At 69.5% G+C, this 56,324-nt stretch carries 51 protein-coding genes, 1 pseudogene and 1 riboswitch (2 of these 53 only partly in view); of the genes and pseudogenes, 38 read left to right on the top strand and 14 right to left on the bottom strand.

Translation table 11 applies throughout. From position 1 onward, the window contains the following. The 6 genes from ACSF8R_RS06605 to ACSF8R_RS06580 all read left to right on the top strand — a co-directional run. On the top strand, nt 1–1,145 hold the 3' portion of the coding sequence (locus tag ACSF8R_RS06605; protein ID WP_434811070.1) for an alpha/beta fold hydrolase. Its footprint begins 400 nt before the window's first position; the window shows 1,145 of its 1,545 coding nt (coding positions 401–1,545); the start codon falls outside the window, past its left edge; the stop codon is at nt 1,143–1,145. A gap of 94 nt (nt 1,146–1,239) precedes the next feature. Continuing rightward, entirely contained in the window at nt 1,240–2,367 is a 1,128-nt protein-coding gene (gene menC, locus ACSF8R_RS06600) for an o-succinylbenzoate synthase (protein WP_434811069.1), read from the top strand. Between the two features lie 193 nt (nt 2,368–2,560). After that, a complete protein-coding gene (locus ACSF8R_RS06595) occupies nt 2,561–3,895 on the top strand; it encodes an ABC transporter substrate-binding protein (RefSeq protein ID WP_434811068.1) in 1,335 nt (444 codons plus the stop codon). Between the two features lie 63 nt (nt 3,896–3,958). Continuing rightward, nucleotides 3,959–4,801, top strand: coding sequence for a carbohydrate ABC transporter permease (locus ACSF8R_RS06590; RefSeq protein WP_434811067.1), 843 nt, complete (start codon nt 3,959–3,961; stop codon nt 4,799–4,801). After that, nucleotides 4,798–5,634, top strand: a complete 837-nt coding sequence (locus ACSF8R_RS06585) for a carbohydrate ABC transporter permease (protein ID WP_434811066.1) — start codon at nt 4,798–4,800, stop codon at nt 5,632–5,634. Before ACSF8R_RS06590 ends, ACSF8R_RS06585 begins: the two co-directional genes overlap by 4 nt. 50 nt (nt 5,635–5,684) lie before the next feature. Further along, nucleotides 5,685–6,851 (top strand): LacI family DNA-binding transcriptional regulator, encoded by a 1,167-nt coding sequence (locus ACSF8R_RS06580; RefSeq protein WP_434811065.1) that lies wholly within the window; start codon nt 5,685–5,687, stop codon nt 6,849–6,851. Here the strand turns inward: ACSF8R_RS06580 and ACSF8R_RS06575 are convergent. Together ACSF8R_RS06575 and ACSF8R_RS06570 are read right to left on the bottom strand one after the other, a co-directional pair. After that, a complete protein-coding gene (locus tag ACSF8R_RS06575) occupies nt 6,764–7,390 on the bottom strand; it encodes a YesL family protein (protein ID WP_434811064.1) in 627 nt (208 codons plus the stop codon). The genes ACSF8R_RS06580 and ACSF8R_RS06575 overlap by 88 nt on opposite strands. A 59-nt stretch (nt 7,391–7,449) precedes the next feature. Then, complete coding sequence (locus ACSF8R_RS06570) at nt 7,450–8,928, bottom strand: SPFH domain-containing protein (RefSeq protein ID WP_434811063.1); 1,479 nt, start codon at nt 8,926–8,928, stop codon at nt 7,450–7,452. A gap of 209 nt (nt 8,929–9,137) precedes the next feature. Between ACSF8R_RS06570 and ACSF8R_RS06565 the strand changes: the two genes are divergently transcribed. Next, nucleotides 9,138–10,526, top strand: coding sequence for a glycine--tRNA ligase (locus ACSF8R_RS06565; protein WP_434811062.1), 1,389 nt, complete (start codon nt 9,138–9,140; stop codon nt 10,524–10,526). Between the two features lie 177 nt (nt 10,527–10,703). On the opposite strand, the gene ACSF8R_RS06560 is transcribed toward ACSF8R_RS06565, so the two are convergent. Then, a complete protein-coding gene (locus ACSF8R_RS06560) occupies nt 10,704–11,129 on the bottom strand; it encodes a DUF1801 domain-containing protein (protein ID WP_434811061.1) in 426 nt (141 codons plus the stop codon). A gap of 3 nt (nt 11,130–11,132) precedes the next feature. Continuing rightward, nucleotides 11,133–11,708 carry an HhH-GPD-type base excision DNA repair protein gene (locus ACSF8R_RS06555; protein ID WP_434811060.1) on the bottom strand — a complete coding sequence of 192 codons (576 nt, stop codon included), beginning with the start codon at nt 11,706–11,708 and terminating at the stop codon, nt 11,133–11,135. A gap of 146 nt (nt 11,709–11,854) precedes the next feature. Between ACSF8R_RS06555 and ACSF8R_RS06550 the strand changes: the two genes are divergently transcribed. The 6 genes from ACSF8R_RS06550 (at nt 11,855) to ACSF8R_RS06525 (ending at nt 15,892) form a co-directional block, all read left to right on the top strand. Then, nucleotides 11,855–13,258 carry a protoporphyrinogen/coproporphyrinogen oxidase gene (locus tag ACSF8R_RS06550; protein ID WP_434811059.1) on the top strand — a complete coding sequence of 468 codons (1,404 nt, stop codon included), beginning with the start codon at nt 11,855–11,857 and terminating at the stop codon, nt 13,256–13,258. 89 nt (nt 13,259–13,347) lie between these two features. After that, nucleotides 13,348–13,713, top strand: coding sequence for a hypothetical protein (locus tag ACSF8R_RS06545; RefSeq protein ID WP_434811058.1), 366 nt, complete (start codon nt 13,348–13,350; stop codon nt 13,711–13,713). A gap of 1 nt (nt 13,714) precedes the next feature. After that, a complete protein-coding gene (locus ACSF8R_RS06540; RefSeq protein ID WP_434811057.1) occupies nt 13,715–14,125 on the top strand; it encodes a phage holin family protein in 411 nt (136 codons plus the stop codon). Then, nucleotides 14,115–14,387 (top strand): hypothetical protein, encoded by a 273-nt coding sequence (locus tag ACSF8R_RS06535; RefSeq protein WP_434811056.1) that lies wholly within the window; start codon nt 14,115–14,117, stop codon nt 14,385–14,387. The genes ACSF8R_RS06540 and ACSF8R_RS06535 overlap by 11 nt, the downstream gene beginning before the upstream one ends. A gap of 185 nt (nt 14,388–14,572) precedes the next feature. Then, on the top strand, nt 14,573–15,379 hold the full coding sequence (locus ACSF8R_RS06530) for a uroporphyrinogen-III synthase (RefSeq protein WP_434811055.1): 807 nt from the start codon (nt 14,573–14,575) through the stop codon (nt 15,377–15,379). 60 nt (nt 15,380–15,439) lie between these two features. After that, entirely contained in the window at nt 15,440–15,892 is a 453-nt protein-coding gene (locus ACSF8R_RS06525) for a hypothetical protein (RefSeq protein ID WP_434811054.1), read from the top strand. A gap of 23 nt (nt 15,893–15,915) precedes the next feature. Here ACSF8R_RS06525 and ACSF8R_RS06520 read toward each other — a convergent pair whose 3' ends face one another. Further along, entirely contained in the window at nt 15,916–16,746 is an 831-nt protein-coding gene (locus ACSF8R_RS06520; RefSeq protein WP_434811053.1) for an ABC transporter permease, read from the bottom strand. Next, on the bottom strand, nt 16,743–17,936 hold the full coding sequence (locus tag ACSF8R_RS06515; protein ID WP_434811052.1) for an ATP-binding cassette domain-containing protein: 1,194 nt from the start codon (nt 17,934–17,936) through the stop codon (nt 16,743–16,745). Before ACSF8R_RS06515 ends, ACSF8R_RS06520 begins: the two co-directional genes overlap by 4 nt. 91 nt (nt 17,937–18,027) lie before the next feature. On the opposite strand from ACSF8R_RS06515, the gene ACSF8R_RS06510 reads away from it, so the two are divergent. The 3 genes from ACSF8R_RS06510 (at nt 18,028) to ACSF8R_RS06500 (ending at nt 21,834) form a co-directional block, all read left to right on the top strand. Beyond that, nucleotides 18,028–19,092: an enoyl-CoA hydratase/isomerase family protein gene (locus tag ACSF8R_RS06510; RefSeq protein WP_434811051.1), complete on the top strand. Its 1,065-nt coding sequence runs from the start codon at nt 18,028–18,030 to the stop codon at nt 19,090–19,092. A gap of 3 nt (nt 19,093–19,095) precedes the next feature. After that, a complete protein-coding gene (locus ACSF8R_RS06505) occupies nt 19,096–20,016 on the top strand; it encodes a DnaJ domain-containing protein (RefSeq protein WP_434811050.1) in 921 nt (306 codons plus the stop codon). A 222-nt stretch (nt 20,017–20,238) separates the two neighbouring features. After that, nucleotides 20,239–21,834 (top strand): SLC13 family permease, encoded by a 1,596-nt coding sequence (locus ACSF8R_RS06500; RefSeq protein ID WP_434811049.1) that lies wholly within the window; start codon nt 20,239–20,241, stop codon nt 21,832–21,834. 151 nt (nt 21,835–21,985) lie between these two features. Here the strand turns inward: ACSF8R_RS06500 and ACSF8R_RS06495 are convergent, their stop codons facing one another. Continuing rightward, the gene (locus tag ACSF8R_RS06495) at nt 21,986–23,359 is read right to left on the bottom strand and encodes a D-alanyl-D-alanine carboxypeptidase family protein (protein ID WP_434811048.1); all 1,374 of its coding nucleotides are present in this window, start codon (nt 23,357–23,359) and stop codon (nt 21,986–21,988) included. Between the two features lie 37 nt (nt 23,360–23,396). Beyond that, nucleotides 23,397–23,508, top strand: a riboswitch (TPP riboswitch). Between ACSF8R_RS06495 and ACSF8R_RS06490 the strand changes: the two genes are divergently transcribed. The 3 genes from ACSF8R_RS06490 (at nt 23,499) to ACSF8R_RS06480 (ending at nt 26,391) form a co-directional block, all read left to right on the top strand. Next, nucleotides 23,499–24,134, top strand: coding sequence for an ECF transporter S component (locus ACSF8R_RS06490; protein WP_434811047.1), 636 nt, complete (start codon nt 23,499–23,501; stop codon nt 24,132–24,134). Its footprint overlaps the riboswitch before it by 10 nt. Before the next feature lie 2 nt (nt 24,135–24,136). Continuing rightward, nucleotides 24,137–25,600, top strand: coding sequence for an ABC transporter ATP-binding protein (locus ACSF8R_RS06485; protein WP_434811046.1), 1,464 nt, complete (start codon nt 24,137–24,139; stop codon nt 25,598–25,600). Continuing rightward, nucleotides 25,597–26,391 (top strand): energy-coupling factor transporter transmembrane component T family protein, encoded by a 795-nt coding sequence (locus tag ACSF8R_RS06480; RefSeq protein ID WP_434811045.1) that lies wholly within the window; start codon nt 25,597–25,599, stop codon nt 26,389–26,391. The genes ACSF8R_RS06485 and ACSF8R_RS06480 overlap by 4 nt, the downstream gene beginning before the upstream one ends. A 194-nt stretch (nt 26,392–26,585) precedes the next feature. Here the strand turns inward: ACSF8R_RS06480 and ACSF8R_RS06475 are convergent, their stop codons facing one another. Continuing rightward, nucleotides 26,586–27,311 carry a phosphotransferase gene (locus tag ACSF8R_RS06475; RefSeq protein WP_434811044.1) on the bottom strand — a complete coding sequence of 242 codons (726 nt, stop codon included), beginning with the start codon at nt 27,309–27,311 and terminating at the stop codon, nt 26,586–26,588. A 180-nt stretch (nt 27,312–27,491) separates the two neighbouring features. Between ACSF8R_RS06475 and ACSF8R_RS06470 the strand changes: the two genes are divergently transcribed. The 3 genes from ACSF8R_RS06470 to ACSF8R_RS06460 are packed head-to-tail and all read left to right on the top strand — an operon-like array spanning nt 27,492 to nt 29,888. Then, nucleotides 27,492–28,253 (top strand): SDR family NAD(P)-dependent oxidoreductase, encoded by a 762-nt coding sequence (locus ACSF8R_RS06470; protein ID WP_434811043.1) that lies wholly within the window; start codon nt 27,492–27,494, stop codon nt 28,251–28,253. Between the two features lie 7 nt (nt 28,254–28,260). Then, nucleotides 28,261–29,031: an enoyl-CoA hydratase/isomerase family protein gene (locus tag ACSF8R_RS06465; protein WP_434811042.1), complete on the top strand. Its 771-nt coding sequence runs from the start codon at nt 28,261–28,263 to the stop codon at nt 29,029–29,031. 26 nt (nt 29,032–29,057) lie between these two features. After that, complete coding sequence (locus tag ACSF8R_RS06460; protein WP_434811041.1) at nt 29,058–29,888, top strand: SDR family oxidoreductase; 831 nt, start codon at nt 29,058–29,060, stop codon at nt 29,886–29,888. On the opposite strand, the gene ACSF8R_RS06455 is transcribed toward ACSF8R_RS06460, so the two are convergent. Beyond that, on the bottom strand, nt 29,889–30,455 hold the full coding sequence (locus ACSF8R_RS06455) for a dihydrofolate reductase family protein (protein ID WP_434811040.1): 567 nt from the start codon (nt 30,453–30,455) through the stop codon (nt 29,889–29,891). A gap of 75 nt (nt 30,456–30,530) precedes the next feature. On the opposite strand from ACSF8R_RS06455, the gene ACSF8R_RS06450 reads away from it, so the two are divergent. After that, nucleotides 30,531–31,100, top strand: coding sequence for a TetR/AcrR family transcriptional regulator (locus tag ACSF8R_RS06450; RefSeq protein ID WP_434811039.1), 570 nt, complete (start codon nt 30,531–30,533; stop codon nt 31,098–31,100). Between the two features lie 6 nt (nt 31,101–31,106). Here the strand turns inward: ACSF8R_RS06450 and ACSF8R_RS06445 are convergent, their stop codons facing one another. Together ACSF8R_RS06445 and ACSF8R_RS06440 are read right to left on the bottom strand one after the other, a co-directional pair. Beyond that, the gene (locus tag ACSF8R_RS06445; RefSeq protein WP_434811038.1) at nt 31,107–31,937 is read right to left on the bottom strand and encodes a hypothetical protein; all 831 of its coding nucleotides are present in this window, start codon (nt 31,935–31,937) and stop codon (nt 31,107–31,109) included. A 24-nt stretch (nt 31,938–31,961) separates the two neighbouring features. Then, nucleotides 31,962–32,837, bottom strand: a complete 876-nt coding sequence (locus ACSF8R_RS06440) for a Cof-type HAD-IIB family hydrolase (protein WP_434811037.1) — start codon at nt 32,835–32,837, stop codon at nt 31,962–31,964. A gap of 151 nt (nt 32,838–32,988) precedes the next feature. Here ACSF8R_RS06440 and rlmN point away from each other — a divergent pair, with 151 nt between their 5' ends. From rlmN to ACSF8R_RS06425, 3 genes are read left to right on the top strand one after another with little or no spacing between them, the layout of a single operon-like run. Next, entirely contained in the window at nt 32,989–34,272 is a 1,284-nt protein-coding gene (gene rlmN / locus ACSF8R_RS06435) for a 23S rRNA (adenine(2503)-C(2))-methyltransferase RlmN (protein ID WP_434811036.1), read from the top strand. Between the two features lie 39 nt (nt 34,273–34,311). Further along, entirely contained in the window at nt 34,312–35,325 is a 1,014-nt protein-coding gene (locus ACSF8R_RS06430) for an aldo/keto reductase family protein (RefSeq protein WP_434811035.1), read from the top strand. 12 nt (nt 35,326–35,337) lie between these two features. Then, nucleotides 35,338–35,817 carry an NUDIX domain-containing protein gene (locus tag ACSF8R_RS06425; RefSeq protein WP_434811034.1) on the top strand — a complete coding sequence of 160 codons (480 nt, stop codon included), beginning with the start codon at nt 35,338–35,340 and terminating at the stop codon, nt 35,815–35,817. A 9-nt stretch (nt 35,818–35,826) separates the two neighbouring features. On the opposite strand, the gene ACSF8R_RS06420 is transcribed toward ACSF8R_RS06425, so the two are convergent. Continuing rightward, nucleotides 35,827–36,354 carry a ribonuclease H family protein gene (locus ACSF8R_RS06420; protein ID WP_434811033.1) on the bottom strand — a complete coding sequence of 176 codons (528 nt, stop codon included), beginning with the start codon at nt 36,352–36,354 and terminating at the stop codon, nt 35,827–35,829. A gap of 101 nt (nt 36,355–36,455) precedes the next feature. On the opposite strand from ACSF8R_RS06420, the gene ACSF8R_RS06415 reads away from it, so the two are divergent. The 8 genes and pseudogenes from ACSF8R_RS06415 to ACSF8R_RS06380 form a co-directional block, all read left to right on the top strand. Beyond that, entirely contained in the window at nt 36,456–36,827 is a 372-nt protein-coding gene (locus ACSF8R_RS06415) for a VOC family protein (RefSeq protein ID WP_434811032.1), read from the top strand. Between the two features lie 101 nt (nt 36,828–36,928). Beyond that, the gene (locus ACSF8R_RS06410) at nt 36,929–37,558 is read left to right on the top strand and encodes a GntR family transcriptional regulator (protein ID WP_434811145.1); all 630 of its coding nucleotides are present in this window, start codon (nt 36,929–36,931) and stop codon (nt 37,556–37,558) included. Continuing rightward, nucleotides 37,555–39,081: an MmgE/PrpD family protein gene (locus ACSF8R_RS06405; RefSeq protein WP_434811031.1), complete on the top strand. Its 1,527-nt coding sequence runs from the start codon at nt 37,555–37,557 to the stop codon at nt 39,079–39,081. The genes ACSF8R_RS06410 and ACSF8R_RS06405 overlap by 4 nt, the downstream gene beginning before the upstream one ends. Next, nucleotides 39,081–39,980 (top strand): methylisocitrate lyase, encoded by a 900-nt coding sequence (gene prpB, locus ACSF8R_RS06400; protein WP_434811030.1) that lies wholly within the window; start codon nt 39,081–39,083, stop codon nt 39,978–39,980. Before ACSF8R_RS06405 ends, prpB begins: the two co-directional genes overlap by 1 nt. A gap of 16 nt (nt 39,981–39,996) precedes the next feature. Continuing rightward, on the top strand, nt 39,997–41,178 hold the full coding sequence (locus ACSF8R_RS06395; protein WP_434811029.1) for a bifunctional 2-methylcitrate synthase/citrate synthase: 1,182 nt from the start codon (nt 39,997–39,999) through the stop codon (nt 41,176–41,178). Nucleotides 41,179–41,181: 3 nt separating this feature from the next. Beyond that, nucleotides 41,182–42,354: a thiolase family protein gene (locus ACSF8R_RS06390; RefSeq protein WP_434811028.1), complete on the top strand. Its 1,173-nt coding sequence runs from the start codon at nt 41,182–41,184 to the stop codon at nt 42,352–42,354. Nucleotides 42,355–42,509: 155 nt separating this feature from the next. Further along, entirely contained in the window at nt 42,510–48,710 is a 6,201-nt protein-coding gene (pulA, locus tag ACSF8R_RS06385; protein ID WP_434811027.1) for a pullulanase-type alpha-1,6-glucosidase, read from the top strand. 46 nt (nt 48,711–48,756) lie between these two features. Further along, a pseudogene (locus ACSF8R_RS06380) lies at nt 48,757–48,892 on the top strand (TauD/TfdA family dioxygenase); the annotation flags it as partial. A 65-nt stretch (nt 48,893–48,957) separates the two neighbouring features. On the opposite strand, the gene ACSF8R_RS06375 reads toward ACSF8R_RS06380, so the two are convergent. Next, nucleotides 48,958–52,398, bottom strand: coding sequence for a choice-of-anchor I family protein (locus tag ACSF8R_RS06375; protein ID WP_434811025.1), 3,441 nt, complete (start codon nt 52,396–52,398; stop codon nt 48,958–48,960). 230 nt (nt 52,399–52,628) lie between these two features. On the opposite strand from ACSF8R_RS06375, the gene ACSF8R_RS06370 reads away from it, so the two are divergent. Both ACSF8R_RS06370 and ACSF8R_RS06365 read left to right on the top strand, forming a co-directional pair. After that, nucleotides 52,629–53,762, top strand: coding sequence for an acyl-CoA dehydrogenase family protein (locus ACSF8R_RS06370; RefSeq protein ID WP_434811023.1), 1,134 nt, complete (start codon nt 52,629–52,631; stop codon nt 53,760–53,762). A gap of 19 nt (nt 53,763–53,781) precedes the next feature. After that, the gene (locus ACSF8R_RS06365) at nt 53,782–54,558 is read left to right on the top strand and encodes an enoyl-CoA hydratase (protein WP_434811021.1); all 777 of its coding nucleotides are present in this window, start codon (nt 53,782–53,784) and stop codon (nt 54,556–54,558) included. A 6-nt stretch (nt 54,559–54,564) separates the two neighbouring features. Here ACSF8R_RS06365 and ACSF8R_RS06360 read toward each other — a convergent pair whose 3' ends face one another. Continuing rightward, nucleotides 54,565–55,083, bottom strand: a complete 519-nt coding sequence (locus tag ACSF8R_RS06360) for a MarR family transcriptional regulator (protein WP_434811020.1) — start codon at nt 55,081–55,083, stop codon at nt 54,565–54,567. 103 nt (nt 55,084–55,186) lie between these two features. On the opposite strand from ACSF8R_RS06360, the gene ACSF8R_RS06355 reads away from it, so the two are divergent. Next, complete coding sequence (locus ACSF8R_RS06355; RefSeq protein WP_434811019.1) at nt 55,187–55,963, top strand: electron transfer flavoprotein subunit beta/FixA family protein; 777 nt, start codon at nt 55,187–55,189, stop codon at nt 55,961–55,963. An 11-nt stretch (nt 55,964–55,974) separates the two neighbouring features. Further along, nucleotides 55,975–56,324: the 5' end (the start) of an electron transfer flavoprotein subunit alpha/FixB family protein gene (locus tag ACSF8R_RS06350; protein ID WP_434811018.1), read on the top strand. The gene runs 640 nt beyond the window's last position; 350 of the gene's 990 nt are visible here — the first part of the coding sequence; the start codon lies at nt 55,975–55,977; its stop codon lies off the right edge, out of view.

Below are 56,324 nucleotides of genomic sequence, written 5' to 3'. Positions count from 1 at the left end.
CGCAGGCCGGGCACTACCTCGAGGGCGCATCGCTCATCGAGGCGAAGGGCATCGCCGCGTTCGAAGAGATCGGCAGCACCGCACCGGTACCGCCGGCCCTCGCCGATGCACCCGCGACCCGGCCCTCCGTGGCCGAAGCGCTGCTGCCCACGGTGCTGCGCGGAGCCGCGGCGACGGACTTTCCCGCGGCCGATGCGGTGCGCGGCATCCGCGTGCCGACGCTCATCCTCGCGTGGGCGCAGGACCCCACCCACCCGCTGCGGACGGCCCGGCGCCTGGGCGAACTGATCGACGACAGCAACGTCGTCGTCGCCCGCACCCCGTACGGCGTGACGGCATGGCCCGGACTATTCGCCGAGCACGTGCTGACGGTCGGTGCCGGCGCACCCGAGACGGGCGCGATCGCGCTGCCCGGCGCGGTGTCGCAGGCCGCCATCCCAGCGCCGGGTTCGGGTGAGATCGAGATCCGCCCACTCGACACGGCAGACCTGTGCGCTGCGGGGGCGGCGGTGCTCGACGCGGTGTGGTCGGATCGCGGTTCGATGCCCGCGAACCTGCTGCGCGCGCTCGAACACTCCGGCAACTATGTCGTCGGACTGTTCGACGGCGACCGCATGATCGGCGCCTCCGCGGCGTTCTTCGCCGGCCCCACAGAGCGGTCGATGCACTCGCACATCACCGGCATCCTGCCCGGCTACCAGGCGAAGGGCCTCGGGCGCGTGCTGAAGCAGCACCAGCGCGAGTGGGCCCTCGCGAGGTCGGTCGGACACATCACCTGGACCTTCGATCCGCTCGTGGCCCGCAACGCGCACTTCAACCTGATCGTGCTCGGCGCGCGTGCCACCGAGTACCTCGTCGACCACTATGGGCCCATGACCGACGGCGTCAACCGCGGCGACGAGACCGACCGGCTGCTCGTGTCGTGGGCGGTTGCCGCCGCACGCCCGCACACCCCCGCCGAAAGCGACATCGTCGACACCGTGCCGCTGCCGCGCGACATCGAAGCGCTGCGGCGCACCGACCAGGCCGAGGCGGAGGTGTGGCGGCGACGCGTGCGCGAACGGTTCCAGCAGCTGTACGCCGAGGGCCTCGTCGTCGGCGGCTACCGCGACAACGCAGGCTACCTGTTCGTCCGCCGGGCATGATCGGCGCGCGTGAGGGCAGTGCGGCATCCGCGGTGAGCGTGCGCGACGGGGTCTCCATGCCGCCATCCTGACCCGCCGTCGCTAGCCTGGCGGCATGCCGATCACGAGTCCCGCTTCCGCCGTCCGCCTCGAGGGCTTCGAGCTGCTCGTGCTGCACCTGCCGCTCGTCTCACCATTCACGACCTCGTTCGGCACCGAGACGGTGCGAGAGGTCATCGTCGTGCGGGCGCGCACGGCCGACGGCGACGGGTGGGGCGAGATCGTGACACAGCAGGCCCCCCTTTACTCCAGCGAATACACGCAGGGCGCGTGGGACGTCGCGCAGCGCTTCCTCGCGCCGGCGCTGCTCGACCGCGGCACGGTCGCCCCGCATGAGGTCGCGGGCGTGCTCGAACCGTTCGTCGGCCACCGCATGGTCAAGGCAGGTCTCGAGCTGGCGGTTCTCGACGCCGCGCTCCGCGCCGACGGCATCTCACTGGCGACCCACCTCGGCGCGACGACCGACCGCATTCCGAGCGGGGTGTCGGTCGGCATCCAGCGCGATCCTGCGGCACTCGTCGACGCCGTCGCCGGCTACCTGGATGCCGGGTACGTGCGGATCAAGATCAAGATCAAGCCCGGTCGTGACGTCGACGACACCGCGGCGGTGCGGGCCGCGTTCGGCGAGATTCCGCTGCAGGTGGATGCGAACTCGGCGTACACACTCGCCGACGCCGACACGCTCGCCGAACTCGACCGGTTCGACCTGCTGCTGATCGAGCAGCCGTTGCAGGAGGATGACATCGTCGACCACGCGACGCTCGCGAAGCGCCTGCAGACGCCGGTATGCCTCGACGAGTCGATCGTCTCGCGCAAGGCCGCGGCCGACGCCCTCGCACTCGGGTCGGCGTCGATCATCAACATCAAGGCCGGCCGGGTCGGCGGATACCTCGAGGCCGTCGCGATCCATGACCTCTGTCGTGATGCAGGGGTGCCGGTGTGGTGCGGCGGCATGCTCGAGACCGGCATCGGCCGGGCCGCGAACGCCGCGCTCGCCGCCCTGCCCGGCTTCACACTGCCCGGTGACGTCTCGGCATCGGACCGCTTCTACACGCGAGACATCGTCACCGAGCCCGTCGTGCTCGAGGACGGCCACGTCCGGGTGCCGACCGCACCGGGCCTTGGCGTCGAAATCGATTCCGACGCGTTGGAGGGGTTCACGGTCGAGGCCGTCACGGTGTGATTTCGCCCTGAAATCAAGGGTTTCAGCCTCATCGGGCAGACACGCCGTCGGTGCGTGTTGCATCTCGCTCCATGTCGAGCGTATGATCGCGCTCGGAAGCGAACGGAATCGTTTCCGGAACCCGAATGCAAGGCCGAACAGCGATGTCGTGCCTGCACGTGTCCTCGATCCAATGAAGGAAGGCCCCAGGACCATGAACAAGCGCAGGATGGCGACCGTCGTCGCCGCCGGCATCACCGTGACCGCGCTCGCCGGCGCACTGACCGCATGCGGCACCACCGAGGGTGGCACGGGCGACGCTGACGGCAAGGTCTACTACCTCAACTTCAAGCCGGAGCAGGCGGAGGACTGGGTGGCGCTCGCCGAGCAGTACACCGATGAGACCGGTGTCGAGGTCGAGGTGCAGACGGCAGCTGCCGGCACCTACGAGACGACGCTGAAGTCGGAGATGGCCAAGAGCAACGCCCCCACCCTGTTCCAGGTGAACGGCCCCGTGGGGCTCGCCAACTGGAAAGACTATGCGGCCGACCTGACTGAGACCGCCATCTACGAGCACCTCAACGACCAGTCGGTCGCGCTCACGGGTGACGACGACGCCGTGCTGGCGATCCCGTACGTGCAAGAGACCTACGGCCTGATCTACAACAAGAAGATCGTCAACGACTACATCGCCCTGCCGGGCGCGGCAGTGTCGTCGATCGAAGAGATCACGAACTTCGACACGCTCAAGGCCGTCGTCGAAGGCATCCAGGAGAACAAGGACGAGCTCGGCATCGACGGCGCGTTCACCTCTGCTGGGTTCGACCCGTCTTCGGACTGGCGCTTCAAGACGCACCTCGCGAACCTGCCCCTGTACTACCAGTTCCAGGCTAATGGCGTGACCGGGCAGCCCGAGACGATCACCGACGAGTACCTCGACGGCTACCAGCGCATCTTCGACCTGTACATCGACAACTCCACCACCGAGCGCACGCTGCTCTCAAGCAAGACCGGTGAAGACGCCAATGCCGAGTTCGCGCTCGGAAAGGCCGCGTTCTACCAGAACGGCACGTGGGCGTACAACGACATCAAGGGCCAGGCCGTCGCCGACGAAGATCTCGGCATGCTGCCGATCTACATCGGCGCCGAAGGTGAAGAGAACCAGGGTCTGACCACCGGTTCGGAGAACTACTGGGTCATCAACAACGAGGCTTCGGACGCGGACCAGCAGGCGACGCAGGAGTTCCTCGAGTGGGTCATCTCGTCGGACGAGGGCCGTGACAGCCTCGCCAACACCATGGGATTCGTGACGCCCTTCGACACGTTCGCCGACTACCTGCCTTCGAACCCGTTCATCCAGGCTGACGCGGAGTACACCGCGGCAGGCAAGACCGCGGTCACGTGGAACTTCACCGTCATGCCTTCGGAGGAGTGGAAGAACGGCGTCGGCCAGGCGCTGCTGCAGTACGCACAGGAGACCGGTGACTGGAGCGGCGTCGAGACCGCCTTCGTCGACGGCTGGGCCAGCGAGTACGCGCTGACGCACTGATCCAATCGGTGTGCCGTGGGGACGTGACGTCCCCACGGCACACCGCTGTCGAGGAGCATCCACATGAAGAAGTCACTCCGCCGCTGGGGCTGGCTGTTCACCGGTCCGACGGTGGCGGCCTTCATCATCGGATTCATCGTTCCCTTCGCGCTCGGCGTGTACCTGTCGTTCACGGAGTTCCGTACGGTCACGCGAAGCGAGTGGGTCGGCCTCGACAACTACGTCGCGCTGTTCTCCGATGCGACGTTCCTGCATTCGCTCTGGTACACCGCAGCGTTCGCGATCGTCACGACGATCATCATCAACGTCGCCGCGTTCGCGATCGCGTACCTGCTGGTCAAGACGTTCCGCGGGCGAAACCTGTTCCGCTCCGTGTTCTTCATGCCGAACCTGATCGGCGGCATCGTCCTCGGCTACATCTGGCTGCTGCTCCTGAACGGTGTGTTGGGGATGTGGGCGCGCTCGATCACCTATGACGCCTCATACGGGTTCTGGGGCATGGTCATCCTCATGTGCTGGCAGCAGATCGGCTACATGATGGTCATCTACATCGCCGGGCTGCAGTCGATCCCGTCCGAGTTGATCGAGGCTGCCGAGATGGACGGCGCTTCGCGCGCCCGCAGTCTGCGCAGCGTGATCATCCCGCTGGTCATGCCGTCGATCACGGTGTGCACGTTCTTGACCATCACCAATGGCTTCAAGATGTTCGATCAGAACCTTGCGCTCACGAACGGTGCGCCGGCTCGTGAGTCCGAGTTGCTTGCGCTGAACATCTTCAACACGTTCTACGGTCGCGCCGGCTTCGAGGGTGTCGGGCAGGCGAAGGCCGTGATCTTCTTGATCATCGTCGCGATCATCGCGCTCGTGCAGAACCGCTACGCGCGCTCGAAGGAGTCGATCTCGTGAACGACAACCCGCGTCGCCCCTGGCTGTGGACGACCGTCTTCACGGTCATCGCGCTCGCCTACCTGTATCCGATCGTTCTCGTTGTCATCAACTCCTTCAAGAACAAGGTCTACATCGCGTCGGAGCCGTTCGCGTTCCCGACGGCGGAGTCGTTCGTGGGGTGGGAGAACTACGTCCGCGGTATCGAGCTGACCGACTTCATCGCGTCGTTCATGTGGTCGCTCGTGATCACGGTGGGAGCTGCCGCGCTCATCCTCGCCGGAACGTCGATGACGGCGTGGTGGATCGTTCGAGCCGACAACCGCTACGCGAAGACGCTCTACACGACGTTCCTGTTCAACCTCGTCGTGCCGTTCCAGATGGTGATGTTCACCCTGTCGTGGCTCGCCGATTACCTCGGTCTCAGCAACCCCTTCGGACTGTGGATCATCTACCTCGGGTTCGGGGCGGGGCTGGCCGTGTTCATCTTCACGGGCTTCGTGAAGGGCATTCCGTACGAGATCGAAGAAGCGGCGACAATCGATGGATGCGGCCCGGTCCGCACCTTCTTCCTCGTTGTGCTGCCGATCATGAAGCCGGCGGTGATCACGGTCGCGATCCTCGAGGTCATGTGGCTGTGGAACGACTACCTGCTGCCGTATCTCACCCTTGATCTGAAGGATTTCAAGACCATTCCCATCGCGGTCCAGTACCTCAAGGGCGGCTACGGGTCGGTCGACATGGGAGCTATGATGGGCGTGCTCGTGCTCGCCATGGTTCCGGTCATCGCTTTCTACCTGGTGAGCCAGAAGCACATCATCAAGGGCGTCGTTGCCGGCGCGGTCAAGGGATAGCTTCGCGTTCGGCGGCAGTATCCCCATCCGCGGGCAAGGAGGCTCGTTCGGTGTCCGAGATCACCATCAAGGAACTCGCTCGCATCTGCGGGGTGGCCGTGTCGACGGTCTCTCGCGCGATGAACGACCGCTCCGATGTGAACCCTGCGACGCGTGCGCGGATCGTTGCTGCGGCGCAGGCGCATGGGTATGTGCCGAACAGCATGGCTCGACGGTTGAAGATCGGTTCCAGCGACACGATCGCGGTGTTCATCCAGGGTGAGTTCGGTCAGATGCTCATGGAGATCTTCGAGCGTCTCGAAGTCGAGCTGGGCAAGCGCGGTTTCGACACCACGATCGCGCACATCTCCGAACAGCAGCACGATCATGCGTCGGCCGTCGAGCGGGTCGTGCGCGGTGGACGGTTTGCGGGTGTCGTGTTCCTGGGTCGCTACGGCAGCGCTGACCGCGAGGCCTCAGCGCAGCTCAGCCGAAGGCTGGCCGAGATCGATGTTCCGATGGTCTTCTGCACGACGTCTGACTATTCCGGTGTCGAGGTGCAGCGATCGTGGGTGTCTGTCGATGACGCGTCGGGGGCGCGCGACCTGACGGCGCATCTCATCGCGCGCGGTCATCGAAGGATCGGCTTCATCGGCGCGGGTCGTGAACGTGATCACGAACACGCATGGGCGTTGCGTCTTTCGGGCTATGGGGCTGCCCTTCGTGATGCCGAGATCGAGAGCGATGATTCGCTCATCGTCGAGTCGGTGATCGAGTCGCAGGTGTACACGATGCGCAATGGCTATGAGTCGTTGCGACGTTGGCTTCGTCGTGACCCTGATTCGGCACGGGGCGTGACCGCGTTCGTGGCGGCGTGTGACGCGGTGGCGATCGGTGCCGCACGGGCGCTCGACGAGGCGGGGTTGTCGGTGCCGGGCGATGTGTCGCTCGTCGGTTTCGATGGGCTGGATGTCGCAGAGTATTCGCGGCCGCGGCTGACAACGCTCGAGCAGCCGATTGAGGCGATCGCCCAGACCACGGCGCGACTCCTGGTCGAGACGATCAGATCGCCGCGCCGACACGTCGAGCAGGTGTGGATTCGTGGGCGGTTGATCGAGCGCGAGTCAGTTCGAACGATCGATGACGACGTTCAGGCGACGCTGTCCGCTTCGGTCGGCAGCAGCGGTGAGATCGCACGCTCCAAGAGCGGTGACGCCGCGAACACTACGAGCGCGTAGCCGAGGAGCAGCAGAAACGCGACCGCCTGCGGCAGATAGATCCAGGTGGCGACGATCACCGCGGCGACCACGACCTGAATGAGGGCGACGCCTGCGGTGTAGGGGAGGCGCCCGATGGCGATGATGGCTGCATTGCGCAGTGTGCCTGCGACGGAGTTCTCGAAGCGAGCCTGCAGCACCCACACGTACGGAAAGACGAGGGCGTAGACAATCGTGAGCAGAACCTTCAGCACGACGAGTTCTTCTGCGCGAACGAACAGCCAGGTTGAAAGGATCGCTGCGCCGACCAGCCCGACGATGAGCCAGAGGGCTGTCGCCTGCTTGAAGTTCGTGCGGAACGACGTCCAGAACAGGCGGGCGGCGCCGGAGTCGTCGTCTTGAAGGCGTCGAGCCGTGTCGTACGCGGCGGTGAGTCCCGCGCCGAAGGTCACGATCGGAATGGCCGAAAGCACGAGCAGGACGTTGACGACGATGATGTCGCCCAGCGTCTCGGCTGCCCGCCACAGTGGCGCAGCACGATCGAACAGGCGCGAGAACACGTCTCAAGGCTACGCGGCTCCGGCGCTGGTCAACGCCGGAGCCGCGGAACGAGGGTCGATCAGGCCTGCGCGCCGTCGCCGGCGGCGAACTCCTGGCCGATCTCGACGGCACGCGCCACCGACGCGTCGGCGACGGGCTCCTCCGCGGATGCCGAGGCAGTCGCGGCGCGACGCGACGCGCGGGTGGGTGCGGGCTCGTCCTGCAGGCCCTGCGCCATGCCGCGGCCGGTCGCCTGGCCCTGGATGATCTGGCGCAGGTCGATGCCGGTGGCGGCCTCGACGGCGTCGAAGGTGGCGCGCATGCCGGATGCCGACTCCGACGCGATGTGGGATGACGCACCCTCGCCGCCGAGCACCGTGATCGACCCGACCTTGTCGAAGCCGCGGGCGAACTCGGTCATCATCGGCACGAGCGCTTCGAGGGCGCGCTGGGCGAGGAGGGCCTGCTGGTTGCGCGAGAGCGCGTCGGCTTCGGCCTCGATCGCCGTCGCACGGGCTTCACCTTCGACGCGCACGGCGTCGGCGTCGGCCTGGGCGCGAAGGCGCGTGGCCTCTGCTTCCTGTGCCGCGATCTGTGCGCGCGCCTCGGCCGCCTTCACCTGGGCGTAGGCCTCGGCGTCGGCGGCGCGCTGGCGCTGGTACAGGTCGGCGTCGGCGACCTTCTTGATGTCGGCGTCGAGTCGGGCCTGCTTGTTCTCGGCCTGCTGCAGCAGCACCGCCTGCTCGCGCTCTGCGCGGGCCAGGGCTTCGGCCTGCTCGGCCTCGGCGCGGGCGCGGCCGACCTCGGCGGAGGCGGCTGCGGTGTTCTTGTCGTACGCGGTCTGCTCGATGAGGGTCGCCTCGTCGGTCGCGATCTGGCGGGCCTTGACCTCGCGGGCCGCGTTGATGCGGGCGACGTCGGCCTCACGGCGCACACGCTCGACCTCGCTGGCGCCCAGCGCGTCGATGTAGCCGTTCTTGTCGGTCACACCCTGGATCTGGAACGAGTCGAGGATGAGGCCCTGCGAGAGCAGGTCGCTCTTGATGCCTTCGGCGATCTGGTCCGACAGCTTCTGCCGGTCGTTCATGAGCTGCTCGACCGTCAGGGTCGCGACGACACCACGCAGGGCGCCTTCGAGCTGTTCGGTGGTGAACTGCTCGATCGCGCCGTCCTGCGAGAGGAATCGCTCCGCGGCGCGGCGCACGAGCTCGGGCTCGGAGCCGATCTTCACGAGGGCGACACCGCTGACGTTGACCGTGACACCGGTCGAGGACTGCGCGGTCGGCTCCATCTTGATCTGACGTGCGCGCAGCGAGATCATCTCGGCGCGCTGCGTGAGCGGGTTGACGAGTGCGCCGCCGCCGGTGATGACCGAGATGCGAGACGATTCGCCGCTCGCGTTCTTCTGGCTCTTACCGACGATCACGAGTGCCTGGTCGGCCTTGGCGACCTTGTACCAGGCGCGCACGACGATGAGCGCGATGACGAGAACGATGACCAGCGCCACGACGCCGACGCCGATGAGCACGAACAATCCGCCGGCAGTGAGGATATCCACTCCGAACCTGCTTTCCCCTGAGTTGTGGATGACCCTTCGACCGTATCGTGCGGTGACACCGGCCGATGCGCGTCCGAGTTCGAAGCGCACCCTGCAGGCGGTCGCTCAATCCGGCGCCCGACAGCGGCACGACTAGACTGGACGGATGCCGGGGTCTCCGGCATCCGCGCCATCGCGCACCGCACGAAAACGACCATTTGGAGCCACCTGTGGCCGAGCAGTCTCGCCTCGACAAAGTCATCGCCCTCGCCCGTCACCGCGGGTTCGTGTTCCAGGCCGGTGAGATCTACGGCGGATCGCGGTCGGCGTGGGACTACGGCCCCCTCGGCACTGAGCTGAAGGAGAACATCCGCCGCCAGTGGTGGCAGACGTTCGTCCGCGGACGCGGCGACATGGTGGGGCTGGACTCGTCGGTGATCCTGCCCAAGCGCGTGTGGGAGGCGTCGGGCCACGTCGCGACGTTCAGCGACCCGCTCGTGGAGTGCCTGCAGTGTCACAAGCGGTTCCGCGAAGACACGCTCATCGAGGACTTCGAGGCGCGCAAGGGCCGAAAGGCCGAGAACGGTCTCGGCGACGTGCCGTGCCCGAACTGCGGCACGAAGGGCCAGTACACCGAGCCGAAGGCGTTCTCGGGCCTCGTGAAGACCTACCTCGGCGTCGTCGACGACGAGTCGGGCCTGCACTTCCTGCGCCCCGAGACCGCGCAGGGCATCTTCGTGAACTTCTCGAACGTGCTCACCGCGAGCCGCAAGAAGCCGCCGTTCGGCATCGGGCAGGTCGGCAAGGCGTTCCGCAACGAGATCACCCCAGGCAACTTCATCTTCCGCACGCGCGAGTTCGAGCAGATGGAGATCGAGTTCTTCACGCCGCCGGCAGAGGCCGGCGAGTGGTTCGAGCACTGGGTGCAGGCGTGCTGGGACTGGTTCATCGAGCTCGGCATCGACCCCGAGAACATGCGCCAGTTCGACGTGCCCGAAGACGAGCGTGCGCACTACTCAGCGGGCACGATCGACGTTGAGTACCGCTTCGGCTTCCCTGGCAAGGAGTGGGGCGAGCTCATGGGCATCGCCAACCGCACAGACTTCGACCTGTCGAGCCACATCGAGGCCTCGGGCCAGAAGCTCACGTACTTCGACCAGGCATCCGGCGAGACGTACGTGCCGTACGTCATCGAGCCCTCGTTCGGCCTCACCCGGTCCATGATGGCGTTCCTCGTGGATGCCTATCGAGAGGAAGAGGTGCCCAACGCCAAGGGCGGCACCGACACCCGCACCGTGCTGAGTCTCGACCCACGCCTGGCGCCGGTGAAGGTCGCGGTGCTGCCGCTGTCGCGCAACGAGCGCCTGTCGCCGCTTGCGCGTGAGACCGCCGACCGCCTGCGCGGCCGCGGCTGGAACGTCGACTTCGACGACGCCGGCGCGATCGGCCGCCGTTACCGCCGTCAGGACGAGATCGGTACGCCGTTCTGCGTCACGGTCGACTTCGACTCGCTCGACGACAACGCCGTCACCATCCGCGACCGCGACGCGATGGCCCAGGAGCGCGTCGGCCTCGACGCGCTCGAGACCTACCTCGCCGAGCGCCTGCGCGGCGCCTGAGCGTCGCGCGACCGGCGCGACCGTCTCGAGCGGGCGCCGGTCGCGTTCAACATTCAGGCTCCGCGGCATCCGTTCGGGGACCGTCCCGCGGGATTCCGGGCGGGCGCGGCGCGCCGCGCAGCGCGCAGACTGAATATTGAACGGCGCCGTCCGCGACGGGAGTCCTGGACGGCGCCGTCAGTCGGTGACGGTGATCTTCGCGTAGTCGTTGCCGCCGCCGAGCGTGAAGTCGTACGCCTTCTGCACGATCGTGCGCAGCACGTCGTGGTCGACGAGTTCGACGTCTTTGATGTAGACGCAGCCGACGCTCGCGGTGTGCGGGCCGAGCCGGGCGAGTTCGGCCGGGTGCTCGCCGGTGCCGTCGAGCACGTAGAGGGTGGATGCCGCCTTCCTCGGCGCGAACGCGATGAGCGGCATGTCGCCCTCATTGCCCGTCGGGTAGCGGTAGTGGCAGCTGCCGAAGCCGATGATCGTGCCCCACAGTTCGGGCTCGCGACCGCTCACGTCTCGCATGAGTGCGATGAGCGTCTCGGCATCCCGCCTGCGCTTCGCTGGGGTCACTCCGGCGACGAATGCGGCGACGCTGCCTCCGGTGGGTTCCATGGTTCAGCCCTTCGCAGCTTTTGCAGCGGCTTTCGCGGCCTTCTTGTACTCCCGCACCTTCGTCAGCGACTCGGGCGAGACGATGTCGGCCACCGAACGGAACGAGCCTTCGTCGCCGTACAAGCCGGCGGCCTCGCGCCAGCCCGCGCCGGTGTACCCGTACTGTTTGCCGAGCAGCGCGAGGAAAATCTTCGCCTTCTGCTCGCCGAAGCCGGGCAGCGCCTTCAATCGCTTCAGCACGGTGGCGCCGTCGGGGTCGCCCTGCGTCCAGATGGCGGATGCGTCGCCGCCCCAGTCGTCTGCGATCGCGGTGCACAGCGCCTGCGTGCGCGCGGCCATCGATCCGGGAAAGCGGTGGACGGCGGGCGTCTGCGAGAACGCGGCCGCGAACTGCTCCGGGTCGTACCCGCCGATCGCGGCCGCATCGAGCGTGCCGATGCGGTCGGCGATCTTCAAGGGACCTGCGAACGCGGTCTCCATCGCCACCTGCTGGTCGAGCAGCATACCGATCAGCAGCGCCAGCGGGTCGTCGGTGAGCAGCTGGTCGGCGGCCGGGTCGTCGGTGATGCGCAGCGTCATAGCACCAGTGTTCCACTTCGCCCCCGTGTATAACGTCGCACATCCGCGCCGGATCGGGCCGCGCACGCCGATTCCGCGCCGCAGTGGCGCGGATCGGCGACGTTGTGCACGGGTCATCGACAGGTGCCGGGTGAAAGGATGAAGGCATGTCCGACGCGCCCGACCTCGTCCGCCACGCCCGAGAGACCCGCATCGCGGTGATCGGCGGCGGCATCGCGGGGCTCGTCGCCGCGTACGAATGCGCGAAGGTCGGCGTCTCGGTGACGCTGTTCGAGGCGTCCGACCGGCTCGGCGGCACGATCGACGCTGCTGAGTTCGACGGCATCCGCGTCGACGCCGGCGCCGACCGTTGGGCGGCATCGTCCGAAGTGATGCGCGAACTCGTCGACCACCTCAGCCTCGCGGGCGAGGTCGTTGCACCATTGCCGGGTGGGCGGTGGATCGCGGGCCTGCCCTCGACGCCGAATGCCGCGCCGCTGCCGAGTGACAGCGTGCTCGGCATCCCCGCGAACCCGTGGGGCGACGACGCCCGACGCTTCATCGGCTGGTCGGGTGCATGGCGCGCCTACCTCGACCGGCTGCGTCCGCCGCTCACGATCGGGCACGCGCAGGCGCTCGGCGAGTTGGTGCGCGGTCGCATGGGAGCGAAGATCGTCGACCGCATGGTCGCGCCCCTGTCGCTGGGCGTGTTCGGCGTGCACCCCGACGACATCGACGTGCAGGACGCGGCGCCGGGCCTGAGCTCAGCCCTCACCCGCACCGGATCCCTCGCCGGCGCCGTCGGCGAGCTCGGGTCGCAGACACCCGACCCGGCCGTGCTGTCGCTGCGCGGCGGGCTCGTGACACTCGTCGACGCGCTCGCCGCGGCCCTCGACGACCTCGCCGCCGACGTCCGGCTCGGCGCGCCCGTCACGGCGCTGCACGCCGACGGCGACCGGTGGCGACTCGAGGTCGGTGGCGAGACGGCCGAGACGGCCGAGGCGGATGCCGTGATCGTCGCCGCCGACGGACCGTCGGCCCGGTCGCTGCTGCACGGCATCGTCACCCTGCCCGCATCGCACCATGGCGATGAGCTCGACGTCACGACGCTGCTCGTCGACGCACCCGCTCTCGACGATGCGCCGCGCGGCCACGAGGTGCACGCGTTCGACGGCTCGGCATCGGTCGTGCACGCCACGGCGGTGTGGGAGTGGCTCGCCGGCGCGCTGCCCGCGGGACACCACGTGCTGCGCGTCACCCTGCCCGCTCAGCGCGCCGGCGGCGACCGGACCGAGCGGGCTCGGGCCGCGGCGGCGGCGCTGCTCGGTGTCGAAGAACTGCGCGTCGTCAGCGCCGCCTCCGCACGCCGATACCGCGCCGCGCCTGCGGCAGTCCGCGGCCACGCGCAGACCGTCGATACGGTCCGGGCGGCCCTCGAACCCCACCCGACCCTCGCGGTCGTCGGCGCCTGGATCGCCGGCAGCGGGCTCGCGCGCACTGTTGCCGCCGGCATCCGCACGGCCGACTCGGTACGCAGCCGCGCGCTGTGGAGCGACTCGGGAGCGGTGTGACCCCTCGATGTCAACCCCGGATGCCGGAATCGGAATATGCGGCTACCCTGGACGGACAGCGACACCGACAACGAGCGTGAGGAGACCCCATGAAGGGGAAGATTGGCATCGTCGTCGGACTCGCCGCGGGCTATGTGCTCGGCGCGCGGGCCGGCCGTGAGCGCTACGAGCAGATCAAGACCGGCTTCTTGAAGGTCTGGAACACCGACCCCGTGCAGCACCAGGTCGACAAGGTCAAGGACCTCGGCAAGTCGGCCGCGCTCGCGCTGCCGAGCGCTGTCTGGGACGGCGCCGTCAAGGTCACCAAGGCGGCAGCGAAGAAGGGCGCGACGCCCGGGCAGAAGCTCGACGCGGCGATCAAGGCCGGCAAAGAATCGGCCGACGACGTCGCCGAGGCTGCCGACAAGACCGCCGACGGCGTGAAGAAGGCCGTCGACGACGCGAAGAAGAAGTGACATGAGCACGCCTCGCGGCTTCCGCGATCGCAACGACGACAGCCTGTTCACGCTGCTCGGCGAAGTGCCCGAGCTGGTGCGCAACCTCGTCGTCGCAGAGATCGACTCGGCCAAGAAGTGGGCCAAGAGCGCCGGCAAGGACGTCGGCATGGGCGGCGTCTGGTTCATCGTCGCGCTGTTCTTCTTGTTCTGGTTCATCCCGGCCGCCGGTGCGTTCACCATCATCGGGCTGTCGTCGTGGATGCCGGCCTGGCTCGCCTCGCTCATCGTCGCGGGCATCGGGCTGCTGCTCGCGGTGATCTTCGCGCTGCTGGGCGTCGCCCGCATCCGACACCTCTCCCGTTCCGAGAACCCGGCGAAGGCGCTCAGCACCGACGCCGCCATCGTGAAGGACGTCGCCGATGAGTTCTGAGCTTCCCGTTCCCCGCACCGCCGTGCCCGTCGGCATCACCGACCCGGTCGAGAAGGCCCGCGCCGAATTGAAGGCGGCGCTGTTCGCGATCGAAGAGAAGGCGAACGTGCCCAAGCGGGTCGCGGTCGCTGCCGATCAGGGCATCACGAGTGCGCGGCGCTTCAGCCGCGAGAGCCCCGCGATCGCAGCGGCTGCCGTCGTGGGCGTTGCCGTCGCGGTGGGCGCAGCCGTCTGGGGCATCGTCCGGCTCTACACGCGCTGATCCGCTGCCCCCGCCGCCGCCGGCACCGCCGCCCGGGGGTATGCTCGTCTGCAAGCAGCGGCAAAGACGCAGACGCTGCCGATGACGTTTCTCGCACCTCGTCGCCCCGGTGACGAGTGGGGAGGGCGTGCATCGGTTGCTCGAACGCCGGGCGACCGATGATGCAGCATCACGAGAGTCGACCCATGAACACAAAGCCCCTCGCTTCGGACCAGAAGGCCAAGCCCCTCAAAGGCTGGCGCGTCCTGGTGCCCCGCGGCGGCCCCTGGGGTGACGGTGTGGCGGCGACCCTGCGTGCGCAGGGAGCGACGCCCGTCATCGCACCGCTCATCAACTTCGCACCGTCTCGTGATCAGGCGACGCTCGAGCAGTCGCTCGCCGACCTCGCCGCAGGCGCCTTCGACTGGCTGACCGTCACCAGCGCGACCACTGTCGACGTGCTCTACGCCTACCGGGCCGTGATCCCCGCATCCACGCAGATCGCCGCCGTCGGTGAGACCACGGCCGCCGCGCTCACCGCCGTCGGATACCGCGTCGATCTGGTGCCCGAAGACGACAACTCCGCCGCGGGCATGGCTGCGCAGCTCATCGCGCTCGAGTCCGAGCCCCGCCGCATCCTCACGCTGCGCAGCGAGATCGCCAAGCCCGTGCTCACCCGAAAACTCAGCGAGGCCGGGCACGATGTGCGCAGCGTCGTCGCCTACCGCACCGTCGGCGTGCCCGCGACCGAGCGCATCGCCGAAGACGTCCGCTCAGGTCGCATCAACGCGATCCTCGTCACGAGCGGCTCGGTCGCCGAACAGGTCCACGCGCAGTTCCCCGAGATTCCCACCGAGACCGTCATCGCGGCGATCGGCCCGCGTACCGCGAAAGACGCCCGCAAGGCGGGCCTGGGCATCAAGGTCATTGCCCGTGAACAGACCGTCGACGGGCTCATCGAAGCGGTCTCGCGCTTCGCGTTGCCCCACGCGAGCGACGAATTCGCGATCTGACACCGGATCGTTGCCGCACGGTGACCGTCTCGTGAGGCCGACGCTGGCAGACTGAGGGCCATGGTCACCTTGCTGCTCGACTCGACCCGACTCGAAGTGCGGCTCTCGGTGACCGAGCGCGCCCTGTCGCTGCACCGAGGCGACGTGCACGTCGAACGCTCCGGCATCCGAAAGGTGCAGCTCGTCGACGATGCGTGGACGTGGCTGCGCGGCGTCGCGAGCCCCGGCACGCACCTGCGGGGCGTGCTCGCGATGGGCACGTGGAAGTCGGCCGCCGGGTCGGACTTCGTGATCGTCCGACGCGGCCGCCCAGCTGTCGTCATCGACATGGCCGAGGATGCGGAGTTCTCGCGTCTCGTGCTGTCGACCCGCCACGGCCTCGCACTCGTGCAAGCCCTGCGGGTCGATGCCGCAGGGGAGCCGACCGATGTGGTCTCGCTCGCGACGGGGGCTGTTCCGGTGCACCGCCCGTCGCCGGCACCGGCACCGGCACCGCGACCCGCGACGGCGTGACCGGGCCTGCCGCGTGACCGGCGTCAGTTGACGTCGCGCCGCCAGCTCACCAGGTGGCCGAGTACGACGAGCACGACGCCGTAGCCGAGCAGCACGAGGCCGCCGATCCACCACTCGAGGGCCGCGACGTCTGTGGTCGCACCGGTGAGGCCGGTGAAGATGCTCGCGCCGACGAGCGCGTCGGAGGCGGCGCCCGGCAGATACTGGGTCGCCTCGGACACGCCGTCGACGAACCCACCGATCATCCGCAGGATCGGTTCCAAGAACTGTGTGAAGGCGATCACGCCCACGACCGCGGCGACCTGGTTGCGCACGAGGGTTCCGATGCCGAAGCCGACGATCACCCAGATGATCATGGCCAGCAGCATCCGCCCGATCATCGCCCACGTCTCGGTTTCGCCCAGCAGCGGGTCGACGCCGAATGCGGCCAGGAGCGCCGCGCCGGGTCCGACGGTGATGACGACGGAGATCACGCCGTACAGCGCCCCCATGACGACACCGGCGAGCAGCTTGCCGCCGAGCGCGATGCCGCGCCGCGGCACGGCGAGGAACGTCGGGGTGAGCGTGAGGTGACGGAACTCGCCCGTCACCAGCAGCGTGCCGATCAGCAGGGGGAAGACATAGCCGATCGCGGTCGCGAGGCTGTAGACCATCGCCGGCAGCATGTCGGCGGGCAGCGGCGGCATGCCGCCGCCGGCCTGGTCCAGCGACCCGTCGACGTTCAACGCGAACACGGCGGCAAGACCCGCCGCGGTCGGCCCGATGTACACGACGAGCACGACCGCGAGAATCCACCACATCGACGTCGTGAACTGCTTCGTCAGCTCAGACCGGGTCGCACGTGCGAGGCTCATGCTCGTCCCCCTTCGTCGTTGTCGTCGAAGTCGGGCGGGATCACGAAGATAGCCTCGGTGATGGCCGGCTCATAGGGCTCGTCGTGCGCGGCACCCGGCGCGGCGGTCCGGGCCGTGGGCGCCGCGGGCTCGAGTTCGGCGGGCGCTGCGGTGCCGGCATCCGCCGTTGCGGCAGGTTCGGATGCCGGGGTCGCCGCGGGCTCGGTGGCGGCGTCGTCGGTGCGCAGCGCGGGTGCGGCCTCCTGATCTCCGCCATCGGCCTCGGCACCGGCATCGGCGTGCACCGACGCGTGCACACGGACGCCGTTGACGAGGTCGAGGAACACCTCCTCCAGCGCCGGACCGCGACGCTGCAGCGTCGACAGCGCGACCCCGGCGGCCGCCGCGACCGCACCGACCGTGGCGGTGTCGGCGCCGTGCACCGTGAGCCCTGAGCGCATCGCATCGTGCGACAGGTCGGCGTCGGTCAGCGCCGTGATCAGGGCCGCGCGGTCGGGCGCGTCGACGACGGTCGCGAATTCGTCGGCATCCGTCAGTTCGTGCAGCGCACCCTGAAAGACGAGGCGGCCACGACTGATGATCAGCAGGGCGTCGACCGACTGCTGGATTTCGGCGAGGATGTGCGACGAGACGAGCACGGTGCGGCCCTCCGACGCCAGCTGCCGCAGGAACCCCCGCATCCATTTGATGCCTTCGGGGTCGAGCCCGTTCGACGGTTCGTCGAGCACGAGCACGCCGGGGTCGCCCAGCAGCGTGTAGGCGAGGCCGAGGCGTTGGCGCATGCCGAGCGAGAAGCCGCCCACCTTGCGCCCGGCGGCATCGGCGAGCCCGACCTGTCCGAGCACCTCGTCGACCCGCGAGCGTGCGATGCCGGCGGCCTGCGCGTACACCGTGAGGTGGTTCGCCGCGGTGCGTCCGGGGTGAAAGCTCGAGGCTTCGAGGGCTGCCCCGACCGACTGCAGCGGAAACCGCAGGTCGGCGTAGCGCTGTCCGCCGATCGTGGCGCTGCCCGATGTTGCGCGCACGAGCCCGAGCAGAATGCGCAGGCTCGTCGTCTTGCCGGCGCCGTTCGGACCGAGGAAGCCGGTCACCACGCCCGGCTGCACCTCGGCGGTGAGCCCGTCGACGGCCGTGATGGCGCCGAATCGCTTGGTGACGTCGGTGAAGCGAAGGACGTGTCCCTCGGGCATTGCGCGGCCTCTCGTCGTCGGGCGGTCCTCACCATCCTGACGGACGAGACCCGTCCGCGCCGCCAGCAACGCCGCAGGGGATAATGACGGAATGAGCAGTGCGCCCCCGTCGTCCCAGGTCATGGTCCGCACCGAGGGGAGCGTCGGCAGGCTCACGCTTGACAGGCCCAAGGCCATCAACGCGCTCGACCTCGGCATGATCCGAGACCTCGCCGCTGCGCTCGATCGCTGGGAGCATGACGCTGACGTGCAGATCGTGCTGCTCGACGGCGCCGGCGACCGGGGACTGTGCGCCGGGGGAGATGTGCGTGGCCTCTACGACCTCATCGTCGATGGGCGGGCAGACCAGACCGGCGAGTTCTTCCGGGCCGAGTACGCACTCAACGCGCGCATCGCCGAGTATCCGAAGCCGGTGGTCGTCTTCGCCGACGGCATCACGATGGGTGGTGGCATCGGCCTGGCCGGGCACGCCGCCGTCCGTGTCGTGACCGAGCGTTCGAAGCTCGCCATGCCCGAGACCCGCATCGGATTCACCCCCGATGTCGGCGGCACCTGGCTGCTCGCACATGCACCGGGCCGCCTGGGGGAGTACCTCGCGCTGACGGGGGCGACGATGGATGCCGCCGATGCGATCGCCACCGGATTCGCCGACCACATGGTGCCGTCGGATCGGCTCGACGACCTGCGCGACGCGCTCGTGACCCGCGCCGACCCGCAGACGCCGACCGAGCTCGTGCTGCTGTTCGACGAGACGCCCGAACCGTCGCGGCTCATCGCGCAGCGTGCGTGGATCGACGACGCGTTCGCCGCCGACTCCGTCGCCGAGATCATCGCCCGGCTCGACGCACGCAGCGAACCCGAGGCGCACGCCGCCGCCCAGACCCTGCGCGAGCTGTCGCCGACGGGTCTTGCCGTGACCCTCGCCGCCGTCCGCGCTGCCCGCGACCTGCCGAACCTGCGCGCCGCGCTCGAGCAGGAGTACGGCCTCGTCATGTGGTTCGCGACGAGCCGGCCCGACCTCGTCGAAGGGATCCGCGCGCAGCTGGTCGACAAGGATCGCAACCCGGCATGGCAGCCGGCATCCGTCGACGACCTGCCCGACGGACTCGGCGCCGAAGCGCTCGCCGCGACGCCCTCGACCCCGCTCTGGAGCTGACGCGTGTTCGACAGTCCCCTGTCGGCGTCGGCCTACGAGGTGCTCACCGTCGCGCCCGACGCCTCCGACGAGGAGCTGCGCCGCGCCTACCGGCTGCGGCTGCGTCAGACCCATCCCGACACCGGCGGTGACGCGGCGCTGTTCGTGCAGGTGCAACGGGCGTGGGAGCTCGTCGGCACGCCCGAGGCCCGTGCCGCCTACGACCGTGGGCACGGGTTCGGCGCATCGTACGAGCCCGACACCCCGCAGTGGCGCCCACCGCACGCGCCGAACGACACCCGCCCGCGCGCCCGCTCGTTCGGTCAGCCCGGCGGCTGGCGTCGCGAGCGGTACCTCACCCTCATGCGCGAGTGGAGCGGTCGCGGCACGACGCTCGAGAACCCCTACGACCCGGCGCTCGTGCGGCGTGCGCCCCGCGAGATTCGGCGGCTGCTGGCAGACGCGATCGCCGAGGAGGCGACGGCACGCATCGTCGGCGAACTCGGCATGGGCTACACGGTCTGGCACGACGTCGCCGTCGACCCCCGAGACCCCGACGCGAAGCTCGATCACATCGTGCTCGGCCCGAGCGGGCTCTACGGGCTGCTGTCAGAAGACGTCGGTGGGCCGATCCGGCTGCGCCGCGGTGAGATCATCGGCGACGGCGTCGACGGCACACCGGTGGCGACCCTCGTCGCACGCACTCGCGCGATGGCGCGCTTCGCCCGTGTGAAGTTCAGCGGTGTCATCGTCGTGGTGCCCGACGACGACATCGCCACGGCGATCGAAGAACTCGGCAAGGTCAAGGGTGTGCCGGTCGCGGTCGTCGCGCAGTCGGCGCTGTCGACCGTGTTGCGCCGCGGCGTCGCCGGCGCCCGCGACATCGGCGGCAACGAACTCTTCGACATCCGCACCCGTCTGCAGCAGGTCGTGCAGTTCGCCTGACCGGGCCTCCCCGCCGCCGCCACCCTCTTGCCGCCCCTGCCGTCCGGGTTGTGCACAACTGCGGGGATGCGGGGCGACACGCCGCCGCATCCGGTCGTCGGCCCGGCGTGTCGGGTGTCAGGCCCGCAGTTGTTCACGGGCTTGGACTATGGACACGGGCGGAGATGGGGTGACAGTGGGGTGGGGTCGGGTGACCCCGCCCGGGGTCACTAGGGTGGGACCATGGACCCCGCGGTGTGGACTTTCATCGTGCTGGGGCTGGCGATCTTCGCGTTCGTCAGCAACCGCGTGCCGCTCGCGGTGATCGCGGTCGGCGTCGTCCTGGCGCTGTGGGCGACGGGCACGCTCACCCTCGCGCAGGCGCTCGCCGGATTCGGCGATCCGACGGTGCTGTTCATCGCGTCCCTGTTCGTCGTGAGCGAGGCGCTGGATGCCACGGGCGTGACGGCCTGGGCGGGTCACCAGGTGATCAGCCGGGCCGGCACCGACCGGCGGCGGCTCACCGCCATCATCGCCCTGCTCGCCGCCGCACTGTCGGCGTTCATCAGCATCAACGGCGCCGTCGCGGCCCTGCTCCCCGTGGTCGTCGTGGTCGCCGTGCGTGCCGGCCTCGTCCCGTCGAAGCTGCTGATCCCGCTCGCCTTCGCCGCGAGCGCGGGGTCGCTGCTCACCCTCACCGGCACGCCCGTGAACATCGTCGTCTCGGATGCCGCCGCCGCGGCCGGCGGTCGCGCCTTCGGGTTCTTCGAGTTCGCCCTCGCCGGCATCCCGCTGGTCGCCCTCACGGTGCTGGTCGTCGTGCTGGGTGGCGACCGGCTGCTGCCGGACCGGGTGCCCGACCGGGTCGCCGACGTCGCGCCCGACCCCCGCGCGCACGCCCGCGCCCTGCGGGAGAGCTACGCGGTGAGCCTCGACACCGGGGTGCTGTTCGGCGCACGCGACGGCGCGGCCGAGGTGCTGGTCGCACCGCGCTCGGCCCTCATCGGCACCACCGTCTGCGCGGGCATGACCACCAGCGACGAGAGCATCGTCATCCTCGCGGTGCGCCGCGGCGCCGAGGCGCCCGACCCGGCGCATCCCGCCCGCGACATCGCCGGTGCCCTCACCCTGCAGGCCGGCGACGCCCTCCTCGTGCAGGGCCCCTGGGAGTCGCTCACCCGCTACACCGCCTCGCCCGACGTGATCGCCGTCACCTCGCCGCAGGCGCTGCAGCGGGCGGTCCCGCTCGGCCGCGGTGCCCGCCGAGCCCTCGTGATCCTCGGCGTCATGGTCGTGCTGCTGGCGACCGGGCTCGTGCCCCCGGCGGTGGCGGGACTGCTCGCCGCCGGTGCGCTGATCGTCACCCGCGTGCTGACGGTGCCGCAGACCTACCGCGCGATCTCGTGGACCACCGTCATCCTCATCGCCGGCATGATGGCACTGTCGGCCGCCTTCACCTCCACGGGAGCCGCGGACCTCGTCGCCGACGGCGTGCTCGCCCTCATCGGCCGCGCGTCGCCGCACCTCGCGCTGCTGGTGCTGTGCGTGCTGACGATGGTGCTCGGGCAGTTCATCTCCAATGTCGCCACCGTGCTGGTGGTCGCCCCCATCGCGGTGGCGATCGCCGCCACGCTGGACGTCAGCATCCAGCCGTTCATGATGGCCCTCACCGTCGCCGGGGCGGCGGCCTTCCTCACCCCGGTCGCCACGCCCGCCAACGTGATGGTCATGCAGCCCGGCGGCTACCGCTTCGGCGACTACTGGCGCCTCGGGGCCCCGCTCACGGTCGGGTTCCTCGCCGTCGCGGTGCTGTACGTGCCGGTGATTTGGCCTTTCTAGCCCCTGGCGCCGCGCGCTCGGGAGGAACTCTGCACTCGGGAGGCTGATCGCCGCCGCCGCGGCCCTCCCGAACGCCGTTCCCCTCCCGAACGCGCGCCGAACCGTGCGCTCGAAGGATGCCGGGAGCCGGCGCTCAACTGCACCCCGGCACTCACCCCAGCCCGAACAGCTCGAGCGGGTGGGTGAGTCGCCACCACCCGTCGGGGTCGGTGATCGTCGCCGTGAGCGCAAGCGGTGCCGTCTGCGCGTTCACCGGACCCTCGAATGACACGGTCCCGGCCGGGTCGCCGTCCTCGCGATCGGCCGCCGCCTCGCCCAGGTCGAGCGCAGGGGTGGATGCCGCAGACGCGCCGTTCCACGCGAGCACCGACACGTCTTCGGTGGTGACGATGTCTGCTGAGTCGCCCCAGAGGGTCGTCACAGAACCGGCGACCGTTCCCGCAGGAAGGGTGACCGGGGTCTCGGCTTCGGCGACGACCTCATCGAGCAGCCGCTCCGCTTCGTCGAAGCGGGCGTCGTTGCCGATCTGGCCGAGCACGACGGCGTAGACGGTGACGACCGCGTCGGTGGCGTCGATGTCGCGGGCCGCGAGCAGGTTGTAGTCGCCGTACAGGGTGCCGGTCTTGAGCCCCACCGCGCCGTCGTCGAGCAGTTCGTTCGTGTTCTCGACCTCGCCGGCGCCGGGCAGCTCCACCGATTCGGTGGCGACGATCTCGGCGAGTACCGGATTGTCGAGGGCGGCTTCGCCGAGGTCGATGAGCGCGGCAGGTGTCGCAACGTTCTCCTGGCTGATGCCACTCGGGTCGACCACGACGATGTCGTTCAGGCCGTTGGCGTCGAGCCACTCGGTCGCGGCGGCGGAGAACTCGGCATCCGTCGGCCAGGTGTCGGCGGTCAGCAGCTCGGCGTAGTTGCCCGCGGAGCCCATGAGCATGCCCTGCAGCAGCTGGTAGGTCGTGAGGGTGCCGTCGACGGGCACGTCGAGCGCCGACTCGCCGCGCGCAAGGTACTCCCAGTAGCGGTAGCGATCGGCCCACGTGATCTCGCGCTCGGGACCCTGCTCGCCAACCTCGAGCGGCGTCTCGTCGAGCACCATGAGTGCGGTCACGAGCTTCGTGATGCTCGCCATCGGCACGGCCTCGTCATCGGATGCCGCGACCGTCTCCAGCCCGTCGACCCCGACCGCGGCGCTGCCGTTCTCCGGCCAGCTGACGGCGGTCTCGGGTGCCGCCACGGTCGCGATCTCGGCCGCCGTCACGGTGGGCTGCACGTTGTGCAGCGGCCACAGCAGTGCTGCGCCGGTGTACGCGCAGGCCAGCACAAGCACCGTCGCGATCGGCACGAGGAAGAACGTGGGTGGGATCCGTCGTCGCGGCCGACGGGCCAGCAGGTCGGGCGCGCGTCCGCGAGCGGGCACGGTGGGCTGGGCGCCCGACATGATGCGTTCCTCGTCCACCCACGCGAGCGCCGTCGTGCCGGTCGAGGGGTTGCGAGGTGCGCCGTCGGGGTCGCGCGCATCATCCACGCGACAAAACTACCGTGACCGTCGGCGCTATACTCGACGCGACAACCACGGGAGTCCGGTGAGCCGGGCTGAGAGGAAGCGAACCACGCTTCGACCGTCGAACCTGATCCGGGTCATGCCGGCGCAGGGAGGAGTAGATATGCACGCGTCCGCGTCGTCCACCACCGTCCGTTCTGCCACCGCGAATCGCTTCGCGTGGCGCCCCGTCGACATCATCGTCGCGAGCGTCCTGGGTGTCGCGATCGGTCTGGTCTTCTCGGGCTGGAACACCGTCGGGTACGCCTGGTGGGGTGCGATGGATGCACTCACCCCGGGCCTCGGCGGCGTCGCGCTCGGCATCTGGCTGCTCGGCGGCGTCGTGGGCGGGCTCGTGATCCGCAAGCCCGGCGCGGCGCTGTTCGTCGAGCTCGTCGCGGCGACCGTCTCAGCGCTGCTCGGCAACCAGTGGGGCGTCGGCACGATCATGTCGGGCCTGGCGCAGGGGCTCGGCGCCGAACTGGTCTTCCTCGCCTTCTTCTACCGTCGCTTCACGCTGCCGGTCTCGATCCTCGCCGGTGTCGGCGCGGCACTCGGCGCAGTGGTGCTCGAGCTGTTCTACGGAACGACGCCGAACATCCTCAAGACCCTCGAATACAACCTCATCTACCTCGGCGTCGCGGTCGCCTCGGGCATCGTGCTCGCCGGCATCGTCGGCTGGCTGCTGGTTCGGGCGCTGGCGGCGACCGGCGCGCTGAGTCGCTTCGCCGCCGGACGCGAAGCCCGCACCGAGGTCTGAGCGTGCACCGTCCGACACGTGTCACGGCGTCGGGCTGGGGGTGGCGCTACGCCGGCCGGCGCGCCGCGGCCGTGACCGATGTGACCTTCACGATCGAGCCGGGTGAGCGTGTGCTGCTGCTCGGCGCCTCGGGTGCGGGCAAGTCGACGCTGCTCGCCGGTCTCGCAGGCCTGCTCGGCGGCGCCGACGAGGGGGAGACCACCGGCGAGATCCGCCTGGACGGCCAGGCGCCCGATGCCTGCCGCGGGCAGGTGGGCCTCGTGCTGCAAGACCCAGACGCCGGCGTCGTGCTGTCCACGGTCGGCGACGACGTCGCGTTCGGCTGCGAGAACTTGGGCGTCCCGCCGAGCGAGATCCCGAGCCGCGTCGCTGCCGCCCTCGACGCCGTCGGTCTTGACGTACCCCGCGATCGCCCGACGAAGCACCTCTCCGGCGGGCAGAAGCAGCGGCTCGCGATCGCCGGCATCCTCGCGATGCAGCCGGGACTTCTGCTGCTCGACGAGCCGACGGCGAACCTCGATCCGGCCGGTGTCGGCGAAGTCCGGCGCGCGGTCGAACGGGCAGTCGCCGGTCGAGGTGCGACCCTGATCGTGATCGAGCACCGCACCGACGTGTGGGTCGACCTCATGGACCGGGTCATCGTGCTGGATGCCGAGGGCGGACTGCTCGCGGACGGCCCGCCCGCCGAGGTCTTCACCTCGCACGGCGTCGCACTCGCCGCCGCGGGTGTGTGGGTGCCCGGTCGCGCCATCGACCTTCCGGCATTGCCGCGGGGTGGCGGTGGCAGCGATGTGCTCCGGGCGCGCGGGCTCGCCGTCTCGCGCGACGGGCGCAATGCGGTGCAGACTCGCCTCGGCCTGGCGGTGCCGAGCGGGGCCGCCACGGTCATCACCGGCGTGAACGGCAGTGGAAAGTCGACGCTCGCGCTGACGCTCGCCGGGCTGCTGCCGGAGCTTCGCGGCGTCGTCGAGGCCGCGCCGGCGCTCGCCGGTCGCAAGGGTCGTCGCCCGGCGAAGTGGACCTCACGCGAGCTCCTCAGTCGGATCGGCGTGGTCTTCCAAGACCCCGAGCACCAATTCCTGGCCAAGACGGTGCGCGACGAGCTCGCCGTCGGCCCGCGCGCTGCGGGCTTCGACTTGGCGCGGATGGCGATCGTTGACGAGCTGCTCGAGCGCCTGCACCTGGCACCATTGGCGCGCGCGAATCCGTTCACCCTCTCGGGGGGCCAGAAGCGGCGGCTGTCGGTAGGGACGGCGCTCGCGACGGCGCCGCCGGTCCTCGTCCTCGACGAGCCCACCTTCGGGCAGGACCGTCGCGGGTGGATCGAACTCGTGCAGCTGCTGCAGGAGCAGATCGCCGGCGGCGGCACGGTGATCGCCGTCACGCACGACGCCGACGTGGAGAGTCATCTGGGCGGCCACCGCATCGAGCTGTCGCTGCCGCACGCCGGGGAGGTCGCAGCATGAGCGTGCTGCAGCGCACCGAGCCGGCCGTCACCCGCACCGCGTGGCTCGACGGCGTGAACCCCGCCACCAGACTGCTGCTGGCCGTGCTGCTGTCGCTGCCGCTGTTCGCCTCGATCGACGTGGTCAGCGGCATCCTCGCGGTCGTGCTCCAACTGCTGTGCCTGCCGCTGACGGGCCTGCGCCTGTCGACGGTGCTGCGACGACTCCTGCCCGTGCTGCTGGTCGCACCGATCGCCGGGATGAGCGTGCTGCTGTACGGCAAGCCCGGCGGCGAGGTGTACTGGACGTTCGGGCTGGCTACGATCAGCGACGCCTCGATCGCGACTGCGGTGGCCGTCGGCATCCGGGTGCTCGCCCTCGCGGTGCCGACCGTGCTGCTGTTTGGTCGCGTCGACCCGAACGAGCTCGCGGCAGCGTTGGCGCAGATCGTGCGCCTGCCCACGAACTTCGTGTTGGGGGTGCTCGCCGGCACCCGCACGCTCGGGCTGTTCGTCGACGACTGGCGGTCGATGACCCTCGCACGTCGCGCGCGTGGCGTGGGCGATCGCGGCGCGCTGCGCAGGTTTTTCTCGATGGCGTTCGTGCTGCTGGTGTTCGCCGTGCGTCGCGGCACGAAACTGTCGATGGCGATGGAGGCCCGCGGGTTCGGGGCGCCGGGGGAGCGTACCTGGCTTCGCCGGTCACGGCTCACGTCGCGCGACGCCGTCGCCGTCGTCGGCGCGCTCGCGATCGTCGCCGTGGCCCTCGGTACCGCCGTCGCCGTCGGGTTGTTCCGCTTCGTCTGGTCCTGACGCCGCCGTCCCTGGAGCCGCCGTCCCCGGAGCCGCCGTCCCTGGAGTCGCCGTCCCTGGAGCCGCGGTCCCTGAAAAGGGGGACGCGTATCGTCGCTTCGAGCGCGCCGCGACGACAACATGCGTCCCCTTTTCCGCCAGCTCGTGCCGATGCCGCGGCAGCGGATCGTCGTCGTCGAACATCTGCGGGTAGCTCATGTCGCGTTCCAGAGGTCGCGGTAGAAGGAGAGGCGCTCCCGATCGGGCTCGACGCCGTATGCGGCGATGAGCTCGTCCTCCCAGCCGGGGCCGTAGTTCCACTCGGTGCTCATCGACGCGACCGCGATGTCGGCCCAGCGGTCGGCGACGCCCAACGCGCCGAGGTCGACGTGGGCGGACCACCGGCCGTCGTCGCCGACCAGCGTGTTGGGGCAGCACGCATCCCCGTGGCAAACGACGAGGCGGTCGATCGGCGGCGTCTCGTGCCGGCGCACGTCGACACGGATGCCGCGGGCTGCCGCGTTCCGGATGCGACCCGGTACGCCCCAATCGAACGGGCAGTCCGCGACGGGGAGCGCATCGTGCAGCGCCCGCAGCCCTTCGCCGACCGCGCGCACCGCGACGGCGGGCTCGGCGATCCAGCGCGGATCCACCGCAGAGCGTCCGTCGAGGGTCGCTGTCACGAGCCATTCGTGGGTCGCGTCGGCACCAGCATCCAGCACCTGCGGCACCCGTGTGAACCGGCCCGCCCACCGCAGCCGTTCCGCCTCGTCGGCCATCGAGGTCTCGGTGTTGCGGGGTCCGTATTTGATGTGCCGGCCGTCGTCGGCGCGAAAGGTCACGCCGCCGAGCTCGTTGCGCCACACCGGCGTGAGCGCCGCGCCGCCGGCGAGCGCCCGCACCGTCGCCGGGACGTCGAGATCGGCCGCCGGAATGCTCATGCGAGCGCCCGGAACCCATCGTCGGGGGCGGGCTCGTTGTACACGCGTCGCAGCCGGAGATCCATCCCGAACAGTCTGCCGCGCGCGAGCGGCCGCCGGTAGCCTGGACGCGTCCCGGTTCGCGACTGGCACGCAGTGCCGCGTATGGTGGGACGCAGGACCAGTTCGAAGGAGAACGCAATGGACATCGCAGGAGCGTCCGCCCTCGTCACGGGCGGTGCCAGCGGCCTGGGTCTCGCCACCGCGCGACGGCTCGCGGATGCCGGTGCGCACGTCGTGATCGTCGACCTGCCGACCTCGGCCGGCGCCGACATCGCCGCCGAGCTCGGCGGCACGTTCGCGCCCGCAGACGTGACCGACGCTGACCAGGTCGCCGCCGCCGTGCAGGCAGCCACCGCGGCCGGTCCGCTGCGTGTCGTCGTCAACTGCGCCGGCATCGCCCCGCCCGCAAAGGTGCTCGACCGTGACGGCACCCCGTCGCCGCTCGCCGGGTTCGAGAAGATCATCCGCATCAACCTCATCGGCACCTACAACGTCATCGCACAGGCCTCCGCCGCCATCGCGCAGACCGAGCCGACGGCATCCGGCGACCGCGGTGTCATCATCAACACCGCCTCCGTCGCCGCGTTCGACGGACAGATCGGCCAGCCCGCCTACTCGGCCAGCAAGGGTGGCGTGCACGCCATGACACTGCCGATCGCCCGCGAACTGGCCCGCTACGGCATCCGCGTCTGCACGATCGCCCCCGGCATCATGGAGACCCCCATGCTCGCGGGGCTCCCCGAAGCGGCGCAGGCCTCCCTCGGCGAGCAGGTGCCCTACCCGGCACGCCTCGGCCGCCCCGACGAGTACGCGTCGCTGGCCCTGCACATCATCGACAACGGCTACCTCAACGGCGAGACGATCCGCATGGACGGCGCAATCCGCATGGCCCCGAAGTAAGGAACCCATGAGCGACACGATCCTGCTGCAGCGCGACGGCGCCCTCGCGCGGCTCACCTTCAACCGTCCCGCGTTCCTGAACGCGATGGACTTCGAGATGGGCACCCGCTGGCGCGACCTCGCGCACGAGCTGACCGCCGACCCTTCCGTCGGAGCGATCATCCTGGATGCCGCGGGCCCCGCGTTCTGCGCCGGCGGCGACGTCGTCGCGATGGCCTCGTCGGGTGCCGGTGGCGACGCGATCACCGAGATGGCGCACACGATCCACGACGGCATCCGCACGTTCGTCACCTCCGACAAGCCGATCGTCGCGGCCGTGCAGGGCGCGGTCGCCGGCGGTGGCCTCGGGCTCATGCTCGCCGCCGACTACATCGTCGCCGCGCCGCAGGCGAAGTTCGTCAGCAAGTACGCCAACATCGGCCTCACCCCCGACCTCGGCGTCTCGACCCTGCTGCCCGCCGCAATCGGGGAGCGCCGTGCGCTGCGGATGCTGCTGCAAGACGTCACGATCGACGCCGACACCGCGCTGGACTGGGGGCTCGTCAACGAGGTCTCCGACGACCCCGCCGCGCGCACCGCAGAGGTCGCCGCGTTCTGGCTCGAGAACGCGACCGCCGCATTCGGGCAGGCCAAGCGCCTCGTCCGCACCGGCGCCGAACGCTCCTTCGCCGACAACCTCGCCGACGAGGCGCGCACGATCGGCGCCGCCTTCGGCACCGACGCGTCGAAGGTGCGCGTCGCCGCTTTCGCCGCGGCATCCCGCAAGTCCGCCCGCTGACCCCCTACGTCCAACCTGGAGGCACCATGTCCCTCGCCGGCAAGACCATCCTGATGTCGGGCGGCAGCCGCGGCATCGGCCTCGCGATCGCCCTGCGCGCCGCGCGCGACGGCGCCAACGTCGCGCTGCTCGCCAAGACCGACACCCCGCACCCGAAGCTCGAGGGCACCGTGCAGTCCGCGGCCGAGCAGATCCGCGCGGCCGGTGGTCAGGCGCTGCCGATCGTCGGCGACGTGCGCAACGACGACGACATCACCGAGGCCGTGCTGACGACCCAGGGTGAGTTCGGTGGCATCGACATCGTCGTCAACAACGCCTCCGTCATCGACCTGTCGGGTTCGCTCGACCTCGCCGCGAAGAAGTACGACCTCATGCAGGACGTCAACGTGCGTGGCACGTTCATGCTCTCGCGGGCTGCCGCGCCGATCCTGAAGGATGCCGAGAACCCCCACATCCTCTCCCTCTCGCCGCCGTTGAACCTCTCGCCGAAGTGGCTCGGTGCGCACACCGGCTACACGATGGCGAAGTACGGCATGTCGATGGCGACGCTCGGCATGGCCGCCGAATTCGCGAAGGACGGCATCGCGGCCAACACGCTGTGGCCGGCGACGACCATCGCGACCGCCGCCGTGCAGTTCGCGCTCGGCGGCGACCGGATGATGAAGGTCAGCCGCACGCCCGAGATCTACGCCGACGCCGCCTACCAGGTGCTGCTGCAGCCGGCCGCGTCGTACACCGGCCAGACGCTCATCGTCGAGGACGTGCTGGCGGCCTCCGGCGTCACCGACTTCTCGGGCTACGCCGCGACCCCGGGCACCCCCGACAACGAGCTGTACCCCGACATCTTTTTGGACTGATCACCCGCGCGCGTACTCGCTGATCACGACACCCGACTCGAACGTGCGGGTGCGCTCGTGCGCGAACGGCACGACCCGATAGGGGTGGTGACCGAACAGCGGGATGCCGGTGCCGAACGCCATCGGGTTGCGCTTGATGACGAGTTCGTCGATTTCGTCGATGAGCTGACCGGCGAGATCGCCACCGCCCGCCAGGTAGATGTCGAGGCCGTCCTCCGCCTTCAGTGCCCGCACGGTCGTGAGGGGATCGTCGGTGAGCTCGATCTCGTCGGGCACGTCGCGCGCGGAACGGCTCGCGATCACCTGGCGCAGATGTGCGTAGGGGCTGGGGAAGCCGGCATCCAGGCCCGGCAGATAGGTGTTCCAGCCCATGACGACGGTGTCGAACCGCTGCGGGGTGTCGGGCAGCCCGACCGCCTTTCGGAACTCGCTCGGGATGGCGTCGCCGAACTCCCCGAACAGCACCGTGGCGTGGTCGCCCTCGGCGAGGAACGCGTCGAACTGGTGCCCGGGGCCGGCGATGAAGCCGTCGAGGCTGACGGCGACGTAGTAGACGAGCTTTCGCATGGACTCTCCCATTCACGACAGATGTAGTGGTTCTTGAGAGTACAACATGTGTCGTGGTTATGCCATGGTGGCGGTATGGCGAAGAACGACGACCGGCGTACCGCGCTCGCCGATGCCGGGCTGCGGGTGCTCGCGACCGAGGGTGCTCGCGGGCTCACCCACCGGGCAGTGGATGCCGCGGCCGACGTCCCGAAGGGCACGGCGTCGAACTACTTCGCCTCACGCGATGCGCTGATCGACGCCCTCGTCACGCGTATCGGTGAGCGGCTGACGCCCGATCCCGCCGTGCACGCCGCCCTCGCCGAGCGTTCGCCAGACCGCGCCCTGTTCGCCGACTACACCCGCGACATCGTGCGCCGACTGCTCGCGGCGCCCGACGTCACGCTCGCGCTCATCGAACTGCGGCTCGAAGCAGCCCGCCGCCCCGCCGTCGCCGAGCGACTGGGCGCGTGGTTCCGGGCCGGTTTCGCCGCCGACGTCGCCTTCAATGCCGCGGCCGGGCTGCCCGGCGGGGCCGACGAGATCGCTCTGCTCCACTACGCGATCGACGGTCTCGTGCTCGATGCCCTGACCGTGCGCATCGACCCGGACCGCGACATCGAGGCGGCCGCCGACGCCCTCGTCGAACGACTCCTGCCGCGCTGAAGGCGCCTACTGCACGATCGGCGCCCGGATGACGTACACCGACGCGTCGCCGGTCCACCAGAAGCCGAGCCGTTCGTCGACGGTCATGCCCTCGGGTCGTTCGGCTTCGGGGATGAGCTCATACGGCAGTGTCGCGACGAGGGCGCTCTCACCGCGCAGCACCGCGACGACGCACCGCCCGCGCGCATCGCCGTCGCGTTCGATGACGATGCACTGCTCCGGCTGCAGGGCGCCGTCGGCATCCGCAATCCACACGTTCCAGCCGTACAGCGTCGCGAGGTGTCGGGCGACCCTGATCTCGCCGCTCGTCGGAAATCTCGGCACGAGCGCACCGTCCGCAACGTCGACGTCTTGCCAGCCGTGTTCGACGGGTATGCGCTGCAGCACCTCGCCGCCGGAGTGGGCGAGACTGTAGGCCTCGCGCGTCGTGGTCTCGGTGAGCGTGCCGGATGCCGTGTCGACGAGTCTCAGCACGAAGAACCCGATGGCGACCGCGAGGACGACGGCGACGATCGCAGTCCACACGGCACGGCGACGACGCTTCGGCGAGGACCGCAGCGGAGACGGGGCGGAAGCGGCCTGCGCGTCGACGGATTCGGTGGGCTTGGGCTCGGGCTCCGGTACGGGTGGCGGTTCAGCGAAGACCTCCGGCGGTTCAGTGAAGTCGGCCGCGGGTCGCGCAAGCGTCCGCGCAGCCGCGGCGACGGCTTCGCGCTCCCGGTGGGCCATCTCTTCGAGCGCACGCAGGCGCGCGACATCGGCCGCGGTCAGCGCCGCGTCGTCGGCGTAGGCACGGCGGCGAAGCTCGTCGAGCTCAGCCTGCTCCGCGGCGTGCATGGCGCCACGGTACCGCCCGCGCGCTCAGCCGTCGATGAGGCCGAGGCGCACGAAAGCGTTCCAGACGCCGTCGTCGAGGACGGCCGTCGTGACCATGTCGGCGCGCTCCCGCAGCGCAGGGTCGGCCTGCCCCATCGCGACCGATGTGCCCACGACGTCGAACATCTCGCGGTCGTTCCAGCTGTCGCCGATGCCGATCGTGTCGGCGGCGTCGGCCCCCAGGTGGGTGAGCATCCCGCGAATGCCACTGCCCTTGTCGGTGCCGAGCACACTGATCTCGCCGTTGGAGCCGCCGGGGAGCGGCATGCTTCCGGGGATCACGAGGTAACGGTCGCCGAGGTCGCGCTGGGCGATGTCGAGGCTGTCGGAGGCGGTGCTGATGAAGACGGCTTTCGCGACGGCGTCGAGGTCGGCCTCCTCGACGGGCCGGTACTTCGCGTCGAGCACGGCGACCGCGACGTCGTCGGTGATGCCGAGCTTCTGCATGTCGGCGGCGTGCTGCGCACGGCGATGGGCCAAGAAGTCGGCGGCGAACGCGCGGATGCCCGCGCTGGCGAACACGGCCTCGTGCGTCTGCAAGAAGTAGTGCAGGCCGTGCTGCCCGAAGTAGGCGACCAGATGCTCGGCGGCATCCCTCGGCATGGGTTTCGACACGACGAGGTCGTCGCCGTCGGTCGCGAACGCCCCGCCGTTGGTGATCGCGCCGTCGACGCCGATCGCCCGCACGTCGGGGTGGATGTCGCCGTCGGCGCGCCCCGTGCACAGATACACGCGGTGCCCCGCCGCGCGGGCCGAGCGGATGGCCGCCACGGTCGAAGGCGCGATGACCGAGCCGTGCTCGAGGATCGTCCCGTCGACGTCGATGAACACGATGCGCTGCGCGAATGCCGGTGAACTCACGCATCCATCCTCCCCCGCCGCGGCTGTGCGCTGACCGGCCAAGAGAGGACGCGTGCTGTCGCATCAGGCACGGCGACACGGCAACACGCGTCCCGTATTCGCCGCGCCGCGGCTCGGCATCCGCCCAGCGGTGGGGCTCTACCCTGGATGCATGACCGAATCCACTCCCGTGCGCGCCACCAAGCCGCGCCAGGCGCGCCCCGCCACGGCGCCCGCGGCCTCGAGCGCGCCGCAGGTGCGCCCTCGGACTGAGGGGTGGACGCAGGCGAAGGATGCCGAGGGGCGTCCGCTGCTGCAATTCGCGAGCCCGAAGCGCGGCAAGCCGCCGGTGCACCTGGCCGACCTGACGTCGGAACAGCGCGTCGAGAAGGTGAAGGAGCTCGGGATGCCGGGGTTCCGCGCCAAGCAGCTCGAGAAGCACTGGTTCACGCACTACACCGACGACCCGGCCACGATGACCGACCTGCCCGCCGCCGGTCGTGAGGAGCTCGTTGCGGGCCTGCTGCCGCCGCTGCTCACCGAGGTGCGGCGCCTGGAGACCGACCGCGGCGACACGATCAAGTTCCTGTGGAAGCTGCACGACGGCGCGCTCGTCGAGTCGGTGCTCATGCGCTACACGGGCCGCATCACACTGTGCGTGTCGAGCCAGGCCGGCTGCGGCATGAACTGTCCGTTCTGCGCCACCGGCCAGGCGGGCCTCACCCGCAACATGTCGGCCGCCGAGATCGTCGCGCAGGTCATCGCCGCCAACCGCCTCATCCGCGACGGCGGCTTGAAGGATCCGCGCAAGGTCGGTCACGCCGATGAGCGCGTCACGAACATCGTGTTCATGGGCATGGGTGAGCCGCTCGCGAACTACGCCCGCCTCATGCAGGCCGTCCGCGTCATGGTCGACAAGGACCACGGCATCGGCATGAGCGCGCGCGGCATCACGGTCTCGACGGTGGGTCTCGTGCCGGCGATCCGCAAGCTCGCCGACGAAGAGATCCCGGTGACGTTCGCGCTGTCGCTGCATGCACCCGACGACACGCTGCGCGACGAGCTCATTCCGGTGAACTCGCGCTGGAAGGTCGACGAGGCGCTCGATGCCGCCCGTGCGTACTTCGACAAGACCGGCCGCCGGGTGTCGATCGAGTACGCCCTCATCAAAGACATGAACGACCACGCCTGGCGCGCCGACCTGCTCGCAGACAAGCTCAATGCGCGCGGCCGTGGCTGGGTGCACGTCAACCCGATTCCGCTGAACCCGACACCGGGGTCGATCTGGACGGCCTCCGAGGTCGACGTGCAGAACGAGTTCGTCCGCAGGCTCAACGACGCCGGCATCCCGACGACCCTCCGCGACACCCGCGGCAAAGAGATCGACGGCGCCTGCGGCCAGCTCGTGGCGACCGAAGAGGATGCCGCCGCCGCGACCGCGATGCCTCTTCCCTGAGGCGGCCCCGGGTCGTTCGCCCGCCGGTAGCGTTGAGACATGGTCAACTATCGCTACCTCGGCAACAGCGGCTTCAAGGTCTCGGAGATCACCTACGGCAACTGGGTGACCCACGCGTCGCAGGTCGACGACTCGGCCGCGATCGCGACCGTGCACAAGGCGCTCGACCTCGGCATCACGACCTTCGACACCGCCGACACGTACGCGAACACGGCGGCTGAGGTCGTGCTCGGCAAGGCCCTCGACGGGCAGCCGCGCGAATCGCTCGAGATCTTCACGAAGGTCTACTGGCCGATCGGTCGCAAGGGTCCGAACGACGTGGGACTGAGCCGCAAGCACATCTTCGACGGCATCCACGGGTCGCTCAAGCGGCTGAACGTCGACTACGTCGACCTGTACCAGGCGCACCGCTACGACTACGAGACCCCGATCGAAGAGACGATGCAGGCGTTCGCCGACATCGTGCGACAGGGCAAGGCGCTCTACATCGGTGTGAGCGAGTGGACCGCCGAGCAGCTGCGCGAGGGCCACGCGCTCGCCAAGGAGCTCGGCGTGCAGCTCGTGTCGAACCAGCCCCAGTACTCGGCCCTGTGGCGGGTCATCGAGGGCACCGTCGTGCCCACCTCGCAGGCGCTCGGCATTTCACAGATCGTGTGGTCGCCGATGGCGCAGGGCGTGCTCAGCGGCAAGTACCTGCCCGGTCAGCCCGTGCCTGCGGGCTCGCGCGCGACCGACGACAAGAGCGGCGCGAACTTCATCAAGCGCTTCATGGAAGACGACGTGCTCACGGCCGTGCAGAAGCTCACGCCGATCGCCGCTGAGGCCGGGCTCTCGATGCCGCAGCTCGCGATCGCCTGGGTGCTGCAGAACCCGAACGTCGCTGCCGCGCTCGTCGGCGCCTCGCGCCCCGAGCAGCTCGAAGACAACGTGAAGGCCTCCGGCGTCGTGCTCGACGCCGACACGATGGCCGCGATCGATGCAGCCCTGTCGCCGGTGGCGGTCACCGACCCGCAAGAGACCTACAAGGTCTCGCCGGCGGCGCGTCCCGCCTGAGCCGGTGATGTCATGGGGGTGACGAGCGCCGGCATCCTGCTGTTCCGTCTTGCGGACGGCAACGTCGAGGTGCTCGTCGCCCACATGGGCGGCCCGTTCTGGGCGTCGAAGGATGCCGGGGCGTGGTCGATCCCGAAGGGCGAGCTCGACGCTGACGACGAGGGCGCACTGGATGCCGCCAAGCGAGAGTTCACCGAAGAACTCGGCCTCACGCCGCCCGATGTCGACTACGCCGAGCTCGGCACGTTCGCCTACTCGTCGGGCAAGCGGGTGACGGTCTTCGTCGCCGATGGCGCCGGGTTCACGGTCGACGGGGCCACGTTCGGCGAGTTCGAGATGGAGTGGCCGCCGCGCTCTGGCACGCGACAGTCGTTCCCCGAGGTCGACCGCGTCGAATGGATGCCGCTCGCCGACGCCCGCGAATGCCTCGTCGCCGGCCAACGTCCAGCCCTGGATCGCCTCGCCGAGCACCTCGACGCAGTGACCGGCTGAGGCTCCGCGTCAGCGCTTCTTCGACGGTGCCGCGGAGACGTCGAGCACGGGATGGGTGCCGCCCAGCGACGACCAGGCGCTCTCCTTACCGGCCGCGGCGTGCTCGGAGGCGCGGACGGCGCGCTCGTCGGCCCACTCGTTGAGCACGTGGCCACGGTGACCGCGGACGTGCTCGAGCACGACATCCGGCATCCCCGCCTCGCGGCGGGCGTCGCGCACCTCGATGAGCTGCTCGAGGATCTCGCGGTTCTTCGTGGGGGAGCCGGTCGAGGTCTTCCAGCCGCGGCGACGGTGCCCGTCCATCCACGACTGGTAGGTGTCGATCGCGTACTTCGAGTCGGCCTGCACGATCAGTTCTTCGACGTCGCGGTGGTCGTCGATCGCGTGCAGCAGTCCGAGCAGTTCGCCGATGTTGTTCGTGCCGCTCGGCAGCGAACCCGCCGCCCACTGGCCGTCTTCGCCGACCCAGGCCCAGCCGGCCGGCCCGGGGTTGCCCTTGCAGGCGCCGTCAGTTGCCACGACATAGCGATCCGTCACCCTCCGACGCTACCCGCTCGACGGGCACCATTCATCGCCGTCCCCGTTGTGCGTGTCGGAGGGGAGGGTGAGACTGGGCGCACAACCGGAAGGAGCGCACCATGGCGCACGGAGACATCACCCACATCGACATCCCGGTCAGCGACTTCGGACGCGCGACGGAGTTCTATTCGAGCCTGTTCGGGTGGCAGATCGCCGAGATCCCCGGCTTCGAGGGCTACCCGATGTGGCAGGCCCCAAACAAGATCTCCGGCGGCGGGCTCGCACCCCGCAGCGACGGCTTCACCCACCCGCGCTCGTACGTCGAGGTCGACTCGATCGACGACACCGTCGCGAAGGCCACGGCGGCCGGTGCCGAGGTGCTGATGGAGAAGTCGCCGATCACCGAGACGAGTTGGTGGGCGGTCATCAGCGACCACGACGGCAATCCGATCGGGCTGTACGAGGGGACGACCGACCCCGAGGGCGCCTGACGCGCTTGTATACCAAAGAGGGGTAGCCCCGCACTCGGTCGCACTAGAACGCGCTTTATGTATACAATAGGCGCGTTCGAGGGCGACGAGGAGGTGCGATGATGAGAGCCGGTGACCGCGCCTACACCACCCTCCTCGATGAGATCCAGTCCGGCGCACTCGCACCCGGCACAGTGCTCGGCGAGGTCGAGCAGTCGACCCGCCTCGGTGTCAGCCGCACGCCGCTGCGCGAAGCGCTCGGCCGCCTCGCCGCCGACGGCCTCGTCGCACAGGCATCCCCGCGCGTCACGGTCGTGACCGACATTGACGCAGGCGACATCCGCGAACTGTTCGAGGTGCGCCGGGCCCTCGAAGAGTCCGCCGCGCGCCTGGCCGCCGCCCGCGGGGACGACACGGTGTTCGCCGCGCTCGCCGCGGAGTTCGCAGGGATCGCGCCGGGTGAGGATGCCGACGGCTACTACGCACTCATCGCCCGCTTCGATGCGGCGCTCGACGCCGCCGTCGCGAACGACTACCTCACCCAGGCGCTGCGCAACGTCCGCACCCACCTCGTGCGGGTGCGCCGTCTCGCGCGCGACAACCCCGACCGGCTCGCGGCATCCGTCGGCGAGCACCGCGTCATCGCATCCGCGATCGCCGCCCGCGACGCAGACCTCGCCGCCCACGCCACCCACGTCCATCTGCACAACGCTCTGACGAGCATCCTCGACTCCCTGGAGGCCTCCGCATGACCGTCACCCACCACGTCCGCGTGTACCGCAGCGAAGAAGAGCTCGCCCGTGAGGACCAGCTCGCCTACAAGATCGCCCAGGTCGCCATCGACCCGGTCGCGGTCGACGCCGACGTCGTCGACATGATCATCAACCGCATCATCGACAACGCGTCGGTCGCGGCGGCATCCCTCACCCGCGCACCCGTCAGCGCCGCGCGCTCGCAGGCGCTCGACCACCCCGTCTCCCGTGGAGGTGCCGGTGCGACCGTCTACGGCGTCGACAACGCCGAGACCACCAGCCCCGAATGGGCCGCCTGGGCCAACGGCGTCGCGGTGCGCGAACTCGACTACCACGACACGTTCCTGGCCGCGGAGTACTCCCACCCCGCCGACAACGTGCCGCCGATCCTCGCGGTCGCCCAGCACACCGGTGCCGACGGCGCCGCGCTCGTGCGCGGACTCGCGACCGGCTGGGAGATCCAGATCGACCTCGTGCGTGCCATCTGCCTGCACAAGCACAAGATCGACCATGTCGCCCACCTCGGCCCGTCGGCCGCTGCCGGCATCGGCACACTCCTCGGTCTCGACGTCGACACGATCTACCAGGCCGTCGGTCAGGCCCTGCACACCACGACCGCGACCCGCCAGTCGCGCAAGGGCGAGATCTCCACCTGGAAGGCGCACGCCCCCGCCTTCGCCGGCAAGATGGCCGTCGAAGCCGTCGACCGTGCCATGCGCGGCGAGACCTCGCCGAGCCCCATCTACGAAGGCGAAGACGGCGTCATCGCCTGGATGCTCGACGGCAAGGATGCCTCGTACGACGTGCCGCTGCCGGCGGCGGGGGAGTCCAAGCGCGGCATCCTCGACTCGTACACGAAGGAGCACTCCGCCGAGTACCAGGCGCAGGCGTGGATCGACCTGGCCCGCAAGCTGCACGGTGAGCGGCCCGAGCTGGCAGACCCCGCGAACATCGAGAAGATCGTGCTGCACACCAGCCACCACACCCACTACGTGATCGGCTCGGGCGCGAACGACCCGCAGAAGTACGACCCGACCGCCTCGCGCGAGACGCTCGACCACTCGATCCCGTACATCTTCGCCGTCGCGCTGCAGGACGGCGGCTGGCACCACGTCGACTCGTACACCCCCGAGCGCGCCGGCCGCGAAGACACCGTCGCGCTGTGGCACAAGGTGACCACGGCAGAGGATGCCGAGTGGACGCGCCGCTACCACTCCGAAGACCCGAACGAGAAGGCCTTCGGCGGTCGCGTCGAGATCTCACTGACCGACGGTTCGACGGTCGTCGACGAGATCGCCGTCGCCGACGCCCACCCGCTCGGTGCCCGTCCCTTCGCCCGCGAGGACTACATCCGCAAGTTCCGGCTACTCGCCGATTCCGTGCTCGAGCCGGCCGAGATCGAGCGGTTCCTCGAACTCGTCCAGCGCCTGCCCGAACTGACCGCCGCCGAGGTGCGTGAGCTGAACATCGTCGCGAAGGCGGGTGTGCTGGCATCCGCCCCCGCCCCGAAGGGCCTGTTCTGATGCTGTACAGCCAGACCCCGGCGGCCGAGAAGCGGCGCCTGTTCCGCGAGCGGCTCGCCTCGGGTGAGCTGCTGCGGTTTCCCGGCGCGTTCAACCCGCTGTCGGCGCGGCTCATCGAACGCAAGGGCTTCGAGGGCGTCTACATCTCGGGTGCCGTGCTGTCGGCCGACCTGGGGCTGCCCGACATCGGCCTCACCACCCTCACCGAGGTCGCTGGCCGCGGGCAGCAGATCGCGCGCATGACCGAGCTGCCGGCGATCATCGACGCCGACACCGGGTTCGGCGAGCCGATGAACGTCGCCCGTACGATCCAGACCCTCGAAGACGCGGGCCTTGCCGGCACGCACATCGAGGACCAGGTCAACCCGAAGCGGTGCGGGCACCTCGACGGCAAGGCCGTCGTCGACGAAGACACCGCCGTCAAGCGCATCCGCGCCGCCGTCGACGCCCGCCGCGACCCGAACTTCCTGATCATGGCGCGCACCGACATCCGTGCGGCAGAGGGTATGGATGCCGCAGTCGACCGCGCGAAGGCGCTCGTCGACGCGGGGGCCGACGCCGTCTTTCCCGAGGCGATGCGCACCCTCGAAGAGTTCGAGGCGATGGCATCCGCCCTCGACGTGCCGATCCTGGCGAACATGACCGAGTTCGGCAAGAGCGACCTGTTCTCCACCTCCCAACTGCGCGATGCGGGCGTGAACATCGTCATCTGGCCGGTGTCGATGCTGCGGATCGCGATGGGTGCGACCGGGCGTGCGCTCGATACGCTGACCGAAGAGGGGCACCTGACCTCGCAGCTGGACCAGATGCAGCACCGTGCCGACCTGTACGACCTCATCGACTACGAGGACTACAACCACTTCGACACGAACGTCTTCAACTTCCACATCTCCCGGTGACGCGAAGGAGCACACCATGACCGACATCAAGAAGGGCCTCGCCGGGGTCATCGCCGACGAGACCGCCATCTCTAAGGTCAACCCCGAGACCAACTCGCTGCTGTACCGCGGCTACCCGGTGCAGGAGCTCGCCGCGACGCAGTCGTTCGAGGCGGTCGCCTACCTGCTGTGGCACGGCGAACTGCCCATGGCCGATCAGCTCGGCGAACTGCGCGCGATCGAACGTGCGAACCGGGCGCTGTCGGAGTCGGTCGTCGCGCTCATCGACGCGCTCCCGGTCGACGCGCACCCGATGGACGAGGCGCGCACGGTTGTGAGTGCCATCGGCGCGACCGAGACCGCCGGCATCCTCAACGTGCTCGATGCTGCAGGCACCCACGCCGAGAATCTCGACCGCAGCATGCGGCTGTTCGCGGTGCTGCCGGCGATCGTCGCGTACGGCCAGCGTCGTCGCCGCGGCGAGGCGATGATCGAGCCGCGCGAAGACCTCGATTACGCCGCGAACTTCCTCTGGATGACCTTCGGCGAAGAGCCCGATCCGGTCGTCGTCGACGCGTTCAACCGCTCGATGATCCTGTACGCCGAGCACTCGTTCAATGCGTCGACGTTCACCGCGCGCGTCATCACGTCGACCCTCAGCGACCTGTACTCCGCGGTCGTCGGTGCGATCGGCGCCCTGAAGGGGCCGCTGCACGGCGGTGCCAACGAGGCCGTGCTGCACATCTTCGACGAGATCGGATCCGCCGAGAACGTCGTGCCCTGGCTCGACGAGGCGCTCGCCGCCAAGCGCAAGATCATGGGCTTCGGCCACCGCGTGTACAAGAAGGGCGACTCGCGCGTGCCGACGATGAAGAAGGCCCTCGACACGCTCGTCGAGCACTACGACCGGCCCGAGGTCGCCGCCCTCTACGACACCCTCGAGTCAGAGTTCGTGCAGCGCAAGGGCATCTACCCGAACCTCGACTACCCCTCGGGTCCGGCGTACAACCTCATCGGGTTCGACACGCTCACCTTCACGCCGCTGTTCATCGCGGCGCGCGTGACCGGCTGGACGGCGCACGTCATGGAGCAGCAGGCATCGAACGCGCTCATCCGCCCGCTGTCGGCCTACAACGGTCCCGACGAGCGTCACATCGACGGCTACGAGCCGGATGCCGCCGATCTTGAGGCGCTCGAGCGCGCCGAAGAGGCGGGCTGAGCCATGCTCCGCACCGCCGTCATCGTCGACGCGGTCCGGACCCCGTCGGGGCGCGGCAAGCCCGGCGGCGCGCTGAGTGAGGTGCACCCGGTCGACCTCGCGGCGTACACGCTGCGGGCCGTCCTCGAGCGCAACGGGCTCGAGTCCGATCAGATCGACGACGTGCTGCTGGGCTGCGTCAGCCAGGTCGGCGAGCAGACGTTCAACATCGCGCGGCAGGCGGTGCTGGCTGCGGGGTTCGACGAGTCGGTTCCCGGTACGACGATCGACCGGCAGTGCGGGTCGAGCCAGCAGGCCGCGCACTTCGCTGCCCAGGGCGTGATCGCGGGGCAGTACGACATCGTCATCGCGGGCGGCGTCGAGTCGATGAGTCGCGTGCCGCTGGGTGTTTCGGCATCCGTCGCGGGGTCGCCCTTCTCGGAGGCGATGCTGGAGCGCTACCCCGAGGGGCTCGTGAATCAGGGAGTCTCGGCCGAGCTGATCGCGCAGCGGTGGGGCTTCGACCGTGAGACCCTCGACGCATTCGCCGCGCAGTCGCACGCCCGCGCTGCGACAGCCCAGGATGCCGGCGCGTTCGCCCGCGAACTCCTGCCGATGGCCGGCGTGGAGGCCGACGAGACCGTCCGCGCGGGCACGACGGCTGAGAAGCTCGCGGGCCTTCCGGCGTCGTTCCGCACCGATGCGATGGCCGCGCGGTTCCCCGATCTCGATTGGCGGATCACGCCCGGCAACTCGTCGCCGCTGACTGACGGCGCATCGGCGGTGCTCATCATGAGCGAGGAGAAGGCGAACGAACTGGGCCTCACCCCGCGGGCTCGATTTCACGCCTTCTCGGTCGTCGGCGATGATCCGCTGCTCATGCTGACGGGGCCGATCCCGGCGACCCGCCGCATCTTGGAGCGCAGCGGCCTGTCGATCGACGATCTCGACGCCTACGAGGTGAACGAGGCGTTCGCGCCGGTGCCGCTCGCGTGGGCGGCGGAGGTCGGCGCCGATCTCGCGAAGCTGAACCCGTGGGGTGGGGCCATCGCGCTCGGTCACGCGCTCGGCTCATCGGGCACGAGGCTCCTCGGCACCCTGTTGTCGTACATGGAGGCGACCGGCGGCCGGTACGGCCTGCAGGCGATGTGCGAGGGCGGCGGCATGGCCAACGCCACGATCATCGAACGTCTCTGACCTCGCCCGCGGGGTCGTTCGCGGCCACGCTCCGGTCGCGCGGTGAGATTTCGCTCATCCATCGTTGCAAGCGGTTGCGCAGTCGGGCTCGAACCCGCTAACGTCTGCGGTACCCCGGGCACATTGCTGTGCCGTCACACATCCCAGGAGCGCTCGTGTCACAGCCGACCCCCGCCCCCTTCCGCCGCGCAGCTGCCGCGGCGGTCTCAGCCACGCTCGTCGTCTCGGGTGGCATCGCCCTCGCGGCGACGCCGGTGGCTGCCGCCGATCACACCTATGCGATCGTCGGCAGCCTGCAGGACGAGCTCGGCTGCTCTGACGACTGGCAGCCCGAGTGCGCCGCGACCGAACTGGTCGAGACGGAGACGGCGGGCGTCTTCGCGGCAGAGTTCGAGGTGCCCGCAGGCACCTACGAGTACAAGGTCGCGCTCGACGACACCTGGGACGTCTCCTACGGCCTCGACGGCGGCGGCGACAACATCCCGCTGACGGTCGCCGGCGACGCGACGCTGCGCTTCGTCTTCGATTCCGCGACGAACCGCGTCGGACTCGAAGCGATCGACCTGGCCGGCGGCTACGAGGACGCCGATGCCGCGCTCCTGGCGGACCCGGTGCGCCAGGCCGGCGACGGCGAGCAGTTCTACTTCGTCATGACCGACCGCTTCGCCAACGGCGACACGTCGAACGACGAGGGCGGCCTCACCGGCGACCGCCTCGCGACCGGCTTCGACCCCACAGACAAGGGCTTCTTCAACGGTGGTGACCTGGCCGGTCTCCGCGAGAACCTCGACTACATCGAAGGTCTCGGCACGACCGCCATCTGGCTGACCCCGAGCTTCAAGAACAAGCCCGTGCAGGGCACCGGAGCCGACGCCAGCGCCGGCTACCACGGCTACTGGGTGACCGACTTCACGCAGATCGACCCGCACCTGGGCACGAACGCCGAACTCGAGGCGCTCATCGCCGACGCCCACGACCGTGGCATCAAGGTCTACTTCGACATCATCACCAACCACACCGCCGACGTCATCTCGTACGAAGAGGGCGAGTACGCCTACATCGACCAGGCGACGTCTCCGTACACCGATGCCGACGGCACCGCGTTCGACCCGAGTGACTACGCAGGCACGGGAGACTTCCCCGCGCTCGACGCCGCGACCTCGTTCCCGTACACGCCCCAGGTCGACGAGAGCGAAGCCGACGTCAAGGTGCCGGCGTGGCTCAACGACGTCACGCTGTACCACAACCGCGGTGACTCGACCTACAGCGGTGAGTCCACCACCTACGGCGACTTCTCGGGCCTCGATGACCTGATGACCGAGCACCCCGACGTCGTCAGCGGGTTCGTCGACGTGTACCAGGACTGGATCGACCTCGGCATCGACGGCTTCCGCATCGACACCGCCAAGCACGTGAACTTCGAGTTCTGGCAGGAGTGGTCCACCGAGGTGCTCGACTACGCGCACGCCGCGGGCAAGCCCGACTTCTTCATGTTCGGCGAGGTCTACGACGCCGACCCGGCGCTGCTGTCGCCGTATGTACGCAAGACCGACATGAGCTCGGTGCTCGACTTCGCGTTCCAGTCGGCGGCGACGAGCTTCGCCAAGGGCGGCAAGTCGACCGTGCTGCAGAACCTGTTCGCAGGCGACGACCGCTACACGACGCCCGACTCGTCGGCGACCGCCCTGCCGACCTTCCTCGGCAACCACGATATGGGCCGCATCGGCTATTACCTGAAGGATGCCGACAACGCCGAGGCGCGCGACCTCCTGGCCCACGAGCTCATGTTCCTCACCCGCGGCCAGCCGGTCGTCTACTACGGCGACGAGCAGGGCTTCACCGGCGTTTCGCCCGGCAACGACAAGAGCGCCCGCCAGACGCTGTTCGCCAGCCAGGTCGAGGAGTACCAGAACCAGACGCTCATTGATGGCGAGACCGTCGGCTCTGTCGACCGGTTCGACACAGACACGGCGATCTACACCCGCATCGCCGAGCTGTCGCAGTTGCGCGAGCAGCATCCCGCGCTCGTTGACGGCGCGCAGATCGAACGCCTCGCGGGCGACGGCGTGTACGCCTTCTCACGGGTCGACCGCGACGAGCAGGTCGAGTACCTCGTCGCGCTCAACAACACCGACAGCGAGCAGACGGTCGACGTCACGACGCTGACGGCCGACGCCTCGTTCAGCCCTGTCTACGGCGGCGGCGCTGCGACCGAGTCCGGTGCGGATGCCATCGCCTCCGTCACCGTGCCCGCACTGGGTGCGGTCGTGCTGCGGGCCGACGCGACCGTCACGGCGCCCGAGACCGCGGCCGAGCTGGCCGTGACCGTGCCCGAGGCAGGTGCCGGGCTCAGCGGTTCGGTGGCCGTCGCCGCGACCGCCGACCAGGCCTGGCGCGAGACCAGCTTCTCTTGGCGCGTCGTCGGCGACGACGAGTGGACGCCGCTGGGCACTGCCGAAGACACCGAGCCGCGCGTCTTCCACGACGTCGACGGCCTGGCCGCCGGAACGCTCATCGAGTACCGAGCCGTGTCGACGGATGCTGCGGGCAACCGCTCTGCCGCCTCGACCTACGCATCGGTCGGCAACCGCGTCGCAGTGGCTGCCGAGGCCGAAGAGCCGGAAGAGCCCGAAGAGGTCACGAACTACGACGCCGTCAGCATTCCCGGCAGCCTCAACTCCGAGATGGGCTGCGCCGGAGACTGGGCGCCCGATTGCGACCAGGCGCAGATGACCCTCGTCGACGGCATCTGGACCCTCACGGTCGACCTGCCCGCGGGCGACTACGAATACAAGGTCGCCACCGAGCGCAGCTGGGACGAGAACTACGGCGCCGGCGGCGTCGCGGGCGGTTCGAACATCGCGCTCAGCCACGAGGGCGGCCCCATCACGTTCTACTTCGACCCGCGCACCAAGCTCGTGCAGTCGACCGCAGACGGCCCCATCGTGACCCTGCCCGGTTCGTTCCAGGCATCGCTCGGCTGTGCCGGCGACTGGGCGCCCGACTGCCTGCGCAGTCTCATGTTCGACGGTGACGGTGACGGCGTCTACGAGTTTTCGACCAGCAGCATCCCGACCGGCTCCTACGAGCTGAAGGTCGCGCACGGACTCAGCTGGACCGAGAACTACGGTCAGGACGGTGCGCGTGACGGCGTGAACATCGCGTTCAGCGCCACCGAGGGCGAGCGTGTCGTGTTCCGCTACACCCTCGAGACCCACGTGCTCGAGATCGAGGTCGCCGACCCGCCGCTGGAGGGTATCGGCGAGTCGCGCGCGCACTGGATCGACGCAGACACCATCGCCTGGCCCGCCGACCTCGGCGAGGGCACGGCGTGGCAGCTGTACGGCTCGCAGGCGGCCGAACTGGCGATCGCCGACGGCGATGTCGCGGGCGGCGAGCCGGTCGAGCTGACCGTCGTCGACGGCGGTCTGAGCGACGAGCAGAAGGAGCGCTTCCCGGCGCTGGCGTCGTACACGGCGCTGCGCGTCGACGGGCTCGACCGTGCCGCCGTCGCGGAACTGCTGCGCGGCCAGCTGATGGTCGCCCAGCGCGCCGACGACGGTTCGCTCACCGCCTTCACGGGCGTGCAGGTGCCGGGGGTGCTCGACGACCTCTACGCCGACGCCGTCGCCGACACCGACCTCGGTGTCACGTTCAAGGGCAACAAGCCCACCTTCCGCCTGTGGGCCCCGACCGCGCAGCAGGCGACCCTGCTCACGTGGGACGCCGGTTCGGAGGGCGACCCGCAGCGCCACGAAGCCGCCTTCGATGCCGCATCGGGTGTGTGGGCTGTCGCGGGCAAGAACGCGCTGAAGGGCGACGAGTACCGCTGGGAGGTCGTCGTATACGCGCCGTCGACCGGTGCGATCGAGACGAACGAGGTCACCGACCCGTACTCGCTGGGTCTCACCGAGAACTCGGTGCGCTCGGTCGCGATCGACCTCGACGACAAGGCGTGGCAGCCGGAGCAGTGGCGCAAGACCGAGTCGCCCGAGGTGGCCCGTCCGGTTGACCGTGCGATCTACGAGCTCAACATCCGCGACTTCTCGATCACCGACGAGACGGTGCCCGAGGAAGAGCGCGGCACGTACCTGGCCTTTACGCGCGACAGCGCCGGAACCGAGCAGCTGCGCGAGCTGGTGGATGCCGGCATCAACACGGTGCACCTGCTTCCCTCGTTCGACATCGCGACGATCGAAGAGAACCGCGCCGCGCAGGCGACCCCCGACTGCGACCTGGCCTCGATGGCGCCCGACAGCGACCAGCAGCAGGCGTGCGTCGAAGCAGTCGTGGATGCCGACGGCTTCAACTGGGGCTACGACCCGTACCACTTCTCGACCCCCGAGGGCTCGTACGCGACCGACCCCGAGGGCGGGGCGCGCGTGGGCGAGTTCCGCTCGATGGTGGGTGCACTGCACGACATGGGCCTCCAGGTCGTGCTCGACCAGGTCTTCAACCACACGGCGCAGTCCGGTCAGGGTGAGAAGTCGGTGCTCGACCAGATCGTGCCCGGCTACTACCACCGCCTCAACGCCGCCGGCGCCGTCGAGACCTCGACGTGCTGCGAGAACGTGGCGACCGAGCACAAGGTGGCTGAGAAGCTCATGGTCGACTCCGTGGTCACGTGGGCACGCGACTACAAGGTCGACGGTTTCCGGTTCGACCTCATGGGGCACCACTCGAAGGAGAACATGCTCGCCGTCCGCGAGGCGCTCGACGAGCTGACGCTCAAGAAGGACGGCGTCGACGGTTCGCAGATCTACCTGTACGGCGAGGGCTGGGACTTCGGCGAGGTCGCCGGCGGCGCTCTGTTCGAGCAGGCGACGCAGGGCAACCTCGGCGGCACCGGCATCGGCACCTTCAGCGACCGGCTGCGCGACGCCGTGCACGGCGGCAGCCCGGTCGACAGCGGGTCGACGTTCGTACAGGGCTTCGGCACCGGCCGCGGCACCGACCCCAACGGCGACCCGATCAACGGCACGGCCGAAGAGGCGCTCGAGGCGCTCGGTCACCAGACCGATCTGGTCAAGCTGGGTCTTGCCGGCAACCTCAGCGGGTTCTCGCTGACCGATCACACCGGCGCCGAGAAGACGGGCGCAGAGCTCGACTACAACGGCCAGTCGGCCGGCTACGCCGATCAGCCTGACGAGGTCATCACCTACGTCGACGCGCACGACAACGAGACGCTGTACGACCTGTCGGTGCTCAAGCTTCCGCGCGAGACCTCGATGGCCGACCGTGTGCGCATGAACACGCTGTCGCTGGCGACCGCGACCCTGTCGCAGACCCCGTCGTTCTGGCACGCGGGCACCGAGCTGCTTCGCTCGAAGTCGCTCGACCGCAACAGCTACAACTCGGGAGACTGGTTCAACCGCATCGACTGGACCGGGCAGGAGTCGACCTTCGGGTCGGGTCTGCCGCGCGAGGCCGACAACGGCGAGAAGTGGTCGATCATGCAGCCGCTGCTGGCCGACCCGGCGCTGAAGCCCGCGGCATCCGACATCGCCACGGCCGAGGCGCAGGCCCTCGACCTGCTGCGCGTGCGCTCCGAGGTGGGGCTGCTGCGTCTGGGATCGGCCGACCTCATCGGTCAGAAGGTGTCGTTCCCGAACAGCGGCACCGACGCCACCCCGGGTGTCATCGTGATGCAGATCGACGACACCGTAGGTGTCGATGTGGATGCCGAACTCGACGGCGCACTCGTGGTCTTCAACGCGTCGCCCGAGGCGACGACGCAGCAGATCGACGCGCTCGCCGGTCGCGAGTTCGCCCTCACCCCGGCGCTCGCCGGTGGCAGCGACGACGTCGTGCGCGAGACCGAGTGGGCGACCGCTTCGGGCACGATCACGGTGCCCGCGCGGACCGTCGCGGTGCTCGTCGAGAAGGATGCCGACGGCTCCAGCGACGGCGGCGATGGTGATGGCGACGGCGACGGCGACGGTTCTGGCGACGGCGACGGCGCGTGGGCGTCGATCGACGTCGGCTCGGGTGTCGTCGAGCAGGGCGGCACGCTTCAGGTGACCGTCTCCGGTCTCACGCCCGGCCAGCAGATCGCGGCGACGCTGTACAGCGACCCGATCGTCGTCACCGGCATCCCCGCCGCAGACGCCGACGGTCGTGTGACGTTCGCGATCGACATCCCCGACGACTTCGAAGTCGGCGATCACACCCTCATCGTGCGCACGGCCGGCGAATCGCCGCTCAGCGCCGCGGTCGAGGTCGTCGAGGCGGGCAGCCTCGCCTCGACGGGTGGCTCGTTCCCGGTCGGCTTCGTCGTCGTCATCGGCGCCGCACTGGTCGCGTTCGGCCTCGTCACGCAGTTCCGCCGCCGACCCCGGGTCGACGCGGCGGCTTGAACCCCTTGCCGGGTCGCGGGTGTGTCGTCCCCGTGGCCCGGCGATGGTTGCGGTGCCTGCGTACGGCGGTGAGACGCTCATCGCCTCAAGCGCGGGCGCATACGCCGCTGCCCACCGAGTTGCGCGACTTCGCCCACAAGCTGTGGGCGGTGCACACCAACGACTACGACTGTGCCGTGCCCGACCTCAAGAACGCGACGGGGCCCGGATGCCGATCGGCATCAGGGCCCCGTGTTCGTGCGTGCGGTCAGGCGGTCTGTCGGCGACGGATCGCCAGCAGCGCACCGGCCACGATGAGCGCGAGCGCTGCGACCGTGACGAACCCGATCGGGAACTCGCCACCGGTCACCGCGAGCTCGCCCTTCGTGCCGTCACCGTCGTCGCCGCCGGCGACCGGTGTGGTCGGCTCGCTGGGCTCGGTCGGCTCAGTCGGCTCGGTCGGCTCAGTCGGCTCAGTGGGCTCGGTGGGCTCGTCGTCGGCGATGGCCGCGCGACCGAGCGGGGCCGGGTCGACGACGTCGTGGGCGGCGAAGTACGCCACCGACGCTGACAGGTCGATCTGCCCCGTGTCGGTGCGGTCCGTGCCGTCGGCGAAGGTGATGAAGTTGTCACCGCCGGCGGCGAGGAACGAGTTCGTCACGACCGTGAAGGTGTCGCCGGCAGCGACCGCCTCGCCCTGGAACGTCATCGAGACGATGCGCTCGCCGGCCGCGGCATCCGGGTCGTACTCGTAGGCAAAGCCGTCGGAGACACCGAGGTGCAGCTTGGGGCGCGAGGACCCCTCGGGCTGCCACTGCTCCTCGAGGATCTGCTGCAGCTGTGCCCCCGTCAGCGTCACCGTGACGAGCGTGTTGGCGAACGGCTGCACGTTCGCGACGTCGCGGTAGGTCACCGTGCCATCCTCGCCGTACAGCAAGTCGGCACGCAGGCCGCCCGGGTTCATCAGCGCGATCTGCGCAGGCGTGCCCGCGTAGTCGTCGTTCGACGTCGCCCACAGGTACATGTCGGCGACGAGGTTGCCGAGCGTCGACTCGACGCCGCGGTCTGCGCCCGCCGGCTCGCCGCCGCGCAGGATGTCGGCGCTCACGGCGCCCACCTCGACGGCACCCTGTTCGTCGGCGACCACCGTGGCGTTCGCGACGATCTCGGCGACGACCGGGTCGGCCTCGAAGGCGGCGACGCCGTCGACGACGAGCGGCACGAGGCTGCCGGCGATCGAGACGAGCTCCTTCGAGTCGGTGTCGACCGTGATGTCGAGCTTGCCGAGCGTCGTGCCGTACTGGTGCGCCTGGATGACGGTGCGTTCGGTCTCGGTGCCGTCCACCGGCACCTGACAGCTGTACGACTGGTGGGTGTGGCCCGACACGATCGCGTCGATGTCGGCCGAGGCGCCGCGGATCAGCTCGCCGTACGCGGTGGCATCGGCGGCGACGGCGGTGCAGTCACCGGTCTCCGACCCCTCGTGGGTGAGGAGGACGATGACGTCGGCGAGGTCCTGCGAGACGAGGTCGTCAGCCACGCGGTTCGCCGCTTCGAGCTGGTCGCCGAACTCGATGTCGGTGATGCCGGCGGGGCTCACCATCGCCGCGGTCTGCTCGGTCACGGTGCCGATGAAGCCGACCCGCACGCCGTCGACCGTCTGCACCGAGTACTCGGGCAGCGCGGGCGTGTCGGTGCCCTTCAGGTACACGTTCGCGCCGAGGCCGAACGCGGTGTCGCCGAACGACGGCAGCACGCGGCCGGTGAGGTCGTCCCAGCCCTGGTCGAACTCGTGGTTTCCGACGGCGCCGAGGTCGAGACCCGCTGCGACGAGCGCGTCGATCGTGGGTTCGTCGTCCTGGATGAACGACGTGAACGTCGACGCGCCGATGGTGTCGCCGGCCGACACGAACAGCGTGTTGGGGTTGTCGGCTTCGAACGCGTCGACGGCGCCGGCGAGCACGGCTGCGCCGGCTTCACCGTTGCCGAGGTTCTGCTCGATGCGACCGTGGAAGTCGTTGATCGTCAGCACCTGGATGTCGGTGGTCGCAGGCGCCAGGCGGTCATCGATCGCGAAGACCGTCGTCGTGCCCGAGACCTCGTTGCCGACGGCCAGCAGGGGCTCGCCGGTGGGGGAGTCGGCTGCCGCGATGAACGCGATCGACTCGGGGCCGAGGTCGCCCGCCGTCGCAAGGTCGCCGCCGTCTTCGACCGACTGCGAGAAGTCGCGGTTGTTGATGTAGGTGACGAACGACGGTGCGGATGCCGAGGTGATGTCGTACACGGCGACACCGCCGACCCGCTCGAAGCCGACGAACGCGTAGGTGCGTCCGCTGAGCTCGCCGATCGTGACCGACTCGGGCTCGGGGCCCTTGTCGTCGCTGCGGCCCTCGAGGTTCGACTCGGAGTGGTTCGAGTTGAAGAACTCAGGCGCGGCCGCCGCGGTGACCTCTTCGAACGACGACCCCGAGTCCCAGACGAGCTCGCCTGCGGTCGTCCAGATCGAGAACGAGCGGCCGCCGAAGGCGTACAGCTCGTTGTAGCAGCCGGCGGTCTCATCGAAGCCGTTCTCGATCGTGACGTTCAGGCGACCGAGGTCGGCGTCGCCGAGCGAGCCTGCGAGCGCACTGTCGGCGCAGACGGGGCCGTAGCCGTCGTCTTCGAGGTCCTTCACCCGCGAGGCCTCGACGTAGTCGCCCCATTCGCGAGCGTCGCCCTCGTTCGCGGTGACGAGGTAGGTGGTGCCGCCGCTCGTGTACGAGTCGATCGCGTCGGGCATGTAGATGCCTTTGAGTCCCTCGTAAGAACGCTGCTCGATCGTGTCGTCGCGGTCGCTCGGGTCGAGGGTCGCGGCGCTGTAGTCCTTGAAGCCGAGCGGGTGGATGCCGGTGACCGACGCCGAGTCGAGGTCGACGACGGCGATCGCGTTCGCCTCCTGCAGCGTCGCGAAAGCGGTGCCGTCCTCGACGGTGATGTACTCGGGCTCGAGGTTGCGGCTGACCGGGTTGCCGTCGCCGACCGTCGGCCCGAACACGCGCACGTCCGCGGGCAGTGCGCCCTCCGCCTCGAAGGCGTGGAAGTCGGCGATGCGCACGGCGTCCTGCGCCGGGGCGGCGACGGTGCCGGGCAAGGTCACGACCGCGATCGAACCCTCGGGGTCGACGCTGAAGTCGTCTGCCGGTTCACCCTCGTTCGCGACGACGGCATACGCGCCGTCGGTCGAGATGGAGACCATGTCGGGCAGCGCGCCGACGGTCACCGTGCCGAGCACCGCGGCATCCGCCGAGGTGGCATTCGCGTCAAAGAAGACGAGGTGGCCGTCCGAGACCTTGTCGGGCGCTTCGAACGCGATGACGCCGAGGCCGTCGTCGCGGATCGCGACCGAGTTCGCGACACCGGTCGACGAGACCGCGAACAATTCGGTGATCGCGGTCGGGTCGGCGTTGTCGAGCACGCTCAGCGACCCGGCCTGCGCGTTGACGACGAACAGGCGGTCGCCGTGGGCCTGCACGATCTCGGCGGCAGACTCGTCGAAGACGCCGGTCTCGTACGAGCCGATGGCGCTGAGGCTCAGGGCGGCCTCGGGCGCGGAGCTGGTGGGCGGGGTCGGGACGACGGCGGCCTGCGCCATGCCAAGCGGCGTGAGCGTCAGGGCACAGGCGACCACGGCGGCCGCGGTGGCGGCCAGGGGGCGGGTGCGGGAATGCATCGATGTCCTCGTCGGATTCGGGGTGCGTCGGGATGGGAAGGCGCGCACGAAGGCACGCCAGTCCTGCCTATTGGGCTCCGATGGCCGCAGGGTGAACGGGGGAGGAATTCTGCGCGCGACAGCCGCGGGAACGCGCACTGCCATTTACTAGGACGTCCATGTAAAATGATCACGATGCCAACGATGGCCCACAAGGCCGGAACAGGATGCCCAAGACGATGACGTCGATCATGACCATCACGACCGAAGAGCGCGAGGCCATCCTCGGCGCCGTGAAGGACTTCGCCGAGAACCGGCTCGCCCCGCACGCGCTCGAGTGGGATGAGCAGCACCACTTTCCCCGCGACGTGCTCGCCGAGGCCGGTGAGCTGGGGCTCGGCGGCATCTACGTCAGTGAAGATGTCGGCGGCAGCGGGCTCTCGCGCAGCGACGCGGTCGCGATCTTCGAGCAGCTCGCGATGGGTGACCCGACGATGGCTGCCTACATGACGATCCACAACATGGTCGCCTGGATGATCGATACCCACGGCGACGACGCCCAGCGTGAGGAGTGGCTGCCGCGACTGGTGACGATGCGCGACCTGGGCGCCTACTGCCTCACTGAGCCCGGTGCCGGCTCCGATGCCGCCGCCATCACCACGTCCGCGATCGCCTCCGGCGACGAGTACGTGTTGACCGGTGTGAAGCAGTTCATCTCGGGCGGCGGCGAGGCGGCCGTCTACGTCGTCATGGCCCGCACCGGCGAGCCCGGCGCCCGCGGCATCACCGCGTTCCTCGTGCCGGGGGATGCCGAGGGGCTCTCGTTCGGCGCAGCCGAGAAAAAGATGGGCTGGAACGCGCAGCCCACCCGCCAGGTGATCCTCGACGAGGTGCGGGTGCCAGCATCCGCGATCCTCGGTGGGCTCGGCGGCGGATTCAAGCTCGCGATGAGCGGCCTCAACGGCGGCCGCATCAACATCGCGGCGTGCTCCCTCGGCGGTGCCCAATGGGCGCTCGACGGGGCTGTGCGCTACGTGCACGAGCGGTTCACGTTCGGTGAGGCGCTCGCCGAGAAGCAGTCGGTCGTGTTCGCGCTCGCCGACATGGCCACTCAGCTGCGCGCCGCCCGTGCGCTCGTGCGCGACGCCGCGCAGGCGCTCGACGAGAAGGCACCGGATGCGGCGATGCAGTGCGCGATGGCCAAGCGATTCGCGACCGACGCCGGGTTCGAGATCGCGAACCAGGCGCTGCAGCTGCACGGCGGCTACGGCTATCTGCACGACTACGGCATCGAGAAGGTCGTCCGCGACCTGCGCGTGCACCAGATCCTCGAGGGCACGAACGAGATCATGCGCGTCATCATCGGCCGTCACCTCCTCGGCTGAGATCTGAGAGGCTGACCCCATGACGCACTACTCCACGATCCTGGTCGACACCCGCGGACGCGTCGGGTGGATCACCCTCAACCGTCCCGAGGCGCTCAACGCGCTGAACTCGACACTGATCTCCGAACTCGCCGACGCCGCGATGGCGTTCGATGCCGACGAGGGCATCGGCTGCATCGTCGTGACCGGTTCGGCGAAGGCCTTCGCCGCGGGCGCCGACATCAAGGAGATGGAGTCGAAGACGCCGCGCGACATGGACCTCGACAGTCCGTTCACCGGCATGGAGGCGTTCAGTCGCGTGCGTACACCCGTCATCGCCGCCGTCGCAGGCTACGCGCTCGGCGGTGGATGCGAGCTTGCCATGGCGTGCGACATCATCCTCGCCGCCGACACCGCGAAGTTCGGGCAGCCCGAGATCAACCTCGGGGTCATCCCTGGCCTGGGCGGCTCGCAGCGCCTGCCGCGCGCGGTCGGCGTCTACAAGGCCGCCGAGCTCGTGCTCACCGGACGCATGATGGATGCCGAAGAAGCCGAGCGGTCCGGCCTCGTCTCGCGCGTCGTCCCCGCCGACGACCTGCTCGACGAGGCGGCCAAGACGGCCGACACGATCGCCGCGAAGTCGCTGCCGGTCGTGTACGCGGCCAAAGAGTCTCTGCGCGCGTCGCTCGAGACGCCGCTGGCTGAGGGGTTGCGGCTCGAGAAGCGCATCTTCACGTCGCTGTTCGCGCTCGACGACCAGAAGGAGGGGATGGCGGCGTTCCGCGAGAAGCGGGCGGCATCGTTCACACACCGCTGACCGGGTTCAGTCCGACTCGGTCACATCTCCGGCGCTTGTGCGCAGTCGTGTGACGATCGCCGCGAGCCGCGACGCGTCGTCGCTGCCGATGCCGACGTCGCGGAATACCTCGCGGTTGAGGGCCGCTGTCGCGTCGGCCGCGAGCGCCCGCCCGGGGTCGGTGAGCACGACCAGCGTCGTGCGGCCGTCGGTCGGGTGCGGTTCGCGGCGCACGTGACCAGCGGCTTCGAGTCGGTCGACCGTGTTAGTGACACTCGTGGGATGCACCTGCAGGCGGCGCGCGGCCGACGACAGCGGCATCCGCCCCTCCCGGCTGAAGCTCAACAGTGTGAGCAGCTCGTACCGGGCGAAGGTGAGGGCGAACGGCTTGAGGGCTTCGTCGACGCGCGCGAGCAGGATCTGGTGGGCCCGCATGACGCTGGTCACCGTGGTCATGCCGTCCGCGGCATCCACCCATCCATGGGCGACCCACTGACGGCGCGCCTCGGCGATCGGATCGAGCGCGATGGGTTTCACGCGAGCCACAAGGCACCTCCTGCCGTCGATGCCAACGCTAGTCGGTTTCCTCCTCCGGGCTGGGGCGCGGACCGTGTCGCTGAATAGACTCGTGCGTGAATGAGGAGGTCTGATGAGGATCGTCGTCCTGGTCAAGGAAGTCCCGGATACCTACGGGGACCGCAAGCTGAATCTCGAGACCGGTCTAGCTGACCGTGGCGCGTCCGATCGCGTCATCGATGAGATCGGCGAACGCGCACTCGAAGTAGCGCTGTCGTACGCAGACGCGCACGAGGGCACCGAGGTGGTCGTCGTGTCGATGGCCCCCGATGCAGCCGCCGGTTCGGTGCGCAAGGGACTCGCGATGGGTGCAGGTTCGGCCGTGCAGGTCGTCGACGACGCCCTCGCCGGTGCCGACCTCGGCGTGACCGCCCGCGTGCTGGCGGCGGCCGTGAAGCACACCGGCTTCGACCTCGTCATCACCGGCAACCTCTCCACCGACGGTTCGGGCGGTGTGCTGCCCGCGATGCTCGCAGAGCACCTGGGTGTGCCGCAGGCCACCGCACTGTCGAGTGTCGAGATCTCTGAGGGGTCGGTCACCGGTACGCGCGCGTCGGATGCCGGCACCGCCACCGTCACGGCCACCCTGCCCGCCGTCATCTCGATCACCGAGGCGCTGCCCGACGCGCGCCTGGCAAGCTTCAAGGGCATCCGCGCCGCCAAGACCAAGCCGTTCGAGACGCTGTCGCTCGCCGACCTCGGCGTCGACGTCGACCCGGCGGTGGCGCCGCAGACGATCATGACCGCCGTCAGCGAGAAGCCCCCGCGCGGCGCGGGCGTGAAGATCACCGACGAGGGCGACGCGGGCGAACAGCTCGCCGCGTTCCTCATCGAGAACCGACTGGCGTGAGGGAGCCGACGATGACCGACTTCGCTGCAGATTCCATCCTCGTCCTGCTGGACGTCACCCCCGCGGGTGAGCTCGCCTCGTCGTCGGCGGGCCTGCTCGGCGCCGCCGCCGGTATCGGCACCCCCGTCGCACTCGTGGTCGCGGGCGACGACCGTCACGCCGCGCTCGCCGAGGCGGCGGCCGGTCTCGGCGCCGCTGCCGTGCTCACCGCCGGGCTCGGCGGGGCAGACACCGCGCTCACCGTGCCGATCGTGGATGCGGTGGCCGCGGCAGCCGACCTCGTCTCACCCGACGCGATCCTCATCTCGAACTCGATCGAGGGCCGCGATGTGGCCGGACGTCTCGCCGCCCGGCGTTCGCT

This window comes from Microbacterium sp. bgisy189 (assembly GCF_965345345.1).
Classification (GTDB): Bacteria; Actinomycetota; Actinomycetes; order Actinomycetales; family Microbacteriaceae; genus Microbacterium.
Note: the sequence above shows the minus strand (reverse complement) of the source record. Positions and strands in the feature narration are given on the sequence as shown.

Coding starts and splice junctions, on each gene's coding strand:
- menC (WP_434811069.1), top strand. CDS start 1,240: ATGCCGATCACGAGTCCCGCTTCCGCCGTCCGCCTCGAGGGCTTCGAG.
- ACSF8R_RS06595 (WP_434811068.1), top strand. CDS start 2,561: ATGAACAAGCGCAGGATGGCGACCGTCGTCGCCGCCGGCATCACCGTG.
- ACSF8R_RS06590 (WP_434811067.1), top strand. CDS start 3,959: ATGAAGAAGTCACTCCGCCGCTGGGGCTGGCTGTTCACCGGTCCGACG.
- ACSF8R_RS06560 (WP_434811061.1), bottom strand. CDS start 11,129: ATGGAACCCACCGGAGGCAGCGTCGCCGCATTCGTCGCCGGAGTGACC.
- ACSF8R_RS06555 (WP_434811060.1), bottom strand. CDS start 11,708: ATGACGCTGCGCATCACCGACGACCCGGCCGCCGACCAGCTGCTCACC.
- ACSF8R_RS06550 (WP_434811059.1), top strand. CDS start 11,855: ATGTCCGACGCGCCCGACCTCGTCCGCCACGCCCGAGAGACCCGCATC.
- ACSF8R_RS06545 (WP_434811058.1), top strand. CDS start 13,348: ATGAAGGGGAAGATTGGCATCGTCGTCGGACTCGCCGCGGGCTATGTG.
- ACSF8R_RS06540 (WP_434811057.1), top strand. CDS start 13,715: ATGAGCACGCCTCGCGGCTTCCGCGATCGCAACGACGACAGCCTGTTC.
- ACSF8R_RS06535 (WP_434811056.1), top strand. CDS start 14,115: ATGAGTTCTGAGCTTCCCGTTCCCCGCACCGCCGTGCCCGTCGGCATC.
- ACSF8R_RS06530 (WP_434811055.1), top strand. CDS start 14,573: ATGAACACAAAGCCCCTCGCTTCGGACCAGAAGGCCAAGCCCCTCAAA.
- ACSF8R_RS06525 (WP_434811054.1), top strand. CDS start 15,440: ATGGTCACCTTGCTGCTCGACTCGACCCGACTCGAAGTGCGGCTCTCG.
- ACSF8R_RS06520 (WP_434811053.1), bottom strand. CDS start 16,746: ATGAGCCTCGCACGTGCGACCCGGTCTGAGCTGACGAAGCAGTTCACG.
- ACSF8R_RS06515 (WP_434811052.1), bottom strand. CDS start 17,936: ATGCCCGAGGGACACGTCCTTCGCTTCACCGACGTCACCAAGCGATTC.
- ACSF8R_RS06510 (WP_434811051.1), top strand. CDS start 18,028: ATGAGCAGTGCGCCCCCGTCGTCCCAGGTCATGGTCCGCACCGAGGGG.
- ACSF8R_RS06500 (WP_434811049.1), top strand. CDS start 20,239: ATGGACCCCGCGGTGTGGACTTTCATCGTGCTGGGGCTGGCGATCTTC.
- ACSF8R_RS06490 (WP_434811047.1), top strand. CDS start 23,499: ATGCACGCGTCCGCGTCGTCCACCACCGTCCGTTCTGCCACCGCGAAT.
- ACSF8R_RS06480 (WP_434811045.1), top strand. CDS start 25,597: ATGAGCGTGCTGCAGCGCACCGAGCCGGCCGTCACCCGCACCGCGTGG.
- ACSF8R_RS06475 (WP_434811044.1), bottom strand. CDS start 27,311: ATGAGCATTCCGGCGGCCGATCTCGACGTCCCGGCGACGGTGCGGGCG.
- ACSF8R_RS06470 (WP_434811043.1), top strand. CDS start 27,492: ATGGACATCGCAGGAGCGTCCGCCCTCGTCACGGGCGGTGCCAGCGGC.
- ACSF8R_RS06465 (WP_434811042.1), top strand. CDS start 28,261: ATGAGCGACACGATCCTGCTGCAGCGCGACGGCGCCCTCGCGCGGCTC.
- ACSF8R_RS06460 (WP_434811041.1), top strand. CDS start 29,058: ATGTCCCTCGCCGGCAAGACCATCCTGATGTCGGGCGGCAGCCGCGGC.
- ACSF8R_RS06455 (WP_434811040.1), bottom strand. CDS start 30,455: ATGCGAAAGCTCGTCTACTACGTCGCCGTCAGCCTCGACGGCTTCATC.
- ACSF8R_RS06450 (WP_434811039.1), top strand. CDS start 30,531: ATGGCGAAGAACGACGACCGGCGTACCGCGCTCGCCGATGCCGGGCTG.
- ACSF8R_RS06445 (WP_434811038.1), bottom strand. CDS start 31,937: ATGCACGCCGCGGAGCAGGCTGAGCTCGACGAGCTTCGCCGCCGTGCC.
- rlmN (WP_434811036.1), top strand. CDS start 32,989: ATGACCGAATCCACTCCCGTGCGCGCCACCAAGCCGCGCCAGGCGCGC.
- ACSF8R_RS06430 (WP_434811035.1), top strand. CDS start 34,312: ATGGTCAACTATCGCTACCTCGGCAACAGCGGCTTCAAGGTCTCGGAG.
- ACSF8R_RS06425 (WP_434811034.1), top strand. CDS start 35,338: ATGGGGGTGACGAGCGCCGGCATCCTGCTGTTCCGTCTTGCGGACGGC.
- ACSF8R_RS06415 (WP_434811032.1), top strand. CDS start 36,456: ATGGCGCACGGAGACATCACCCACATCGACATCCCGGTCAGCGACTTC.
- ACSF8R_RS06410 (WP_434811145.1), top strand. CDS start 36,929: ATGAGAGCCGGTGACCGCGCCTACACCACCCTCCTCGATGAGATCCAG.
- ACSF8R_RS06405 (WP_434811031.1), top strand. CDS start 37,555: ATGACCGTCACCCACCACGTCCGCGTGTACCGCAGCGAAGAAGAGCTC.
- prpB (WP_434811030.1), top strand. CDS start 39,081: ATGCTGTACAGCCAGACCCCGGCGGCCGAGAAGCGGCGCCTGTTCCGC.
- ACSF8R_RS06395 (WP_434811029.1), top strand. CDS start 39,997: ATGACCGACATCAAGAAGGGCCTCGCCGGGGTCATCGCCGACGAGACC.
- ACSF8R_RS06390 (WP_434811028.1), top strand. CDS start 41,182: ATGCTCCGCACCGCCGTCATCGTCGACGCGGTCCGGACCCCGTCGGGG.
- ACSF8R_RS06375 (WP_434811025.1), bottom strand. CDS start 52,398: ATGCATTCCCGCACCCGCCCCCTGGCCGCCACCGCGGCCGCCGTGGTC.
- ACSF8R_RS06370 (WP_434811023.1), top strand. CDS start 52,629: ATGACCATCACGACCGAAGAGCGCGAGGCCATCCTCGGCGCCGTGAAG.
- ACSF8R_RS06365 (WP_434811021.1), top strand. CDS start 53,782: ATGACGCACTACTCCACGATCCTGGTCGACACCCGCGGACGCGTCGGG.
- ACSF8R_RS06355 (WP_434811019.1), top strand. CDS start 55,187: ATGAGGATCGTCGTCCTGGTCAAGGAAGTCCCGGATACCTACGGGGAC.